General features: G+C 38.8%; 61 protein-coding genes, 3 pseudogenes and 1 other annotated feature (2 of these 65 cut by a window edge). Of the genes and pseudogenes, 46 read left to right on the top strand and 18 right to left on the bottom strand.

Annotated elements, in window-relative coordinates; genetic code table 11:
• From AC3WLU_RS06045 to AC3WLU_RS06030, 4 genes are all read left to right on the top strand, one after another.
• Positions 1-202: the end of a PepSY-associated TM helix domain-containing protein gene (locus tag AC3WLU_RS06045; protein WP_191929433.1), read on the top strand. The gene continues 329 nt to the left of window position 1, outside the view; only the last 202 of its 531 coding nucleotides appear in the window; its start codon lies off the left edge, out of view; it ends in the stop codon at positions 200-202.
• Between the two features lie 14 nt (positions 203-216).
• Positions 217-639 carry a FosM family fosfomycin resistance protein gene (gene fosM / locus AC3WLU_RS06040; protein WP_492596983.1) on the top strand — a complete coding sequence of 141 codons (423 nt, stop codon included), beginning with the start codon at positions 217-219 and terminating at the stop codon, positions 637-639.
• 36 nt (positions 640-675) lie between these two features.
• Positions 676-1,368: an aspartate/glutamate racemase family protein gene (locus AC3WLU_RS06035; RefSeq protein WP_492596982.1), complete on the top strand. Its 693-nt coding sequence runs from the start codon at positions 676-678 to the stop codon at positions 1,366-1,368.
• Between the two features lie 500 nt (positions 1,369-1,868).
• Positions 1,869-2,066 (top strand): hypothetical protein, encoded by a 198-nt coding sequence (locus AC3WLU_RS06030; protein ID WP_413009031.1) that lies wholly within the window; start codon positions 1,869-1,871, stop codon positions 2,064-2,066.
• A gap of 148 nt (positions 2,067-2,214) precedes the next feature.
• On the opposite strand, the gene AC3WLU_RS06025 is transcribed toward AC3WLU_RS06030, so the two are convergent.
• Both AC3WLU_RS06025 and AC3WLU_RS06020 read right to left on the bottom strand, forming a co-directional pair.
• Positions 2,215-3,525, bottom strand: a complete 1,311-nt coding sequence (locus AC3WLU_RS06025) for an MFS transporter (RefSeq protein WP_268938522.1) — start codon at positions 3,523-3,525, stop codon at positions 2,215-2,217.
• A 170-nt stretch (positions 3,526-3,695) separates the two neighbouring features.
• Entirely contained in the window at positions 3,696-4,460 is a 765-nt protein-coding gene (locus tag AC3WLU_RS06020) for an MBL fold metallo-hydrolase (RefSeq protein WP_440439733.1), read from the bottom strand.
• Between the two features lie 132 nt (positions 4,461-4,592).
• On the opposite strand from AC3WLU_RS06020, the gene AC3WLU_RS06015 reads away from it, so the two are divergent.
• Positions 4,593-5,000 carry an Lrp/AsnC family transcriptional regulator gene (locus AC3WLU_RS06015; protein ID WP_034304420.1) on the top strand — a complete coding sequence of 136 codons (408 nt, stop codon included), beginning with the start codon at positions 4,593-4,595 and terminating at the stop codon, positions 4,998-5,000.
• A 368-nt stretch (positions 5,001-5,368) separates the two neighbouring features.
• Here the strand turns inward: AC3WLU_RS06015 and AC3WLU_RS06010 are convergent, their stop codons facing one another.
• Complete coding sequence (locus AC3WLU_RS06010) at positions 5,369-6,190, bottom strand: STAS domain-containing protein (RefSeq protein ID WP_034304417.1); 822 nt, start codon at positions 6,188-6,190, stop codon at positions 5,369-5,371.
• A gap of 376 nt (positions 6,191-6,566) precedes the next feature.
• Positions 6,567-7,523, bottom strand: coding sequence for a sporulation hydrolase CotR (cotR, locus tag AC3WLU_RS06005; protein WP_440439734.1), 957 nt, complete (start codon positions 7,521-7,523; stop codon positions 6,567-6,569).
• Positions 7,524-8,465: 942 nt separating this feature from the next.
• Between cotR and AC3WLU_RS06000 the strand changes: the two genes are divergently transcribed.
• From AC3WLU_RS06000 to AC3WLU_RS05975, 6 genes are all read left to right on the top strand, one after another.
• Positions 8,466-9,539, top strand: coding sequence for a collagen-like protein (locus AC3WLU_RS06000; RefSeq protein WP_492596981.1), 1,074 nt, complete (start codon positions 8,466-8,468; stop codon positions 9,537-9,539).
• A gap of 402 nt (positions 9,540-9,941) precedes the next feature.
• Positions 9,942-10,487 carry a hypothetical protein gene (locus tag AC3WLU_RS05995; RefSeq protein ID WP_492596980.1) on the top strand — a complete coding sequence of 182 codons (546 nt, stop codon included), beginning with the start codon at positions 9,942-9,944 and terminating at the stop codon, positions 10,485-10,487.
• Positions 10,488-11,082: 595 nt separating this feature from the next.
• On the top strand, positions 11,083-11,343 hold the full coding sequence (locus tag AC3WLU_RS05990; RefSeq protein WP_156404328.1) for a hypothetical protein: 261 nt from the start codon (positions 11,083-11,085) through the stop codon (positions 11,341-11,343).
• Between the two features lie 196 nt (positions 11,344-11,539).
• Complete coding sequence (locus tag AC3WLU_RS05985; RefSeq protein WP_239861535.1) at positions 11,540-11,761, top strand: DUF3953 domain-containing protein; 222 nt, start codon at positions 11,540-11,542, stop codon at positions 11,759-11,761.
• A gap of 271 nt (positions 11,762-12,032) precedes the next feature.
• Positions 12,033-12,560, top strand: a complete 528-nt coding sequence (locus AC3WLU_RS05980) for an RNA polymerase sigma factor (RefSeq protein ID WP_063590058.1) — start codon at positions 12,033-12,035, stop codon at positions 12,558-12,560.
• Complete coding sequence (locus tag AC3WLU_RS05975; RefSeq protein ID WP_440439747.1) at positions 12,544-13,695, top strand: DUF4179 domain-containing protein; 1,152 nt, start codon at positions 12,544-12,546, stop codon at positions 13,693-13,695. The genes AC3WLU_RS05980 and AC3WLU_RS05975 overlap by 17 nt, the downstream gene beginning before the upstream one ends.
• A gap of 928 nt (positions 13,696-14,623) precedes the next feature.
• Here AC3WLU_RS05975 and AC3WLU_RS05970 read toward each other — a convergent pair.
• Positions 14,624-15,394: a sporulation protein gene (locus tag AC3WLU_RS05970; RefSeq protein ID WP_440439748.1), complete on the bottom strand. Its 771-nt coding sequence runs from the start codon at positions 15,392-15,394 to the stop codon at positions 14,624-14,626.
• Between the two features lie 403 nt (positions 15,395-15,797).
• On the opposite strand from AC3WLU_RS05970, the gene AC3WLU_RS05965 reads away from it, so the two are divergent.
• Positions 15,798-16,181, top strand: coding sequence for a cupredoxin domain-containing protein (locus AC3WLU_RS05965; protein WP_063575117.1), 384 nt, complete (start codon positions 15,798-15,800; stop codon positions 16,179-16,181).
• A gap of 157 nt (positions 16,182-16,338) precedes the next feature.
• Positions 16,339-16,893: a hypothetical protein gene (locus AC3WLU_RS05960; RefSeq protein ID WP_492596979.1), complete on the top strand. Its 555-nt coding sequence runs from the start codon at positions 16,339-16,341 to the stop codon at positions 16,891-16,893.
• Positions 16,894-16,950: 57 nt separating this feature from the next.
• Here AC3WLU_RS05960 and AC3WLU_RS05955 read toward each other — a convergent pair whose 3' ends face one another.
• On the bottom strand, positions 16,951-18,366 hold the full coding sequence (locus AC3WLU_RS05955) for a PQQ-dependent sugar dehydrogenase (RefSeq protein WP_492596978.1): 1,416 nt from the start codon (positions 18,364-18,366) through the stop codon (positions 16,951-16,953).
• A 296-nt stretch (positions 18,367-18,662) separates the two neighbouring features.
• Between AC3WLU_RS05955 and AC3WLU_RS05950 the strand changes: the two genes are divergently transcribed.
• The 3 genes from AC3WLU_RS05950 to catA all read left to right on the top strand — a co-directional run bounded on the left by AC3WLU_RS05950 (position 18,663) and on the right by catA (position 21,238).
• Complete coding sequence (locus AC3WLU_RS05950; protein ID WP_336059700.1) at positions 18,663-18,938, top strand: ArsR/SmtB family transcription factor; 276 nt, start codon at positions 18,663-18,665, stop codon at positions 18,936-18,938.
• Between the two features lie 108 nt (positions 18,939-19,046).
• Positions 19,047-19,430 (top strand): VOC family protein, encoded by a 384-nt coding sequence (locus AC3WLU_RS05945; RefSeq protein WP_098866331.1) that lies wholly within the window; start codon positions 19,047-19,049, stop codon positions 19,428-19,430.
• Positions 19,431-20,590: 1,160 nt separating this feature from the next.
• A complete protein-coding gene (gene catA / locus AC3WLU_RS05940; protein ID WP_411739024.1) occupies positions 20,591-21,238 on the top strand; it encodes a type A chloramphenicol O-acetyltransferase in 648 nt (215 codons plus the stop codon).
• Between the two features lie 554 nt (positions 21,239-21,792).
• On the opposite strand, the gene AC3WLU_RS05935 is transcribed toward catA, so the two are convergent.
• On the bottom strand, positions 21,793-23,250 hold the full coding sequence (locus tag AC3WLU_RS05935) for a S8 family serine peptidase (RefSeq protein WP_492596977.1): 1,458 nt from the start codon (positions 23,248-23,250) through the stop codon (positions 21,793-21,795).
• 270 nt (positions 23,251-23,520) lie between these two features.
• On the opposite strand from AC3WLU_RS05935, the gene AC3WLU_RS05930 reads away from it, so the two are divergent.
• Positions 23,521-23,754, top strand: coding sequence for a cyclase (locus tag AC3WLU_RS05930; RefSeq protein ID WP_492596976.1), 234 nt, complete (start codon positions 23,521-23,523; stop codon positions 23,752-23,754).
• A gap of 194 nt (positions 23,755-23,948) precedes the next feature.
• The gene (locus AC3WLU_RS05925) at positions 23,949-24,284 is read left to right on the top strand and encodes an isochorismatase family protein (RefSeq protein WP_492596975.1); all 336 of its coding nucleotides are present in this window, start codon (positions 23,949-23,951) and stop codon (positions 24,282-24,284) included.
• Between the two features lie 86 nt (positions 24,285-24,370).
• Here the strand turns inward: AC3WLU_RS05925 and uraD are convergent.
• From uraD to AC3WLU_RS05910, 3 genes and pseudogenes are all read right to left on the bottom strand, one after another.
• A pseudogene (gene uraD, locus AC3WLU_RS05920) lies at positions 24,371-24,799 on the bottom strand (2-oxo-4-hydroxy-4-carboxy-5-ureidoimidazoline decarboxylase).
• A 21-nt stretch (positions 24,800-24,820) separates the two neighbouring features.
• Positions 24,821-26,086 carry a nucleobase:cation symporter-2 family protein gene (locus tag AC3WLU_RS05915; protein WP_492596998.1) on the bottom strand — a complete coding sequence of 422 codons (1,266 nt, stop codon included), beginning with the start codon at positions 26,084-26,086 and terminating at the stop codon, positions 24,821-24,823.
• Between the two features lie 209 nt (positions 26,087-26,295).
• Entirely contained in the window at positions 26,296-26,637 is a 342-nt protein-coding gene (locus tag AC3WLU_RS05910; protein WP_400448839.1) for a DUF2294 domain-containing protein, read from the bottom strand.
• Between the two features lie 408 nt (positions 26,638-27,045).
• Here AC3WLU_RS05910 and AC3WLU_RS05905 point away from each other — a divergent pair.
• A pseudogene (locus AC3WLU_RS05905) lies at positions 27,046-27,228 on the top strand (potassium transporter TrkG); the annotation flags it as partial.
• Positions 27,229-27,397: 169 nt separating this feature from the next.
• Positions 27,398-28,138: a type I methionyl aminopeptidase gene (gene map, locus AC3WLU_RS05900; RefSeq protein ID WP_492596974.1), complete on the top strand. Its 741-nt coding sequence runs from the start codon at positions 27,398-27,400 to the stop codon at positions 28,136-28,138.
• Between the two features lie 326 nt (positions 28,139-28,464).
• On the opposite strand, the gene AC3WLU_RS05895 is transcribed toward map, so the two are convergent.
• Positions 28,465-29,106 (bottom strand): DUF2306 domain-containing protein, encoded by a 642-nt coding sequence (locus tag AC3WLU_RS05895; protein ID WP_492596973.1) that lies wholly within the window; start codon positions 29,104-29,106, stop codon positions 28,465-28,467.
• Positions 29,107-29,152: 46 nt separating this feature from the next.
• Positions 29,153-29,728 carry a pyridoxamine 5'-phosphate oxidase family protein gene (locus AC3WLU_RS05890; protein WP_230135404.1) on the bottom strand — a complete coding sequence of 192 codons (576 nt, stop codon included), beginning with the start codon at positions 29,726-29,728 and terminating at the stop codon, positions 29,153-29,155.
• A gap of 289 nt (positions 29,729-30,017) precedes the next feature.
• On the opposite strand from AC3WLU_RS05890, the gene AC3WLU_RS05885 reads away from it, so the two are divergent.
• From AC3WLU_RS05885 to AC3WLU_RS05860, 6 genes are all read left to right on the top strand, one after another.
• Entirely contained in the window at positions 30,018-31,220 is a 1,203-nt protein-coding gene (locus AC3WLU_RS05885; RefSeq protein ID WP_492596972.1) for a macrolide family glycosyltransferase, read from the top strand.
• A 51-nt stretch (positions 31,221-31,271) separates the two neighbouring features.
• On the top strand, positions 31,272-31,991 hold the full coding sequence (locus tag AC3WLU_RS05880; RefSeq protein WP_492596971.1) for a Type 1 glutamine amidotransferase-like domain-containing protein: 720 nt from the start codon (positions 31,272-31,274) through the stop codon (positions 31,989-31,991).
• A gap of 70 nt (positions 31,992-32,061) precedes the next feature.
• Positions 32,062-32,373, top strand: coding sequence for a hypothetical protein (locus tag AC3WLU_RS05875; protein WP_367235024.1), 312 nt, complete (start codon positions 32,062-32,064; stop codon positions 32,371-32,373).
• Between the two features lie 22 nt (positions 32,374-32,395).
• Positions 32,396-32,893, top strand: a complete 498-nt coding sequence (locus tag AC3WLU_RS05870) for an SRPBCC family protein (RefSeq protein ID WP_492596970.1) — start codon at positions 32,396-32,398, stop codon at positions 32,891-32,893.
• An 848-nt stretch (positions 32,894-33,741) separates the two neighbouring features.
• Positions 33,742-34,641 (top strand): DMT family transporter, encoded by a 900-nt coding sequence (locus AC3WLU_RS05865; RefSeq protein WP_492596969.1) that lies wholly within the window; start codon positions 33,742-33,744, stop codon positions 34,639-34,641.
• Between the two features lie 26 nt (positions 34,642-34,667).
• A complete protein-coding gene (locus tag AC3WLU_RS05860; RefSeq protein WP_413003270.1) occupies positions 34,668-35,087 on the top strand; it encodes a VOC family protein in 420 nt (139 codons plus the stop codon).
• A 52-nt stretch (positions 35,088-35,139) separates the two neighbouring features.
• On the opposite strand, the pseudogene AC3WLU_RS05855 reads toward AC3WLU_RS05860, so the two are convergent.
• Positions 35,140-35,328, bottom strand: a pseudogene (locus AC3WLU_RS05855) (SDR family oxidoreductase); the annotation flags it as partial.
• A gap of 480 nt (positions 35,329-35,808) precedes the next feature.
• Between AC3WLU_RS05855 and AC3WLU_RS05850 the strand changes: the two are divergent.
• The 4 genes from AC3WLU_RS05850 (at position 35,809) to AC3WLU_RS05835 (ending at position 38,235) form a co-directional block, all read left to right on the top strand.
• Complete coding sequence (locus tag AC3WLU_RS05850; RefSeq protein ID WP_057276427.1) at positions 35,809-36,072, top strand: hypothetical protein; 264 nt, start codon at positions 35,809-35,811, stop codon at positions 36,070-36,072.
• Between the two features lie 63 nt (positions 36,073-36,135).
• Positions 36,136-36,330 carry a hypothetical protein gene (locus AC3WLU_RS05845; protein ID WP_034304321.1) on the top strand — a complete coding sequence of 65 codons (195 nt, stop codon included), beginning with the start codon at positions 36,136-36,138 and terminating at the stop codon, positions 36,328-36,330.
• 355 nt (positions 36,331-36,685) lie between these two features.
• On the top strand, positions 36,686-37,690 hold the full coding sequence (locus AC3WLU_RS05840) for a phosphotransferase enzyme family protein (protein WP_492596968.1): 1,005 nt from the start codon (positions 36,686-36,688) through the stop codon (positions 37,688-37,690).
• 11 nt (positions 37,691-37,701) lie between these two features.
• Complete coding sequence (locus tag AC3WLU_RS05835) at positions 37,702-38,235, top strand: GNAT family N-acetyltransferase (protein ID WP_440439767.1); 534 nt, start codon at positions 37,702-37,704, stop codon at positions 38,233-38,235.
• Between the two features lie 93 nt (positions 38,236-38,328).
• Here AC3WLU_RS05835 and AC3WLU_RS05830 read toward each other — a convergent pair whose 3' ends face one another.
• On the bottom strand, positions 38,329-39,126 hold the full coding sequence (locus tag AC3WLU_RS05830; RefSeq protein WP_492596967.1) for a peptidoglycan-binding protein: 798 nt from the start codon (positions 39,124-39,126) through the stop codon (positions 38,329-38,331).
• Positions 39,127-39,416: 290 nt separating this feature from the next.
• On the opposite strand from AC3WLU_RS05830, the gene AC3WLU_RS05825 reads away from it, so the two are divergent.
• The 7 genes from AC3WLU_RS05825 (at position 39,417) to AC3WLU_RS05795 (ending at position 44,664) form a co-directional block, all read left to right on the top strand.
• Positions 39,417-40,070 carry an HAD family hydrolase gene (locus AC3WLU_RS05825; protein WP_492596966.1) on the top strand — a complete coding sequence of 218 codons (654 nt, stop codon included), beginning with the start codon at positions 39,417-39,419 and terminating at the stop codon, positions 40,068-40,070.
• A gap of 113 nt (positions 40,071-40,183) precedes the next feature.
• Positions 40,184-40,678 carry a GNAT family N-acetyltransferase gene (locus tag AC3WLU_RS05820; protein WP_440439769.1) on the top strand — a complete coding sequence of 165 codons (495 nt, stop codon included), beginning with the start codon at positions 40,184-40,186 and terminating at the stop codon, positions 40,676-40,678.
• A 555-nt stretch (positions 40,679-41,233) separates the two neighbouring features.
• Positions 41,234-42,166 (top strand): ABC transporter ATP-binding protein, encoded by a 933-nt coding sequence (locus AC3WLU_RS05815; protein WP_057276420.1) that lies wholly within the window; start codon positions 41,234-41,236, stop codon positions 42,164-42,166.
• The gene (locus tag AC3WLU_RS05810) at positions 42,166-43,119 is read left to right on the top strand and encodes an ABC transporter permease (protein ID WP_170956429.1); all 954 of its coding nucleotides are present in this window, start codon (positions 42,166-42,168) and stop codon (positions 43,117-43,119) included. The genes AC3WLU_RS05815 and AC3WLU_RS05810 overlap by 1 nt, the downstream gene beginning before the upstream one ends.
• 152 nt (positions 43,120-43,271) lie before the next feature.
• Positions 43,272-43,427: a hypothetical protein gene (locus tag AC3WLU_RS05805; RefSeq protein ID WP_268565141.1), complete on the top strand. Its 156-nt coding sequence runs from the start codon at positions 43,272-43,274 to the stop codon at positions 43,425-43,427.
• 80 nt (positions 43,428-43,507) lie between these two features.
• On the top strand, positions 43,508-44,050 hold the full coding sequence (locus tag AC3WLU_RS05800; RefSeq protein WP_492596965.1) for a hypothetical protein: 543 nt from the start codon (positions 43,508-43,510) through the stop codon (positions 44,048-44,050).
• A 410-nt stretch (positions 44,051-44,460) separates the two neighbouring features.
• On the top strand, positions 44,461-44,664 hold the full coding sequence (locus tag AC3WLU_RS05795) for a zinc ribbon domain-containing protein (RefSeq protein WP_057276417.1): 204 nt from the start codon (positions 44,461-44,463) through the stop codon (positions 44,662-44,664).
• A gap of 63 nt (positions 44,665-44,727) precedes the next feature.
• Here the strand turns inward: AC3WLU_RS05795 and AC3WLU_RS05790 are convergent, their stop codons facing one another.
• On the bottom strand, positions 44,728-45,594 hold the full coding sequence (locus AC3WLU_RS05790; RefSeq protein WP_106028572.1) for a LysR family transcriptional regulator: 867 nt from the start codon (positions 45,592-45,594) through the stop codon (positions 44,728-44,730).
• A 133-nt stretch (positions 45,595-45,727) separates the two neighbouring features.
• Between AC3WLU_RS05790 and AC3WLU_RS05785 the strand changes: the two genes are divergently transcribed.
• Together AC3WLU_RS05785 and AC3WLU_RS05780 are read left to right on the top strand one after the other, a co-directional pair.
• Positions 45,728-46,861, top strand: coding sequence for an NADH-dependent flavin oxidoreductase (locus AC3WLU_RS05785; protein WP_492596964.1), 1,134 nt, complete (start codon positions 45,728-45,730; stop codon positions 46,859-46,861).
• A gap of 43 nt (positions 46,862-46,904) precedes the next feature.
• Complete coding sequence (locus AC3WLU_RS05780; RefSeq protein ID WP_492596963.1) at positions 46,905-47,801, top strand: DMT family transporter; 897 nt, start codon at positions 46,905-46,907, stop codon at positions 47,799-47,801.
• 23 nt (positions 47,802-47,824) lie between these two features.
• Here the strand turns inward: AC3WLU_RS05780 and AC3WLU_RS05775 are convergent, their stop codons facing one another.
• Positions 47,825-49,315, bottom strand: a complete 1,491-nt coding sequence (locus tag AC3WLU_RS05775; protein ID WP_492596962.1) for a LysM peptidoglycan-binding domain-containing protein — start codon at positions 49,313-49,315, stop codon at positions 47,825-47,827.
• 188 nt (positions 49,316-49,503) lie between these two features.
• Here AC3WLU_RS05775 and AC3WLU_RS05770 point away from each other — a divergent pair, with 188 nt between their 5' ends.
• From AC3WLU_RS05770 to argS, 4 genes are all read left to right on the top strand, one after another.
• Positions 49,504-50,013, top strand: coding sequence for a DinB family protein (locus AC3WLU_RS05770; protein ID WP_492596961.1), 510 nt, complete (start codon positions 49,504-49,506; stop codon positions 50,011-50,013).
• Between the two features lie 269 nt (positions 50,014-50,282).
• Positions 50,283-51,314 (top strand): Delta(5) desaturase DesA, encoded by a 1,032-nt coding sequence (gene desA / locus AC3WLU_RS05765; protein ID WP_400448810.1) that lies wholly within the window; start codon positions 50,283-50,285, stop codon positions 51,312-51,314.
• A gap of 93 nt (positions 51,315-51,407) precedes the next feature.
• Positions 51,408-51,950, top strand: coding sequence for a response regulator (locus AC3WLU_RS05760; protein WP_400448809.1), 543 nt, complete (start codon positions 51,408-51,410; stop codon positions 51,948-51,950).
• A 67-nt stretch (positions 51,951-52,017) separates the two neighbouring features.
• Positions 52,018-52,236 (top strand) — a binding site (T-box leader).
• A 34-nt stretch (positions 52,237-52,270) separates the two neighbouring features.
• Positions 52,271-53,950 carry an arginine--tRNA ligase gene (argS, locus tag AC3WLU_RS05755; protein WP_492596960.1) on the top strand — a complete coding sequence of 560 codons (1,680 nt, stop codon included), beginning with the start codon at positions 52,271-52,273 and terminating at the stop codon, positions 53,948-53,950.
• A 78-nt stretch (positions 53,951-54,028) separates the two neighbouring features.
• Here the strand turns inward: argS and AC3WLU_RS05750 are convergent, their stop codons facing one another.
• Both AC3WLU_RS05750 and AC3WLU_RS05745 read right to left on the bottom strand, forming a co-directional pair.
• Positions 54,029-54,205 carry a hypothetical protein gene (locus AC3WLU_RS05750; RefSeq protein ID WP_411739004.1) on the bottom strand — a complete coding sequence of 59 codons (177 nt, stop codon included), beginning with the start codon at positions 54,203-54,205 and terminating at the stop codon, positions 54,029-54,031.
• Between the two features lie 16 nt (positions 54,206-54,221).
• Positions 54,222-54,446 (bottom strand): hypothetical protein, encoded by a 225-nt coding sequence (locus AC3WLU_RS05745; RefSeq protein WP_492596959.1) that lies wholly within the window; start codon positions 54,444-54,446, stop codon positions 54,222-54,224.
• Between the two features lie 230 nt (positions 54,447-54,676).
• On the opposite strand from AC3WLU_RS05745, the gene AC3WLU_RS05740 reads away from it, so the two are divergent.
• The 3 genes from AC3WLU_RS05740 to AC3WLU_RS05730 all read left to right on the top strand — a co-directional run.
• Positions 54,677-55,714 carry a LacI family DNA-binding transcriptional regulator gene (locus AC3WLU_RS05740; protein WP_492596958.1) on the top strand — a complete coding sequence of 346 codons (1,038 nt, stop codon included), beginning with the start codon at positions 54,677-54,679 and terminating at the stop codon, positions 55,712-55,714.
• Positions 55,715-55,786: 72 nt separating this feature from the next.
• Positions 55,787-56,557 (top strand): sugar phosphate isomerase/epimerase family protein, encoded by a 771-nt coding sequence (locus AC3WLU_RS05735; protein WP_328136120.1) that lies wholly within the window; start codon positions 55,787-55,789, stop codon positions 56,555-56,557.
• Positions 56,544-56,763, top strand: the 5' portion of a protein-coding gene (locus AC3WLU_RS05730; RefSeq protein WP_106028579.1) for a sugar kinase. 752 nt of this gene lie beyond the right edge of the window; only the first 220 of its 972 coding nucleotides appear in the window; its start codon is at positions 56,544-56,546; its stop codon lies off the right edge, out of view. Before AC3WLU_RS05735 ends, AC3WLU_RS05730 begins: the two co-directional genes overlap by 14 nt.

Raw genomic sequence — 56,763 nt, 5'->3', positions numbered from 1 at the left:
TACGGGAAAAGTGTTATCCACAAATCCGGATTACTCGACGTTCCTCATTACCTTGCATGATGGAACCTTCTTTGGTGATTGGTATAGATACAGTATCCTCACACTGACGGGTTTATCCTTAATCCTGCTGTCATTTTCCGGGTATTACATGTTCGGGTATCCTCTCTATAAGCGTCTAATGGCGAATAAAAGGAAATCTTAATATGAGGTGGTAATGTGTCTATAAAAGGGTTGAATCACTTTTTATTTTCAGTTTCTGATTTAGACAGTTCCATAGAATTTTATCAAAAGGTTTTTGATGCGAAATTATTAGTTAAGGGTCGAACCACAGCCTATTTTGATTTGAATGGAATGTGGATTGCCCTGAATGATGAAAAAGATATTCCCCGTAATGAAATAAGCCAATCATACACACATATCGCCTTTTCCATAGAAGAAGCCGACTTCATGAACATGTACGAGAAAATGATCGAATTGAATGTAAACATCCTGTCAGGACGTCCAAGAGATGAAAAAGATAAGAAATCCATTTATTTCACTGATCCAGATGGTCATAAGTTTGAGTTTCATACAGGGACTTTACAAAATAGAATAGATTACTACAAACAAGAAAAAGTCCATATGGAGTTTTTCGACTGATAAGTAAGCCATCTTCAAATGAAAAGGGGAATGTTCATGAAAACTATTGGCCTTATTGGCGGCATGAGCTGGGAGTCATCGTTGGAATATTATCGAACCATCAATGAAGAGGTAAAAGCCAAATTAGGAGGATTGCATTCAGCCAAATGCATTTTATATAGCGTGGACTTTGAGGAAATCGAACGCTGCCAAGCTGAAGGGGATTGGGAAAGCTCCGGCAAATTATTAGGCGATGCAGCTCTGTCTTTGGAAAAGGCAGGTGCCGAAATGATTCTAATTTGTACAAATACGATGCATAAAGTGATTGGATATATTGAAGAAAAAGTCAGTTTACCGATTTTGCACATTGCTGATTCAACGGCAAAACAAATTCGAAAGTCCAAAATCAGTACGGTTGGTTTACTTGGCACTAAATATACGATGGAGCAAGACTTTTATAAATCACGAATTGAGACTAATGATATCAAGGTCCTGATACCAAATGAAGAGGATAGAAAAGTCATCAATAAAGTGATTTATGAAGAATTATGTTTAGGGGAAATTCAACAATCATCAAGGGATTATTACAAAAAGGTTATCAAGGGGTTAGTTGATGATGGAGCGGAAGGAATAATACTAGGCTGCACAGAAATTGGATTACTAGTAAAACCCGAGGATTCCAAAGTGCCATTATTCGATACAGCTGTCATACATGCCATCGAATCCGTTAATATGGCATTGGAAAAATGAAGTGATCACATTGTGCTTTAAAAAGGAAGGTTGCTGCGGCGGCCTTTTTTTGTGGAGCTGAGCGTAGGTTAATTCAGGAAAAATAACCAAATTAATGTAATTGTGTGTTAAAGTCTTACTAGAAGATATGGTATTCGAATTTAAAGGGAGATAAAGATGCGAAATGTAACATATATATTTATTACTAGTTTTATTTGGATCTTATCAGGAACTTTTTTGTTCATCCATAGTAAGGGTCTGATGAATGTTAGTCCTTGGGGGATGCACACTTTTGAAAATATAACGATACAAATAGCAGTTATTCTATTACCGGTTATTGGACTATTTTTATCAATTCTTATTAAGAAGAGAGTCATAAAGTACGTAATGATTTTAGGGTGCTTAATGAATATTTATTATCTCTCCATTCCATTTACCTTTGCTTGGATACATTACTTTCAGGTCATTTGATACAGTAAAACACTTTTGAATTTATATTTCAGTAAAGGAGACGATGGGATTTGCTTAAGATTGATACAGTTTTTTCATATGTTCTTCTCGGAGTAATAGTTTATTATGCCTTGGAATGGTTAGCTGTTGGTTCAGGTTTCGGGGTACTTGTTGGCGGAAGTTTTGGTTTACTTTTATATATAGCTAATCATTTTAGTAAAAATCAAAAAACAATGGGCAATGCGGAAGAACCAGATGACAAGCAATAAATATTAATATCCTAGGCTTCTTTAGAAGCTTATTTTTTATAAGTTACCTTCCTATATGAATAAAGGCAGCTTTCAGTTTCTTGCTGAAAGCTGCCTTGTTAATATTTTAATTTCACTATATAGGGATATATCTACATTAGTCTAACTATCATAGCTCTTTGCTTGGACTTTTCCGAGACCAAACAACTACAGGAATAAGCACTAGTGACAGAATGGCTCCAGAGAGTGATAATGCTGCAAAACTAGAATGAGCGACTACCATTCCTGATACCCCACCACCAGCTGCTCCTGACAGTGCAAATAGTACATCGACTGATCCTTGTGTTTTTGCACGCACAGATGGGTGCGTTGAATCTATAATGAGAGCAGTCCCGCTTATTAAACCAAAGTTCCAGCCCAAACCTAGCAGTACTAACGCCAGGGTAAGCAGTGGCATTGAACCTACGGGTGCAAAAGCTGCCACCAATCCTGAGGTTAGGAGTGTAGCACCAGAAGCAACAGCCATAGTAATACGGCCAAGCTTATCTACCAGTATACCTGTCAAGGGTGAAGGAAGATACATAGCTGCTATATGGAAACCTATAACTAATCCTACTTCTCCCAAACCATGTCCATGATGTCCCATATGAATTGGTGTCATTGTCATAATGGCTGCCATGACAAATTGAGTCAAAATCATAATTAAAGCCCCTACAACAACACCCTTTTTGTTTATGGTAGCATTCTTTAAGTTTGTCCCTGTCTGTACGCTATCGCCTTTTTTCTTAGCGTTCGCAATAGCTGTAGACACAACCAAAGGGTCTGGACGAAGTAAAATTAAGATAAATAATCCGGCAATAATAAAAGCAGCGGCTGACAAGATAAAGGGGCCAGCCAAGGTTGGAACACCAATTGAATCCGCAAATTCCCCCATTCTATTGACCAAGTTAGGACCAACAACGGCACCCAAGGTAGTGGAAACCATGGCCATGCTTGCAGCGGTTGCTCTTTGTTTATCTGTTGCAAGGTCTGTCCCTGCATATCGCGCTTGTAGATTAGACGCTGTACCAGCTCCATAAATAAAAAGAGAAATAAATAAAAGTGGGATGCTGTTGGTTAAGGCTGCAATTATAACACCAATGGCACCTAACCCACCTGCAAGGAAACCGCCTGCAAGTCCTGCTCTCCGGCCAAAACGTTGCGAAGACCGGCCTATAAGCAGGGCAGCTCCTGCAGAACCTAAAGTAAATAGGGCAGTTGGAATTCCTGCCGCATTTTCAGTCCCTAGCATGTCTTGTGCAAGAAGCGCTCCTACTGTTATACCGGCTCCAAGTCCTGCTCCCCCAAAGATTTGTGAAAGAATCAAAATTCTTAATGTTTTTTTATAAAGGTGTATTTGTCTTTCTGGTGAATCAATATATTCTTGCAACCATATAGGCTGGTGTGTTGAGGCATTTGTATCTTTTGCTGACATTGTCATGAACTTTACCTCCTAACGAAATATCCTTGTAGCTTTTCATGTTTGGATGTCATCCTTGGAACATTTCATATCGTCATTAGAAGAAGCTCATAATTAAATTTCGATAATTATGAGCTTCTTTTATTTCTTATTTTTAAATAGGAACGTGACACTATTTGTCGGTGTTCATATTAAAATTTGTAGGATTCACCATCTTCTGGTACTAACATATTACTTGAGAATCCTTTTTCTTCACTAAAGGTTTTTAATTCTTCTCTAGATAGTGTCCAATGGTTAACAGCTTCCATATGAACAGAAATAACCTTAGCATTAGGAGCCGCCTTGTGTACTTCATAGATGTCTTCTTTTCCCATAATGAGAGAACCATATTCTATCAATTGATTATCTCCGCCATTGACAACAATAATATCTGGTTTATGGGTATCCAATTCTATCTGTACACCTTCATACCAGACTGTATCACCAGCTACGTACAATGTTTTTTCACTTGGATGTTTAAAGACAACGCCACATACTTCCCCCATACTCTTTAATAGTTCTTCTCCTCTTCCATGCTCGCCTCTTGTTTTAACTAATTGGATGCCTTCAAAGACAGTGTCCTTTGTTAATACCTCTACATTGTGGAACCCTGTATTTTGGACTTCCTTTGCATCTTCTTCATTTTGAACGAACATTTTAATATCTTTTCGTAATAGTCTTTGCGCTGCTTCGTCAAAATGGTCTAAATGTAAATGAGTCACAATGACTGCATCAACTCCACTAATAATATCGTCAGCAGAGGTTGGTAAACTCACTGAAGGATTGTTTTGATCTTGCCTAATCGTACCAGGGAAAGACGGGTACGCACCTTTCTCTGCTAACATAGGATCAATTAAAAACTTTTTATTTGCATATTCTACAACTATCGTTGCATTTCGAATTTGTGTAATCTTCATCTTTACAACTCCCTTTCTTTTCATGTGTTCCTTAACAGTGTTAAGTGTATAATATGAGCAGGATTCAAATACACAGATAAATTAAAGTGTTTTAGGCGTTTGACTTTATTATTGAAAGGAGTTGACGTTCAGATGGATCAAACAGATAAGCGAATTATAGAGGAGTTATGTAGCAATAGCCGGATTACGATGAAAGAATTAGGGGAGAGAGTTCACTTAACAGGACCGGCAGCCGCAGCTAGAGTGGAGAAATTAGAGGACAATGGGGTTATTGAGGGTTATAGCATTAAAGTGAATCAAGCGAAATTAGGTTGCTTTACGTATGCCTTTATCAATATCTATATAGAAGGTACACATCATCAACCTTATCTCTCATTTATCCAAACAAAAGAGGGGTATGTCATCAATAATTATAAAATCAGTGGAGATAGCTGTTATCTTTTGGAGTGCAGGTTTCCAAGTAATGAAGCGTTAAATCAATTTTTATTAGAGTTAAACAAGTATGCAAACTATAAATTATCGATCGTTATAAGTAAATAGGGCATGAATAAACATGGATATTTGTGAATAGTCACATTTAAACTATAAGGTGCTTGAATTGAACAACGAAGGCAGCAGGGACACCTCTTTTTCTTATTCACAAGTTAGTATATGAAGAACTGTACTTAAACTAATGGGTGGATTAGCTGAAGATCGGAGCTGTCTTTAAGGCAGCATTTCTTATGGAACTATAGGACAGGTTAGTTGAAGAAGAAAACGAATTGATTGGTGTTGAATTAAATGCCTAACTATATTTTTTATACAAAGATATAACTGCTAGGCAGGAAAAATATTTAGACAGTTGGTCAGAATATATTGAATAAGGAAAAAGAGTCGGCAAAGCGACCCTCCTCTAAGATTCTCCGTATTTAACATATTAAGTATTTATTCAACGCTTGTTGTAAAGTTCCTAATGTTTGTGCCTTTTCATTTAATCTCATTCCTAAGCGTATCATATTGCTAGCCACTTCAGCTCTTAACCCGGTAATCACAGTGGTACATCCCATTAATGAAGTGCCGTCAATAATCCTCATTAAATGATCAATTACCTCAGTCTCCATTTCCATAATTCCAGATAAGTCCATAATCAATGTTTGAATACGTAACTTTCCAATCTCTATTAAAACTTTTTCCTCTAGAATATTCGTTCGGTAAAGATCAACCGCACCAATTAAAGGCAAAATACATATAGTGGGTGTTATTGGGATTATTGGCACAGAAAGATTTTCGACCAATTCTCTTTGAGCCATTATCAATGAATCTTTGTATTGAGAATATGTGATAAAAAAAACATTTAAAAACCTGTCTACTTGATTATTTATTTGTTTTTCTACCGAAAAAAAATCTTCATTTATAACGTGATTCGTTACCTCGTTATATCCTTGTAGGAACTTCCACAAAGTTCTTCGAATGGCTTGCACCCACTCTAATTTGAAAGTTAACGGTATTTCGTGTGTCGCCCAAGCTATACCTTCTTGTTTAGCAAATGATTGAAGCTCTTGTTCTTCACCCTCAATAATGTATCGAACCAGCTTACGGGCATTATTTATCAGGTCAATATTACCGACCATTAATATTTCTTCAATTTTGTCTTTCACATTAGATGCTTCGTTTAATAATGAATCTTCAAAATCCTCGTTATTTTCTTCGATGAATTTCATTAATTTATATATATCAAGTGACAAATCCATAATTTAATCTCCTTTTTTTAAATATGCCAAATCATAAATACCCTATTCTTATAATTACTAAACCCATCTACACAAAAAACTTCTAATTTAAAGGAAAATGGATGATATTTATGTAAATTAAAATTGTGAAGATACTAAAGGGTGCTTTACTTCAATAAGGAAGGTTGCTGAGGCAGCCTTTTTCGTATGGCACTAACGGGGCAGGTTGTTCGATTAAAGAAATGTACATTGGCATATTTTCCTTACATTAGTAGAGAGTTTAGTTGAAGAAGAACTGAATAAATAAAAACAGCCAGGTTCTGGCTGTTTTTATTGTAAAAAATCCGAATGCTTGAAATAAAAACCAAAATTCAATCAGATTTATGGGATAACTTTATTAATTCCAGTTTTTCTCTATAAATTGAACTGCAGGATTTAAATTTGTTTTGTTAGCAATTGAAATGAGAGCTGGAACCACAGAAGGGTCCGTTTTGGAGAAATTAGGGATCCGTGGATTTAACCGAAAAAAACGATCTCCTAGAAGCTGAGAACTGACCATGGATTCATAGTAACCGGAGCCGCTAGCGACAATCTGAAGAAATGGCAGTAAGGGTTCATTGGGAGATCGGTCCAAAAGAACTCCCCAATTTGGGGGAAGGTTCTTCATATTTTCGGGACGTATGTTATCTGCACTTACCATCCCCCACCCCTTCGTATCTCTTCTTAATCGAGTCGGCTCTTCACCTGTTCCAATGGATAATACCGCAATTTGATCCAACGGCTGTTTGGCCTTCCCCACCGCAAATGCGATACTGGCTGTACTGGGGTTGGTTGCTACTGTATACCCATCCACGTAGTTTTGATAGGCTCGTTGCGTCGCGGGAGCACCACTGCTCCGTAGTATTACATCACTCGCTTTCTCATTTAAATAGGGAGAGCCAGGAAAGTTGTGGAATAACACAGGAGTCCAACGATTCAGCTCTGGTGAGAATAAATGAAATGCAGGTACAACAATTCGTCTTTTTAAGTCTTTGAGGAAAAGATCTGATGGGAAAAATGTTTGTACCGCTTTAATGAAGCCAGAATATGGCAATTGTTGGTTGAAAACAGGTCCACCTGGTCGGGAAACGCTGAAAGCCGGCAGGATTTTATCCTTAAAAAACTGGAGTGTCTCCTTCGGCGATCTTCCACTTGCTAACGCAAGGGCAGTGAATGAACCGATTGAATTTCCCGAAAAAACATTGGTTCGACTAATTAATTTTGGGTTTTGCCGAGCCAGTCTGTTCAAAAGTTGTAAACTTAAAGCACCTAAAGTGCCGCCTCCATCAAAGGACATGATCCGATATTTTGTCAAAGCTATTTCTCCTTTCCAATCTGGTCACAAATATCATTCAGTATATGTTTATTTTTCAGGAGCCGGATTATGTAGCTAAACATCCAAGGAAAGACTTCACCGAGTATATAAAAAACTACGACGAGGATAGAGGAGACTACGTTTGAGTGGCAGTACGGGCAAGTCAAACAGAATTATTATGCACGTACTTTGTTTGTAATGGGTGATGAGAAAGACAGAAAGTACAACAAAAAAACTTGAAAGAAAATAAAAAAGCCATAGCGGTAGGCTACGGCTGCCTGTTCCGTCCTCAAACAGGTTCTTTTGCAACCTGTGCACAAAAGGTTATTGATTATTATTAAATATCTTGCGACCCCTCAAGATGGAGATCTTTTTTTCCAACAACAGGATTGTGAAGGATTACACTTAAACTAAAGGGTGCTTTAGCTGAAGATCGGAGCTTTCTTTAAGGCAGCTTTTTCTATCAGTTTAAAAGACTACCATATTCAATTAGGGAGGAGCTAAGGCAGCCTTTTTCTTATGGAACTATCGGGGCAGGTTAGTTGCATAAGAAGACATTTACGGTTCCTTTTGCTAATTATCTTGTGTAGAGCTAGTACAATCAAAGGTTATGAAATGTAGTAAATACAACCAGGAATACTTCTAAAAATGGGTAAATAACCATTCCCTTTTGAACAGAGACACATACACTATTTTTGAAACAATTTGAGGAGGAGTTATAAATAGAAAGAAATTTTTGAAGCTTTGCCTAGAGTATGGGATATGTTGTTAACCATCCATCTTGGAAAATTGAAGCTAATACCATGGTTCTTATAACCCATTAAGTAAAATTTTGCACTTAAACGCACAATAAAAGCTGCTATTGGGGTTTAAGTTCTACTGAAGTGGAAAAAGATTAAATTCACTAGTAACGAATAATTTAATAAGAAAGGAGTTTGTAATATGGATAACCCACAACAAAGAAACAACCACAATTCATCTAAGCTTAGGAAACAACAAATATACTCGAAACCACATATCAACTTGGAACCGCAAAGAATAAAGAACTCATTAAGCTGCTTTGATAAACGATTACCACCGGAGCAATGCGATTTTTTTCCTTTTGATTGTGATTGTCCTCCGGGACCAGCGGGACCAGCGGGACAAGCGGGACCGGCAGGACCAGCGGGACCAGCAGGACCAGCAGGACCAGCAGGACCAGCGGGACCAGCAGGACCAGCTGGAGGACCAGCAGGACCAGCGGGACCAGCAGGACCTACAGGTGCAACAGGACCAACAGGGCCGCCAGGAATTCCAGGATCCACAGGAGCACAGGGGCCAGCTGGAATAGCAGGGCCAACAGGTGCAACAGGACCAACAGGGCCACAAGGAATTCAAGGAATTCCAGGCCCAGCAGGGGGATCAGGGGGACCACAGGGGCCACAAGGAATTCCAGGACCTGAAGGACCAACAGGGCCAACAGGACCACAAGGGGTTCCAGGGTTAACAGGGCCACAAGGAATTCCAGGACCTCCAGGACCAGCAGGCGCTACAGGTCCACAAGGAGCTACAGGACCAGCTGGGCCACAAGGAGCTACAGGACCAGCTGGATCAGTATTAGATTTTGCGGATTTTTATGCGTTGATGCCTGGTGATAATGCAACAACAGTTGGAGGCGGTCAAGATGTAGATTTTCCGCAAAATGGACCTACTAGTTCGGGTGGTATTGTCCGGGCTACTGTCGATTCATTTACTTTGTCTGCTATTGGCATTTATCAGGTCTTTTTTCAGGTGAGTGTGAGCGAACCGGGCCAACTGATTTTAACTCTCAATGGCATTGACCTACCCTATACGGTGGTCGGGCGAGCAACCGGTTCTTCTCAGATAGTAGGAATGGCTCTTGTGCAAACGTCAGTCATCAATTCAATACTGACTGTACGAAATCCTGCTGGAAATTCCCCGGCACTCACCATCACTCCTCTTGCTGGTGGAACAAGGGCTGTTTCAGCACACCTTGTTATCACGCGACTCCGCTAGATGGGGAAAATAGAGGTGTAGGCTGGTTTGGTAGTATCTTTCTCAATAATAACTCGTTAAATAAAGTTTAAGAAATCAAACCTCCCAATAATATGAAAAAGGAGCAAATCGGATTAGCCTGATTTATTAGAATCCCAACTGTTTTATATTGAACTTAAGGTTACGAATTCCAAGAAGAAGGCTGCCAAATTTGTTTTTTGAATGTGCGAAATTAGAAAAATCATCTATTTAAGTTAAAGTAAAAAGCACCCTTCTTCAACTAACGGGTGCGTTAGCTTAAGATCGGAGCTGTCTTTTAGGCAGCTTTTTCTTTATGGAACTAACGGGGCAGGTTAGTTTAACAGGGTTAATTCATAATATGTATAGAATATGTAGAGTGTAGGTTCATTTGAAGGAAATGAGGTGGCTATCATAAAGAAAATTCTTAGTTTATTGTTTTTGTTTGTATTGTTTATTGGTGCAGTTGCTTGTAACAAAGATGTGATCAAAGAAAACAGTGAAGAAAAGCCCCTAAAAGAGGAAAATATGGTCAAAGTAGAAGAGGCAGAAATACTATTTAATAACTATAGTAAAGAACTATATACTATTAAAGATCCATCCAATCCCCCAACTTTTGATGAAATCGCAGAAAAGATTAAATTATATTTAACAGAAGAACAATATAATGCTGAAATCGCTAACCGGAAATTTCAAATACCAGAATTGGTATCCAAACAAATTAATAAAAGTATAGAAGTACAAGATGTGAAACTTGAAGAACAAAGAAAAAATGCTGATGGCACAATAGATTACTTATATACAACAACATTAAAAGTTTACGACGAGAATTCATCTAAAATTTATGAAAAAGAAGGAGAATTAACCATATCCACTACAAATAATGAATTAAAAATCGATCGTGATTGGAGTAGATGGGTGAAAATTGACGGTTTAGATGGTGGCCTATAAGAGCTTATAAATGAAGAGTCATATTATGCAAGTGTGCTCTCGTTTTATTTAATTAAAGCGCCCTGTTTGTTGAGGACTATAAAAAATTTAACGCATTGGATTTTGCACTAAATCAATTCAATAAAGTAAGGAATGGAAAATATATTTCATAATGGTTGTTGCAGCACCTTTTCTTTATAAACTCCACAACAATGAAATGCAAAAATTGGGAGCTAAGTATTTCGTATTCCTGAGGAAGGTGAACGCAGTTGATGCAATGTTGTTTTATACCTAAATGACTCTTTAACACAGAAAAAGTTTTAACCTCGTTTATGTTATAATTTCGATTTATACTATGACTATTAGATTGGTTGTTGAGATGAAAAGGAAAAAAAACAAGAAAAACGAATCAAATACAATTAATATGACATTTGGAAAGAATTCTTATGTTAAGGACGATGAAACAGATTTTATATTTGCGTGGTTACATCCTATTATTTCGTGTAGGTTATGTATCAAGTATTTTATAAAATGGATAACGTCTGTGGATTCTTCTTTAGCACCTAATGTTCATCGTTACTACATTTTGTTCTTTACATTGATATTGAGGTCATTTTTGTGGATTTATATTGGGATGGGAATTGGAGTAATCTCAAATGATGAGTCAGATGGTATGAGGTTAGTGACAGAGATTCCAATGGCTTTCGGGATGTCATTTTTATGTATATTTGGACTATTGTTGGTTTTACGGATTGTCATTTCTTTCTTTGAACTGATCAGACTATTTAAAAAAGATAACTTAATTTTGTATGGTTTGGGAGTTACCGTGGTATATGGATTTATTGGCATGGTTATGTTGGGAAGTGCAATGAGGTAGTTTTATACCATGTTATTCTGCAGGTAACGGGTGCGTTAGCTTAAGATCAGAGCTGTCTTTTAGGCAGCTTTTTCTTACGGAACTAACGGAGCAGGATAATGAAAGAATTAATTTCCATTTTTTATACAAACTCCAAGGTGTTAAATGGTATGATTGGAAAATAATTTAATTTTTAGGGGGAAATATATTTTTGAAAGTGGTTAGAACTATTTTAGCGATAGTGGTTATTGTTCTATCAGGTTATAGTCTAATAACTCAAACCTTTGAGTTAATGCCCTATTATATGTTTATCCTTGGGGCATTTATTTTAGTGTCAGGATTTATCGAACTTCAAAAAGACAGAAAAGGATTTTGGGGATATATGAATATTGTTATCTCTTTATTTATTTTCATTTTTTACATACCGTATTTCTTATAGAACTAACTAACAGGGGCGTTTGCTGAAGATCGGGGCTGTCTTTAAAGGCAGCTTTTTCTTATGGACCATAGAGGCAGGATAGTTCCTTGATCATCATGAGCTTAGAGCATGATTTTTACCTTATTTCTAAGACAACTGATAAACATCAGTTCTATAAAAACAAAAAGATCTCTAATCTAAACTTTTAGAGATTTTTTTTACGCAAAAACACAACTTTTATTTAGTTAGTACGTCTAAGTATTGAAAATTTAAGAAAAGGAGGGGTGGAGACTTGTCGGAGTACAGAAAATTAGAAATTGCAGATTGGTATGACCAACATAGTAAATCCATTTTAAGCTTTATTTTATTGATGGTTAAGGATTATCAACAAGCAGAGGATTTGACCCACGATACCTTTGTAAAAGCGTACTTATATCATAATTCATTTAAACAGCATTCCAGTGAAAGAACATGGCTATTCAGTATCGCTCACAACTTAACGGTTGATTTTTTAAGAAAACGTAAACCCAGCAGGTTCTTTAAAGAAGTATTTCTTTTTCAAAAGGACAATACCTCATTACCTGAAGAAATGATTCGAATAAAAGAGGAATCATCTGAACTATATAAAGCGTTAGGGGAAATCAAAGATACATATCGAAAGGTGATCGTTTTAAGAAAAATCAAAGGTTTTTCGATTGAGGATACAGCAAAGATATTGAGTTGGACTGAGAGTAAAGTTAAATCAACTCTTTTTAGAGCTATTCCAGCCTTAAAAAAACAACTAATAAAGGAGGGGTATTTGGATGAAAAAACAATATGAAGATACTGATTTAGATATCTCCTTAAAGAAGTTAAATGCCGATCTACTGTGGAAAACCAAACAAAAACAAGAACTGAAAAAACGAATCATTTCTGATATTGAAAAGTTGGAGTCCCAAGAGAGAAATAAGAATCCTATCCTACCAACTCGTATCAGAAAAGTAAGTCTGATCAGGAAAATAACATACTCTGGAATCGCGTTGATCATATTATTGGGTTTATTTATTGGCTCAGCTTTTATCTCTCCAGCAATTGCAGAGGTTGTATCAAAAGTCTCTTTCATAAATCAAATTGTGCAAAGCTTGAAGGAAACGGATGACAGGAAAGGAAAGCTAGATGCTTTATATGACGAGATATCTAAAAAGTTAAACGAGAATAAGGAGTATGAAGGAAAAGTAGAAGTAGGAATGTCATGGCTTTTTTCCTCCGAGCCTCCTTCATTCACTGTTTGGGTAGGGGATGAAGATTTTAAACAAGAACATGAGGATGAAATTAAAGATATTATTTTTAAATGTGCTAAGTCTTATAAAATTGATGGAGTTGAGGTAGTACTAGAAGTACGGGATAATGTTGAACCAAGTGAAAAAAATAAAGAATTAGAGAAACTTACAGATGAAATACTTACAATAACGCAAGAGGTTGTAGAAGAAAAGGGTTATACCATTTTAGCTAGTGGAGTATCTACGAACCCCAAAAAGGTTACCGTTAAAGTGGGGATTGAAGGAACAGAGCAACATTACAAAAAAGTGGAGAGTCAAATAGAAAAACATGTACATGATGTAATATATGCAAAAAAGCATGAGAAGTTTAAAATTGAAGTCAAAAGAGAAAGTGAAGACGAAATTAAGGGTCAGAGTTGGCAGCCTATTTTTACAGCAGTCATGGAAGAAACACATAAAAAGTTTAAAGAAACAAATGGTTTTGCCTACTCCTTTCATCCAAAACCTCTTGAAATCATTTTAAAGACTTCATTATCCGAAGGAGAGGAGACTGAAGAGCAAGCTGAAAGAATTGAAGAGTATGCAAGACAGGTAGTTGAAGTAAAAAGGAAGGAATTATCCGTTGAAGCAATACCATATAAAGTCATTATACGTGATAAAAATCATAAGAAATTGTATGAGGAATTGCACAATTAAAATATATTGCTTCTTCGACTAACAGGTACTTTACTTCTCTATGGAGCTGGAAACAGCTTCTTTTCTTATGCAACTATCGGGGTAGGTTAGTTGAACACGAATGTAGGTTTTAATGGTGGAATTAACCTGATTAGATTTATTAAGTAGTTTACCTGCAATATAGAAAATAAATTAGGAGTTGTTTTTATGTTTGACATTGCTTTGATTTTGATTATAGCTTCTGCTGGGGAGTTATTGTTATTACCGGCTTCCTCGTTATATTAGGTCGAAGAATTTTAGAACCTAAGAAAGAACTTCAACAAAAAATCGATACTAGAAGAAGAGGTTCAAATATTAAAAAATCACAAATAAAAACTAGCTTTAACGAACTAACGGGTGCGTTAGCTGACGATTAGAGCTATGCAACTATCGGGGCAGATTAGTTTAACAAGGAAAAAGTTCATTTATTGTTATAATCATAAAAAAATAAGGGATGTTTAGTTGGATTGCCAGCTAAAGAATAGGAGTGGTTTGAATTTATGGCAATATCAAAGAAAAGATTCTTCATTATTTGTATAGTGGGTATCATACTCAAGTATCTTGCAAGCTCTGGTCTGCAATACTTCAGGGGACAAACGATAAATTGGTTAGGGAATGTAGCATACGCATTCTATTTCGTAGCATTTCTTTCACTTTTACTTTGGTTATTTGGAGATTCTGGTAAGAAAAAAGCTGATCATTAATACAGTGATTGGCTCAGGCTGTTGAGAAACCCTCGACAGCCTTTAATGAACTAACAGGTGTTATTGTTTAATGGAAAATCTACTAATCTAGTATAATCGTTATTCTTTTGACTATACTGTCTATTAATACGGTATAGATTGGAGAGAAACAGGTATGATCTTAACTGATGTATGGGGTTTATATAAGGCAGATAAGCAAATCCAATTTATCGAGAATAACGGGATAGTATATCCATCAGTTCTTGCTTGGCTGTTTCTACACTTTCTTTTTGGAAATGTTTGTATTGCACTCCGATCTTGGATTCATCCATTCCTGCTGCACTTTCCAAAAACCCAGTAATTCCTCTTGCTTTTCTATCCACTTCGATGAATAAATCTACGGATTGAGCGTCCGCGACGAATCCGATTTCAACCTCATCAAGGCTTCTTTGGAATGGACCGCCCTTTGGCTTGTATTCGAATTCCTGAAAGACACCCGTTTTGCTACGTTTGAAGGGTACATTTTTCACTTTGTTCAAGTAAAACCCTAATGATTCGATTGCTTTTAGGAAGCTACTGACTGTTTCATTTCCAAATACGTTTATATAATCGTTATCTTTAGGGTCCAATGCGAACGTCACATCCATTTCCGTCTTCATCCACACAGACACGTCCCCTATCGTGATTGGCGTTTCGTACGGAAGTTGCAAGGAAAACGGAATCACCTTTTCTTCGCCTTTTTCAATGACGAATGCATCCGAAACCTTTATTTTGTAAAGGGTAACATCATCTAAATACTTACGGTCATCCTGTTCCCTCAAAACCTGTGTCATCACATGGATGTACAGCCCATTGATTTCCTGTTGGGTGTTTCCGCCAAGGACAAACACGTTCCCTTTTACCGTTTCTCCTTGTTTGTATGAATCTTTTTCTAATTTTGTATCCACTTTCGCCGCACCGATTCCGATGCTTGCTTTCATTTTATCAAAAAATGACATGTACCTAATTCCCCCTTTGTAAGTCTATAAATAGCATAGCATAATAGGTTCATGGGCGCCTCTAGAAGGGGTTCAAAGTTCAATGGGCCATGAAAAAGTGTAACCACAAAAATTTATGCATATCTAACACACGTATAGGCGTTTGTATTAGAGTTCATCCGCATGACTTAAGTGGCTATCTTAAAGCTTGGAAAGAATGGAGAGTGTATCTTTCTTCTATTTAAATTTATAATGGTGAAATCAAAAAGACTATGATGCAAAATCATAAGATTGGACTCCAGAAGATCGTTATTAAAGGCGATCTTTTTCTTTTCACCTATTTGAACGCGCACTGTAACCAAATTAATAGTAATAATATTTTATGAATTAGAAAAAGATAGGGTAAGGGAAGGAGGGATTGCGAATGTCAGTGAAAAAGTGGGTAACGGGATTGGTCGTTATGCTTGCAACGGTTGTAGTTGTGACAACTCTAGGATCATTCGGCGTATCTGCCGAATCCCGTGTTGTAGCTCAGCCTGCGGTGAAATCGATTGTGGTCGAGTTGAACGATGATTTCTTTAATCCGGAAGCCATCACTATTCCGAATGGAACAGCCACAACATTGATTTTGAAAAACAAAGGTAAGAAAGAGCACACCTTCACAGTGGAAAAGCTCGGAATAGACGCAGAGGTTCAGGCAGGTAAAGAAAAAACCATTACCGTGCAACCGAAACAGCCGGGTACATATGAACTGATATGCCGGTACCATTTCCAGGAAGGAATGGTTGGGAAAGTGATCGTCGAATAAAAGGCAGGGCCAATTTGGCCTTGTTTTTTATTAGGCAAAGGAAAATCCTTTTTCATTTAAGGATAGGGGTGGTGGTTCATTAATAATGGTTCCACCTCTAATGAATGGCAAATATAATGTAGGGTAACGTATAAACCATTTAGAATGAGGTGGAAATGTGTATTTTTTTAAACCTATTTCTGATGAGGTTCGTTTATCTCAAATCATATTCAATAAACATAAAAAAACGATGAAGCTCATTTTAGTGTCCATTTTTGCTTGCATTGCTGCCATACTTCAGGCTGCTGGTGGCTTTTTACCAGGTATCGGATACTTTATAAGTCCCCTAGCCACTGCGCCCATCCTGTTAGGTTCCATGTTTTCCATTCCATTTGGAGCGGTGAGCTACCTTTTGACAATTATGTTGTTATTCATCCTACAGCCAACTGAACTCATTGTATTTCCTTTTACAACAGGATTGTTGGGACTTGGCATAGGGGCATCTTTTTCTTTTTTGAGGAAGAGATTAAGTGTTATTGCTGCTGGTGCCATTCTTTTAATGTCAGGAATTATGAGTCTACTATTTATTTTTCACTTTCCGGTTTTAGGTCCAGCCGTGCCTGTTTCCTTTACAATTCTGATAACTGGTTTTTTATTAGCTTTCATTTATAGCTGGTTTTGGGTTGAAGTTGCTTTGATGATTTATAAAAGATTAAAAACGATTATAGTTTAGTGAGTCTCCATCACTCGTTTTTAATTTCAATTCATTCATGATTAAGTAGAATTTTAGCTAGGGTTCAACGATTTCAAAAATCGTACCTTGGTTAAAATCAGTCACTTTCATAGAGCCATAGACCCCTAAATATAGTCTGGTTTGATCCAGGTTCGTTCCCAAACTAACATAATAAGCTGATTGAGACCCAAAATCATAATCGGTCTGTATCACACTAAAATCATTTTGTTCACCATTTGGTCTTACGGTGGTATAAGCTAAAGCCCCTCTTACCTGAGGTTGAGATTCTTTCCGGGCAAGATCGGTAAACACAACGCTTCCTGTCAAAGCAGGGATTCTTTCCCCCATATAGGCTTGCACCCCTGTAAGTGCAGTTCCTCCAAACTTATCGGGTCTGGAATCTTCATGAAAATAACTAGTCAAAGGCTGAAGACGGCTCCCTGAAAGCGCAGCTGCTTCATTGTAATAAGCAATGGTTTTCTCATCCAATGCCGGATTATCCGTGCACCTTCTGATAATCGATGCAGGAAAAGCACCTTCCCAGCCTCGCCAGCCCAAGTTAATGAACCCTTCTTTGTCAGGTTCAGAATTCATGAAAGGAGCTTGAACAAGCTCAGTAACCGGTATTGGTTTATACTGAACGAATGAAAAAATCGACTCGACCAAATTCTGGCCGACATTTCCCGCATATTTAATATACTGATTATAAAACCTTTGAAATGAAATGCCTGGTATATTGCGCACCCCTTTGGCCATTACCATGAGCGTTTCCTGAATAGTTGTGGGAAGTTCATTAAAACGTGTGACAATGGGTGGATTATTGTAGGAGATATTCTTATCTACATCCATTTCAATTATCTTACCGGCGATTTCCAGATCGTCCTGGCTTAAGTTAAATGGATCATAGCCTGATCCGCCATCCCCGGTTGTTAATACAAGTTTTCCTGTTTCAGGTGAAAAGTTTAAACTATTGACCCCATTATGATTTAAAAATGGCCGTCTTAGGTTAAGTAAAGTCCGTCGTTTTTGGGGTTGACCATTCGCTTGTAAAATCCATTCTTCAATTGTATCAATATGGTCATATTTAGTTTCTCTATTCATCCACCTTAGGTTTAATGTTTTGGGATCACACGGGTCAGGCTTAAAAGATTCAGAAAGAGCACCTGGTCCTTGTGTTCCGGCCACTGAATAATGAAGATAAAACAGACCGTTATAATAAAATTCGGGATGAAACGCCAGCCCCAGCAATCCCCGTTCATCATATCCGCCACCAGAAGCACCTAGTTTTAGGATTCGCGGGCGAATATCTAAAAAAGTCCTAATCTCTCCGTTTCCTATGTAAAAGATTTCTCCTACCTGGGTTGCAATAAATAATCTTTCAATGGAGTCACCCGGAAGTATAGTCGTTTTCAAAACAGTAGGTAAATTTATCTTACTTACAATGGGCCGTAGACCAACCTTCACTTTTATCAACTGATTTTGCCCCCCTTCTTATTGTTTTCTTTAATAAGAATATGATTAGAACTGTCCGTTAGTACCAATTTAGGCAGGGGGAAACTGATAAGGCAATGCACTAATTTCGCACGAGCGTAAGTAATCTAAAGGGGTGCGTTACTTAACGGGGCTGTTTAAGATGAAAAACTAAAACCAATACTTAAATTATCTGCAATTATTGGAGATCCCGTTCAGGAATAGGTGCCATTGACAAGCAACCATACAGTTGCTTATACTTATTGACATGCAACCATAGAGTTGCTTATAATTGATGTATGTGGGATAAAGACGCTATATTCAAAGCACTCGGCGATTCGACTCGGCGGCTGATATTGGACGAACTATCTGAACGCAACGAGCTGACGTTGTATGAACTTACGGTACGTCTCATTACAAAGCACGACCTTGCCATTTCGCGACAGGCAATCGCTAAACATCTAGCTGCATTGGAAGATGCAGGACTCGTAAAATCAAAACGAAAGGGAAAATATCGAGTACTAATATTCAACAACGAACCACTTAAAGACTTGTTGAAAGGATGGATAGAGTAATTTTATAAAATCGAAACAGGACTTCTGAAGAATGTGTGGGTTTTTCGGCTTGGAACCAGATTGTTTGCAGAGCACCAGCGTGGTAAATATTAAAGGAGGCAAAAGATTATGAAAATCATTGTTACCAGTTTATTCGTACAAGACCAAGACAAGGCACTGGAATTTTATTCAGAAAAGCTGGGATTTGTAAAAAAACATGACATTCCCATGGGGAAATTCAGGTGGATTACGCTTGTTTCTCCCGATGATCATGACGGTACCGAGCTTTTACTCGAACCGAATGAGCATCCTGCCGCAAAGGAATATCAAAAGAAGATAGTAGCCGAAGGCATCCCAGCAACAATGTTTGGCGTTGCAGATATTCATAATGAGTACAAACGGCTATTGGAAAACGGCGTGAAGTTTACGATGGAGCCGACAAAAATGGGAGAAAGCACTATAGCGGTCTTCGATGATACATGCGGCAACCTTATTCAGATAGTGCAGCAGTAATTTTATGTGAGATAGTTTTATTGTAATGTTTTTAAGTTGGAGGAAGTGTGTTCATCTTAAACAACTTTAAGTTAACCCTGTCCTAATTTTAGGACAGGGTTTTATATTTTTGGAGTGTAAAAATATATGACATTGTTGTCATTCTCCAATAGAAATGTAACATCTAAAAAAGTTTATAAATCGAAAAAATAACCCCGAAAGATCGGGGTCATTTTTTATTTACTTGACGTCCACTTTTTTTTGAGCTCTGTGAACTTGTGTTTCCAATTTGAAATTCATTACCTAGTTCAACATCATTTCTTTTATCCTGTTTCTCGATTTGCTTTCTCGTTTGATCCTTGTTTTGCATCCCTTGTTTAGACAATACGTATCCATCTCGCTTTCAATATTATTGTTTTTAATATGCGCAAGTATAAGGAAAATACGTATTATTATTTAAAAAATAATTCTTTTAATAACTTACTAATAGTTCTTATTATATTAGGTGTTTTTTCGTTCTTCTTCGGTGTCTAACTTGAAGGGAGTTGCAGTGAATTTAGCTGCTAATCGGCAGCTTCTTTTATCAAAAAAGAAGAAATTAGTTTAAGTCTGTTAATTATTGTACTTAAACTAAAGGGTGCTTTAGCGCCATAGAGGGCCGCAATTGGCGGCCAGAAAAAGCCACAACAGATCCAGTAAAAACGCTTTTTAAAAAAGGGCTGGGCCTTATGAGTGATCTGATTGAGTTTGGTAAATCGTTAAACAAAAACCTCCAATTATAGCCAATTAAGTAGAGGCTAGCGCGACGACCAAAAAAGGATTAATCTCCCATGAGTGCTACCCATAAAGGGCGCGACAGTCGGTGGTACACCGTGGTCGTCGGAGTCAGACTAACGGATGGGCTCAAAGGTACCATAGTTCAACGACCTTCTTCGCCAGCCATTAAACATAATTGACCCCGAACCCCATTTTCATTCTCTGTGGTGCAGCACCGATTTTGCGCTGCATGGATGGCTAACGGGGCAGGATCGTTAAAGAAAGTAATTTCTGTAAGTTGATTTTAGTCTGGGAATATTTGATAATGTAGGGGTATAAATTCGTTTACAAAAGGATGACTGTCATGAAAAAAGCAGAGGAAATAGCCTCCTAAATCAAATAAAACACTTTAGGAGGCGTTGTATATGAAATTCAATATGATTAATCGTGAAAATTGGGTTCGAAAAGAGTACTTTGAACACTATTTACAACAACAAACAACATTCAGTATAACGAATGAAATGAATATTACTGTTCTTATGGAAAACTTAAAGAAGAAAAATTATAAGTTATATCCCGCGTTTATTTTCATGGTTACAAAAATAGTTAATTCCCATCGAGAATTTAGAACCAGCTTTAACCAAGAAGGGAATTTAGGTTATTGGTCAGAAGTTTTGCCTTCTTATACAATTTTCGATAAGAAGACATACACATTTTCTAGCATCTGGTCACCAAATGCAAGTAGGTTTTCTGAATTCCATTCCCAGTATGAAAAAGATGTAGAAGAATACAATGGTACGGGTAGTTTATTTCCAAAGACCCCAATACCAGATAATCATATTCCGATATCCATGATCCCTTGGAGTTCTTTTACAGCATTTAATTTAAATATTAATAATGGCGGCGATTTTCTCTTACCCATTATAACCGGGGGGAAATATTCGCAAATAAAAGATGAATGGTTCTTGCCTGTTTCGTTGCAAATTCATCATGCAGTTTGTGATGGTTATCATGCAAGTGTTTTTATGAATGACTTCCAGAGGTTTGCTGATGAAAGTGCAGACTGGCTCTAGTTGTTCTCGGGAAAATAAAAAAGGGAACTGTGAAAGCAGTTCCTTTTTTTATAGAATTAAAAAAAGGTTTGTGTACCGTTAGCTCAATAAGTAGATGTTTTTTTGATTTGGTATTATATGGATATAATAATGACTTACATAATTAAAGGGAGATGATTCAATGTCATTTAATATTTTGATACCAATTATTATAATGGGTCTCATAATTCTTTGCGGTTTTGGAATTTTCAAGATTGCCAAACTCATAAAAAGGTGAGGCTAACCGGCTGCCATTACTTATGAAAATAAAGGGCAGGATAATTCCATTGGAAAATGTTTTTTTACTTGGACTAGAAATTGTAATTAAGCGATAAAACAAAAAATCCCTGCAATTAAGCAGGGGATGAATTTTAACTGGTGAGTTGTGTTAATTAGAATATGGCCTCACGCATTTTATGTGTTTCCGTTTTTTATATTTCGGGCAAATAGCCTTTTTTGTTATGGATATATTTTTCCCAATTGCTGTTTGGGTTACAGATTCTGATTAAGATTCTTTCCTTGTACTTTTAAATAAGCTACTTCTTTATATTTTCTAATGCTCTATATGCATTTGCTTCTCCTGAACCAAATAAAGCATCTTGTCCTTTCTTTCCATAGTCAAGAGTGGTTTGCTTAATGCGAGCCGTTACTTGGGCTGGTTTATACTCCGGATGAGCTGCCTTAATAACCCCTGCAATTCCAGCTACTTGAGGTGTGGCCATGGAAGTACCAGCATTAAACTCATAGGAAGTACCTAAATAGGTAGGCCAAGTACTAAGGATTAAGTTACTTGGATCAGCCGCCGCAGGGTCATTGGTTTCTGCATATTCAGGCCCGAAATCCCCTCCGGGAGCTGCCACGTCAATGGCACTGTTTCCATAATTAGAGTAGAAAGCAAGCTGTTGAGTTGACCATTTTGTGGAGGCAGACACATTAATGACTCCTGGCAGCTGTGCCGGTACCACGGTTGCAGGCCCTTTCACGCTCATACCATATGGTTCATACAATTTATTTAAAAATTCGTTAACTCCCTTCTTATCATCTAAATTTAAACTTTCATTACCACTTCCGGCCACTACAGTTACTCCATTCTTTACTGCATATTGAATGGCTCTCTTCCAAAGTAACGTTTCAGCGATCGATTTATAACTTTCTCCCTCAATTGTCATTTTGTTATTATTATAGAAACGTAGAGACATATTAATAACATCTACCTTGTCATTTGTTGCTGCAATGATTCCATCTATAATCCAAGTTGGTAATCCAAGGGCTTGCTCTGAGTATAATGCGCGATAGGATCTGATTCCTAAATCCGGTCCTACACCCTTTACTTTACCATTTGCGCCAATGATCCCGGCAACGTGAGTGCCATGCCCATTGCGATCTTTAATATCAGTGGGATCACCTGTTTCAGATTCATCCATTCCAGCAGGAACAAGGTTACGTCCGCCTAAATTATTATTCTTTAAGTCAGGATGAGACTCATCAATTCCGGTATCAATCACTCCCACCACTGCTTTATGAGTCATGCTTCCATCTTTATTTTTATATCCGCCTGTTTCTAAATCATATGATTTCCCGTCGTTGGTCACCCTTTGTATATCCCATTGGGAGTCCCAATAACTATCAGAATTTTGCTGGCTGATGATACTGGATCCATAGTTATAAGGGCTGACTGCTGTTTTGTCTAAGGTTAGGGGAATTTCTCTGTTAGCAGCTTCTATTGAAGAATGAGCTTTTAAGTTTTTAAGAAAAGAAGGCTCGTCAGATTGAGCTTCTATTCCGCCAACCTCGGGAAGGACTTTGGTTATTTTACCACCGGCTTTCCGTATTACCTCTTGATAATTCTCTGGTAAACCACCTTTAAAGGCTATTGCGTATGAGTCATTCAGCTCCTGATTTTGACTCTTTGCTTGGGCAGGAACATCACCAACGGAAAGTATCCCTGCTCCTACAGCAATCGAAAGTACCGTATGTAGAATTCTCTTTTTCATATGTCTCCTCCTATATAATGGAAAATATTAACCATTTACTATCTTAATATACAACAACTAAAATTCCAAGTTTTTCTAATGAATCTATTATTGAAATTGGCAGCTCTTTTTATTTATGAAATGATCGGGGCAGTTAGTTGAAGAAGGGAATGGTTTTTTTGTTTGGAATATGTATAGTGGGAAATGTGAAAGGTGTAAAAACCCTGTGTCGCCAAAAGGTTTATATATCAATGCAATTCCAGTATCAATCAATATATGAGGAGGTTTCAAATGGAAAAAAGAGTTCAATTTGACTTTGAAATCAAGTTTACTAATGGCGGTGGGCTTCAAGGGCAGGAATTCCGCCTTGATATTGATGGAGATGGCATCACTGACCAAGAGTTAGCCAAGTATATTGTAGAGGATATGAGGTTACTAATGGTTGGAGAAGTTAAGATATTTAATAAAAAGATCATTAATGAAAAACATAAACGAAAACCGGTTGATGAGAACTCTGGAAAGTAACCGGCTTTTTCAGCTAACAAGTACCTTTGTGAAGATCAGAGCTGTCTATAAGGCAGCTTTTTCTTATGGAGAAGGGGCAGGATCGTTCAAGAAGGTATTGGTAAATCATTGACGAAAATATAAAGAGCTTAGTAAGAATTGCTTCAATGAAAAACATGAAAAGTCTAGCTGCCAATAACTTTAGGGGGGAAGTATTGAAACAAACATTACTGATAATCGATGCACAACAGGAATTAGTAGAAGGTAATAAGGAAGAACAAGGAGTCTTTGAAAAAGAAAAAATCGTTACTAACATTAATACTGTCATTGAAAAAGCGATAAATGAAGATATCCCTGTTGTTTTTATAAGAGATTTAGATGTTTCACATGGTGAAGGACCTGGATTCCAGATACACAGGGATATTAAGGTACCATCAACTGCTATCATATTTGATAAAGCTGCCACAAACTCGTTTTATTGCACTCCATTACACGAACATTTAAGTAATAACAATGTAGACCATATTGTACTTGTCTACTCGAGAAGATAAGGAAGGGCCGAACAGATTAAGGAGGACGGTTACTAGGCGTTAGTTATTCTGCGAAGAAGCAAACAATTCCGTATGATGGAAATTATTTAAAGGGAGAAGTGGTGAATAACATGTTCCTTTGAATTTTTCAATCGGTCCTCCATCGCTTGAAGAATTTCATCTTTGTTTATTCCACGAACAGTTAAAATGAAGGGAAAATTATCCAGAAAAAGCTTATATTCTGCTTCTGATAGCTGACTCAATCCAGCAGTTTTTAGTTCACTCTGGGAAAATGAACTCATCGTTTTTCGTGTTCCTAAATGGGGGTGGGCCTGAATTAAGTTCAACTTTTCTTCCTCACTCGCTGTTTGGACAACGTTGACCATCCTCTCCTAAAGCGACTCACAGGAACTAAAAGGACGAAACTCCCCTGCCCTTTGGGCTACCCAAGGAGAGTGTTCAAATATGTCCTTTAACTTTTCCACAAACTCAGACAATGGAATTTCATTTAATGCATTCAAAGTTGCATGTATCATAACCCCTTTATCTTTTTTTCATTAAACATGTGCTTCGTTAGCTTCCTCATGCTGGAGGGATGCTGGAGCTAGAACAGTACGGAAATTAAAAAATAGGTTCATAAAGATAGCAGTTAGGCTTCCGGTAATCACTCCATCGCTAACGATGATTCGAAGGGATGGAGGCAATTGACTAAATAACTCAGGTACGACGGTTGATCCTAGTCCTAACGAAATTGAGCAAGCAATAATAAGTGCATTATGTTGATTGTTGTAATCTACTGAACCTAGCATTTTAATTCCTGAAGACACGACCATACCAAACAACACAACCGTAGCACCGCCAAGTACGGGGGCAGGAATAATGGTAGCAAGGGCCGCAATTTTAGGAATTAAACCAAGAAATACTAGGATACTACCTGCTGCAACCACAACGTTCGTTGATTTGTTTTGAGATAGTTGAACCAACCCTATATTTTGCGCAAAGGTGTTGTAGGGAAAGGCATTAAAGATCCCTCCTAAGGTGATAGCCAAGCCTTCTGCTCGATATCCTCGAGTGAGATCATCTTGTGTAACAGGACGATCACAAATTTCCCCTAAGGCAAAAAATACACCTGTTGATTCAACTACAATGACTAATCCTACAATTAACATCGTCAGTGTCGGAGCGATCTCGAAGGATGGGGCACCGAAATAGAACGGTTGAGGAATACGGAACCATGAAGCTTCTAAAACCTCATGGAAATCAACTTTCCCCATCATCGCAGCTAGTGCTGTACCTGCGAAAATCCCTAAGAGCACCGAAAGAGAGCGGACATACCCTTTAAAGAAACGGTTGATAATAAGAATAATAGCGATGACACCCATGGACAACATCAAGTTATCTAAGCTACCGAAGTCCGGATTCCCTGCTCCGCCAGCCATATTTCTAATTCCCGATGGAATTAACGATAGTCCAATGATCACGACGACAGTTCCCGTGACAACAAGTGGAAAGAACTTTACGAGTTTTCCAAGATAGCGAGCAAATAAAAAAATGAAGAGTCCTGCTACTATAATAGATCCGTAAATGGCAGGAATACCATATTGTGATCCGATAGCGATCATCGGCGACAGGGCAACAAACGAAGCACCCAATACAACGGGTAAACCAATTCCAAAATATTTGTTTTTCCACGCTTGCAGTAAGGTAGCGATACCGCAGGTTAATAAGTCAATGGCGACCAAGTAAGCCAATTGCTCCGGAGTAAGGTTTAATGCCCTCCCAACAAGCAATGGAACAAGAATCGCCCCAGCATACATCGCCATGACGTGCTGGAATCCTAACGAGAATACTTTTGAATTCACCTTTATTCCCCCTTAATTTTCTTTATAAAAAAAGCCGCAGAAATAGAAGGTGTCTCCTCCTATATCTACGGCTCCTAAACCACGTATAACGAAATTTAAGCTCCTGAATCCTTGAAACAAGTCCGTGAAGAAAAAATGATAAATCAAAATTTCTCCAATAATAAGGTTGGTTAGATACCAAGTGATTGTTCTAGGTAAATCACCGTACAAGCATGCTCACTTGTAAAATCGTAATCCTTAAATATGGTCTTGACCTTCATTCCAAATCGCTTCTCAAAGTTTTCTTTTAATCGAATTTTATATTCCATGGCTAAAGCCCCATCGACGGATAAGGTCAGCTCAGAATACCTTTCACTTAATACTGAGATTAAAGGCGAGCGCTTCGTCTGCGCAAAAATGACAATGCGATTATCCTGGATGTCAATTGTTTGCTTACTAACTCCCGCACTATAAATTTCTTGGTTGATGTCATTATATAACTGCGACAGCTGCTTTTTAAAAGAAGAATTCATCCATACTCACCTGCTGCTTCTAGTTCTTGAATTAATCATATAAATATTATTGCCCTTTGTCACTACTAATGTAAGGAAATCTAACATATTATTTTACATTTGCTTACCAGTCCATAGCAGCTCCATCCGTCTTGGGATCAACACCTCCGAAAAAAGAAGCCTTGATCTTCGATAAGAATGGCATTAACATGACCATAATCTCATTCAACTCCTCCAATACTTAAACCTGGATTTACTAAATGCCTGTTGGGGGTTCATGCTTTAATCTAGTATTTTCGTGTTAATCAGAGCTTATGGAAACAATGGAAGTTGCCAAGAACGAGAGTGAGAAAACTCAAAGGACTCGGTGTCCCATTTGGAAAAGTACATGAATGGGGAAAAATACCAGAAGGGGCTATTGGCGCCCCTGCTTTTGGCACTGTAGGCCTTTCGCTTGGCATTACACCGGATTTGAGTACTGCCGGGAAGGTCGTAATCATGACTTTAATGTTTATAGGGAAAATCGGGATGGTTACCTTCTTATTCAGTATGGGGGGCAAACCATTAAAACATGCGTATCACTATCCCAAAGAGCGCATCATTATAGGATAAAATAAAGTACTGCTGCAAATGTTGTTGTCTTTTTCCTGATTGAAGAAAAATTCAAGCTGAGGGGCATCGTACCCAATTATGTACATTGCTTTTATTTTTCGCTAAAATAAAGGGTATAATGAATGCTTATATAGTTTATTGATGATAAAAGATAATGAGGTAGAAAAAAATGATTGCAAAAACAGAAGATGATTTTAATGGTTTGAAGGAAATTGGCAAAATTATTGCCTCCATTAGAGATGAATTGGTACAAAGAACAATTCCGGGCATAACGACCAAAGAACTTGATGATATAGCCGGGGAACGTTTAGAAAAAGCGGGTGCAGTTTCAGCTCCAAAAGGTGAATATGATTTTCCTGGCTATACTTGCATAAGCCTAAATGATGAAGTGGCACATGGCATTCCGGCTGATCGGGTTATTCGTGAAGGGGATATAGTAAACATAGATGTATCCGCTTCAAAGAACGGTTATTTCGCAGATACAGGAATCTCATTTGTAGTAGGCGAAGGAGAAGAAGTATTAACGAAATTATGCGACGTCGCCAAAAAGGCATTTGAAGCGGGTCTTAAGAAAGCAAAACCCGGTTCCAAAAAAAGCAGAATCGGAAAAGCGGTGTTCGAAACAGCGAGACAGCATGGATTCACGGTTATCAAAAACCTTACAGGACATGGTGTTGGACGTAGAATACACGAAGCACCTGACCATATTTGTAATTATTATGATCCATGGGATAATGAAATATTAAAGGAAGGGATGGTTATCGCATTCGAACCATTCATCTCAACCTTTGAAGAAGAAGTATTCCAAAAAGAAGACGGTTGGACCTATGCTACTGAAAAAAGCTATGTAGCTCAAGTGGAACATACGATTATCCTTACTAAAAATGGACCGATCATTGTCACGCTTTAATTCAAGCATAGTCGGAAAAAGTCGCGTATTTCGTCTGAAGTTATATAAACTCGTAACAGTTTAAAAGAATGTTTCTCGCATCTAAAGGAGTTGCTTTTGCAGCTCCTTTTCTTATCGAACTAAAGGGGCAGGTTAAGCAAAGTTTCTTCAAACTGTTTTTCTAACAGATAATTTATTCACCTTGTAATCGTTACTCCATATAATGAAAGTAGATAGGACAACTCTCTCCTGTCCTATTTATTCCCATCCGGTTCATTTGAAGTAACTATTCTTAGCGGCGAATAGTTACTTTTTTAGTTACAAAGAATCTTCGCTAAACAAGTCAATTAGCTGATTTCTCTACCCGTTTTTTTATTAAGGATCATCCACTCCACTATGACAAAGTTGAGAACGAGTCCTGCCCAAATGTTCACATTCAATACTTCCTCGATCATCTTATCTCTTCCTTCTGGAAGCATAAATCCATTAAAAGTGTAATAAGTAATGAGAAGGACGGGTACTAGTACACGTGCACTGACTGCTACTAGAGTTATACCAAAACTGCGCATCATCCATATTCGGTGTGCATGAAATTGTCCATTAACAGCTGTACGGTAACCCTTCCAACATGTGAATAACCACAGAATGGCCAGAGTAAGAAAAGCTGCTGCTTTTGTGAAACTTTCTATATAGAAGACAACGGCAAGAGCAAGAATTCCACTAATAAAAACACTGACAACATAAATCCTCCCCACATAGCGATGAACCTTTGGATTTTTCAAACGAATACGATCCATAAACTGAAGAAAACCTGTTATTAAGGCAATAAAGGCGCAACCAATATGTGTAACCAGTATAGAATATTGTGTTGGCGAATTAATATCTACACGGCTGTTAGCAGGATTTAAAGTTAGATAGGGGATCATGAAAGGAATCATAATCCCAACCGAGACTATAACTAAAATCCACCAACCCTTTTTTTGCATCATACCTTTTTTAACTCCTTTATTATGTTTGTACGTAACAAGCAGAATTTTAGGTGGTTTTAGAGTCATTCGATAATTTTTTCCCTAATGGTGTCAGAATGCCATCAATGGTGGAGGAGTTCTTTTCACGCAAATAATTTTCCAGTTCAGCTTCACCCTTTTTCATGTTGGACCGATTCAATGTTTCACGTTCACTGGAGTAGGTCATGAAGGGGACACTATATCCGCAAGAGGTTTGGACTTTATGAATTTTGGCTAAAATGATTTGTCTTGCACCGGGCATCATTTCAAAATGACCTATCATCCGATCCCATTCTTCTGTTTCAGGCAGAATCACTTTGCCTGAACCATATAAGCGCAAGATCATCGGCGGACCTTCAAATGCACAAAACATAAAGGTGATCCGGGCATTTTCATTAATATGTCCGCTTGTTTCGTTACCACTCCCGGTTAGATCCAAATACGCAATTTCGGTGGATGATAGGATGCGGAGGGTATCATACCCTTTTGGAGAAAGGTTTACATGCCCCGCCGCATCCAAAGGTGCCGTTGCAATAAAAAACAAATGCTGTTTCTTTATGAAGTTTTGATGCTCAGCTAACATTTCCGGAAAATACTTTGCCATCATTATTCCCTCCAAAGAAATCCATTTTAAAATATAAGTTCTCTATTAATGAGTGGATTACCTTTTTCAGCTATACTACCCTGATGAAAAAAGCGATAGCTGCATACAGCGCTCATTTTCCCTTTAAGAATCCGGCTGACCTTTATGAACGATATTAATTTTAGATTACAAGGGTGATTAAGAATTTGAGATTTTCCAGTATTGTACTATGATAAATTTATATTGTTTGAATTTGGAAGGGTATGGGAGGGTGACCATACTCTTACAGAATCATTTAAGGAGTGGTAGAATGGCACGTGTTTTATTTATTAATGCTGGATCAGAAGGACATATCAATCCAACTATTGGAGTTGTGCAAGAGCTTATTTCGCGTGGAGAAGAGGTAGTGTACTTTACGATAGAGTCTTTTCGGGAACGTATTGAGAGGACGGGAGCTACTGTACGAACAATTGACGGTGAAAAATTTATAGAAGCTTTCCTCTCAGGGGGAAGAAATTATTTACTCGAAAGAATCAACGGTCTTTTACATACGGTAGATATCGTCATACCTAGCGTGCTTGAACAGATCAAAGGAGAGCATTTCGATTACATCATCCATGACTCCATGTTTGGCTGTGGAAGTATGCTTGCCCAAATCCTTAAGCTTCCTGCAATCAATTCTTGTACTTCTTTTGCGCAGACAAAAGCATCATTCGATAAAATGCTGGAACAGCTTTCTAAAGAAATCACTCCAGAAATAGGTAAACCTATACAAGATGAATTTCAAAGACTGACGGCAATGGTGAAGGAAAAATATGATGTGGAGATCCATTCTGCTTACGAAGTTTTTTGTAATCCTGCACCACTTTCAATCGTTTATACAACTAGGGAGTTTCAACCTTTTAAAGAAGCATTCGACCAAACTTACAAATTTGTAGGTCCGTCCATTTCTTCACGAATAAAGCAGGATAACTTTGACCTTGCTGATATCAAAGGAAAAAGTCCCCTTTACATTTCGCTTGGGACGGTTTTTAACCGGTCTCTTGATTTTTATAAGCTTTGTTTTGAAGCATTTGGAAATAGCGATCACACGGTGGTCATGTCGGTCGGTCAACAAACCCCGCTAATTGAATTAGGAGAGATCCCCAAAAACTTCATTGTGAAAAAATACGTTCCACAAACGGACGTGCTGAAATACACTAAATTATTTATCACACATGGCGGAATGAATAGTACCAATGAGGGTCTCTACTATGGAGTTCCGCTAATTGTCATCCCGCAAAGCGCGGATCAGCCGATGATTGCAGGGCAAGTTGCCAATATCGGAGCCGGTATTACATTACAAATGCAAAGCTTGACTGCAAATCAGCTGCGTGAGGCCGCAGATCATGTGTTAAACGACCCAACCTTCCATAAAACTGTTTCAAAATTAAAAGAATCCTTTCAAAAATCGGGTGGATATCACCAAGCTGTTGATGAGATTTTTGAATATAAAAGACAATACGATATTTAAAAATGTATGATCGGCGGCATTTTCTTAGCGGGTAAGGAAATCCTTTTTCTTATGGCACTTGGAATGAAGAACGGTGACCTAAAAAGGTATTGTCCTTTTTATAGAAAAATAAAATGGGGGACATATATGGAAATTTGTTTAATTGGTGGCGGAAATCACACGAATAATGAATTACGTGAAGTGTTCCTAGAACTTTCAAAAATGATTAAACCTGAAGCGAAGATTTTAATAATCCCTTTTGCAACCGACAATTCCAGGTATGAAAGTTGGATGGCAAGTATTACACAAGCTTTTTCAATCATGGAGAATGTAAGTATTGAATTATTAAATGAAGACCTTTCAGGCAAAGAAATGAAAAAGTCTATAATGGAACATGATATTCTCTATTTTATAGGTGGAAAGCCAGTAAGGTTAATCCATGTAATTGAAGAAAAGGGACTTACCGCAATTATCAAAAACTTTCAAGGTTTAATCATTGGATATAGTGCGGGTTCATTAGCTTTCGGCCATGATTGCATAATCACAAAAGATAAAGACTATCCAGAAACGATAGTGATCAAGGGCTTAGGATTAGTGGGGTTTAGCGTTGAGGTCCATTACGAGGATAATATAGATGGAGAATTATTTCCCCTATCAAATGAACGAAAGATATATGCAATACCAAATGGAAGTGCAGTTTTCTCCAAGAGCGGGGAACTATATAAAGGTATAAATGATATCTATTCCTTTCAAAATATGAAAAAGGAAATAGTGAATTCCAAAGTCTTATAAAACGGGCAGGCGCTTTATCCCAATTGGAGCAAGGTCGCAGGACGCTAAGGATAGAGAAAAGGAGACTGCAATGAAAGTAAATTTAATGATCTTCATTACATCAATAAAAGAACAAGAAAAGAATAGGTTAATGATGAAAACATTTGAATCTGATATTCGTCCTGTTACAGGGGATATAATCGATGATCCCGGGTTCGATCCACGATTTCATAATGGATATGAGGTTGTAAAGGTTACGATAAATTATGCTTCGAATGAATGTCTGGTATCCCTGCACCCGCTTGCGATCGAAATCGAGGAAATCAGGATGGAAACTTATTTGGAGAAACTGGAAGCACACGGTTGGCGTGCTGTCTCAAAAGAAGAATTGAAAAGTATATAAAAATGATATAAGGAGTATGAAAATGGAAAAATACTCGACAACCACTTTAAAGATGATTAGAAATTTTGATGTAATGCCTGAAAGGGTATTTGTTGCATGGGTGGACCCCGGGATGATGAGAAAATGGCTTTTTACATTGGAGGGGACAAATAAAGTGGCACAAAATGATCCGCAAGTGGGAGGAACTTGGGAGATTATTGATCATCGCGATGGAAAAGATTATCGGGCGATAGGGGAGTACCTTGAAATGGACCGTCCCAATAAATTAGAGTTCACTTTTAAAATGCCGCAATTCAGTGAAGCGGCAGATACAATTACAGTTGAGCTGAAAGAACTTCAAAAGGGCTGTGAAATGACATTTTCACAAAACATCACCGTTCCTCATGAAGAAAATTGGACACAATCCGATATCAAAAAAGCTCTTGAAGAGTATCACGATGGATCTGAACACGGCTGGAATTTAATGTTTATGGGACTGAAAGAATTGGTTGAAACTGGACAAGTCAGCTATAAAGGCTAATAGTCGTTGGCCGCAGTTTTTAGACAATAGGAAATCGGAATCGCATCCCGGTGGAATGGATTGAAGAAATCGAACTGGAACGCTTTCTGGAAAAAACTGTAGGCTGATCTCACACCGAAATATGTTTTTAAGTTTTTTTCCAGTAATCCTAAATGAATGGAAGAAATGTGCGACACTCCTGCCGAAAAACTGGCTAGCCGAGACCCCACAGGTACTTGAGCCGAGGAGGCTTGGCAGACAGTCGGCGGAAAGGGAGCGGATTTCCTGAAAGCAGCTGATGTTTTCTTGAAGAAACTATAGGCTGATCTCACACCGAATTATGTATAAGACCTTGTCCTTTAAGTTTTTTTCCTGTAATCCTTATTGGATGGAAGAAATGTGCGACACTCCTGCCGAAAAACTGGCTAGCCGAGACCCCACAGGCGCTTGTGCCGAGGAGGCTTGGCAGACAGTCGGCGGAAAGGGAGCGGATTTCTGAAATCGACTGGAATGTTTTCTTGAAAAAACTGTAGGCTGATCACACCGAAATATGTATAAGACTAGGTCCTTTATGTTTTTTCCTGTACTCCTTATTGGATTTCTGAAATCGACTGGAACGTTTTCGAAACTCAATTATCGAGTTTGTGCTAATAGCCGTTTGCCAATGAAAAGCTCTCCAAATTAACTGGAGGGCTTTTCGGAATGTAGTTTGATATATTGACAATCCCCTTTGAATTGGTAATATTTACTTTATTATTACATATGTGATTTTTAATAGAAGGCGGTTTAATTATGGATGGGAAAAGCAGTTACGACGAGTTTCATAAACTGATAGAAAGTGGGCAATATCGCAAATTGGTCATGTTATTATGACTAACTTTATGTACATATTTTGTTTATTAGTATGGGGTCTTAATTTTATTGCCGTTAAGATTCAAGGTACACCTGTGAGTTTAGAATTATCTTTAACCTATCGTTTAGGTTTGACGGCCATCCTATTTTTCATTTTATTGTGCATGCTTAGACCTAAAGGAAAACCTAAGAAAAAGGATGTTCCATTCATTATTGTGTTTGGAATTTGTAATTTTGCTTTAAGCTATTTATGCCTTTATTACGCCACTATCTTAAGTTCAGCAGCAATGGTTACGTTAATATTTTCATTGAAAGTCATTTTAACGCCCATTGCCCTTCGTGTTTTTTTGAAGGAACCATTGCATTCACGTATCTTAATTGGCGGGATAATTGGTGTGCTGGCTGTTTGTATTGTTATTTATCCGAGTTTACATGATATTCATGGGTTCAATGATATAAAGGGCATCATGATGGCTGTTCTTGGTACCATCCTCACTGCATTGGGCGATGCAAGCTCTGCTAGAAATGCCAGGGAGAAAGTGAACCCAATCTATGCCAATGTACTTGGATTTGCAGCAGGAGGAATTCTTTTGGCGGCCATTGTGTTCATCCAAGGACAAGCAGTCACTATACCGACATCCATTACATATTTATCTGCTTTGTTCTATTTAACTATATTCGCTTCCTTTGGAGCTTGGCTATTTTACCTCAAGCTTGTAGAAAAGATAGGCGGGGCGAAAAGTGGATACATGGTTGCCCTTTTTCCGGCAATTGGAGGTATAGCTTCAGTGATGATTGGTCAATCAGATCCAACCATTTTCTTGGGAGCCGGCTGTCTTTTCAGTTGTTTAGGTGCGGCGATTGCATTAGGTTTTGGCATGAATATTGGTAAAAGTAATTTGAAAGAAGAAATGTAATTCGATTTACAGAGAGGGATGGGACAATGGAAAGTAAATGGCCAACTGAAATGAAAGTAGCGCAAATCCGGGTTGCACGTCCTACTAATCAACTAAAAAAGGTAGTAAACTTCTATTGTGAAGGATTAGGATTGAAAAAAATCGGTTCTTTCGAAGGGCACGAGGGATATGACGGCATCATGATCGGGCTTCCGGATTCCAGCTATCATCTGGAGTTTACCCAACATAAGGATGGCAGTCCTTGTCCTGCCCCATCAAAAGATAATCTGCTTGTCTTTTATATTCCTGAACGTAAAACCATTGAGGAAATCACGAATAGGTTGAAAGGTATGGGCTATGAACCGGTTTCTCCGGAGAATCCATATTGGGAAAAATCAGGTGTTACCGTTGAAGATCCGGATGGTTGGAGAATTGTATTGATGAATTCGCCCGGCATAGGAAATTAAATTTCACAAAGGAAACGACCGAAAAGCACCATGCTTTTCGGTCGTTTTGGAGTTATGAGGACATCGTGATCCCGCCATTGATATGAATGCACTGTCCTGTTATATAAGCACCTTCATCAGATGCTAGCAGCACATAGGCGCCTGCATGATCTGCAGGTTGCCCAGGGCGCCCAAGCGGTGCCTCTGTACCGAACTCGGCAACGGATTGTTCGTCGAACGTCGCCGGGATCAGCGGAGTCCAAGCATTCGGCTTTTTTTTGTGCCATTCTATGGGGAAAGTGTGAAACTCACGAGTAAAACGCTGAAATTCACGAGTAAATCAGCTAAACTCACGAGTAAAAGCGTGAAACTCACGAGTAAATGGCTAAAACTCACGAGTAAACGCCGATTCGACAAATAAAAGCGTGAAAAATTCACGAGTATATGCCCCAATTCACGCATAATAGCCCGAAACTTACTGGAAATGCTCCAAAACTGGTTTGTTTCAATACAATTGGCTGTATAAAGGTGTAAAGGAGATTGAAGAAGGCAATGATTTTCCTTTCGAAAGCAGCTATTGGTTTTGGCGGATTTTGTTTATCGTAATCAGTTTATTCATCATTTTTACGACTGTAAATTCATTCTTTCGCTAAAAAACCCCAATTTTTGTAATGATTTATTTAGCCTTGGACATACTTAATGAAGATATCAATAAGTAATATTTAATTAAGGAGGAATCCCAATGGCTAACGAAAATATCCAAATGAAAATGGAACATATTTGGCAGGATACATGTGGATCATGGGAAAATTGTACGGAAACCACAATTCAGTCATTTTTGGCAAAATCTGAAGAAAGCAATATTGACCCGCAATATTGCATGAGCTGGGTGGAACAACATAAAGCCCAAATACCTGAATGGGATGCCGTTTCAAAAGTATCGCTCGACTGGGTCAATCAACATACCTCAACGGGTTCACCCATTTCAATCAAGGATGATTATTGAAAGGATATATTCTTTCTGCTTATGACTGGTTCGAACTCTACTATGGTTAAGAGGTGAAGATAGTTGTCAAATCATGAGGAACAAAACGGTCAAACAAATCGTCGGGATCCAGATTACAGAGTTAATGAGTGGGATGAAATGAATGGTGAAGATAAATTTGTACAATCAGCCATCCAAGAGGAATTCAATAATCCGGTAATCGAAGAAACAATCTTGAAGTTCAATAAAATAGCGAATGAAGAAGAAAAGGAAACTTGATTTTGGACGCCCCTATAGGGCGTTTTTTTTTTTGAGAAGGCTCTTTTCGTAAAGGTTGTTGTTTTTAAAACGAAACTATCTAAGGTTGATTGGAGCGGAAGTGCGAGACTCCCGCGGAAAGCGAGCATCTGGAGGGGAAATCAACCACACCTCACTACTTGGTAAATAGCAACAGAGTATGTGAAAACAGCCTTTGAGAAAGACGAAGGAGCCGTTAATAAATGAGTATGCAAAAGAACATATCTTTACTTTTTAGATTTATAAAATACAAATAAAGGGAAATGGCATCTTAGTATCGTATAAAGCATAGTATAAATCGTTTTTATTAATAATGTTGGCAATGGGAGTGAAGATCATGGAAGCAGCGGTAGAACGAATTTTTTCTAATGAATTGGTGAAATTGGCGGGGGATTTTTTTCAAGTGAATGCTGGGAATCCGGTTAAACTTGGAGATGCAGAGAACTACGTATTTGAGGTTTACAGGGATGGGACGCCATATATCTTAAGAATGACCCATCAATCACATCGTACAAAAGATCAAGTGCTTGCTGAGCTAAAGTGGATTGAGCATTTACAGAATAATGGGAGTGAAATTCCTAAAGTTCTCTTTTCGAAAGAAAAGAATTTAGTTGAAATTGTAAAGGGTTCGGATGGTACGGAATTTTATTGTTGCCTGTTTGAAAAAGCTCCTGGTGTTAGGATGAAAGTCACTGATGAACATTTCGATGGACCTTTATTTTTTGAATGGGGAAGAACCATTGGCCAAATGCATAAACAAACAAAAAGTTATAAGCCTGAAGCGAAATATAAACGGCTGGATTGGTATGAAGAGGAATTATTGAATGTCCAGCTCTATCAATCCGATGTACCGGAGCAAGTGATACGCCAACAAGAAATAATCAACAAGCATTTAAATGCCCTTTCCGTTCATCAAGATAATTTTGGCTTGATTCATTCTGACATACATAATGGCAATTTCCATTATCATGAGGGGCGGATTCATGTTTTTGACTTTGATGACTGTTCATATCACTGGTTTGCCAGCGATTTGGCGATCCCTCTGTACTATCTGATGTGGAGTTTGGAACGTGAAGGGATAAAAGGGCTCGATGAATATGCTGCCAAGTTCATGAGGGAATTCATAAAAGGGTATGAGACGGAAAATATCCTGGCACCTGTGGAATACGAAACGATTCCTCTATTTTTAAAGCTAAGGGATTTAACGTTATATAACTTTTTTCATAAAAAGTATGATTTGAAGAATGCGGATCGTTCATTATCCAATACCGTTCAAAAAATTGAACAAAGAATCATGGAAGGCCGGACTATTGTTCACTTCGATCCGAACATGGTTCATTAAGGGGGATTGGAATGCCAGGAATGAAAAATAATCGGCTTGCATATATGATCCGGACTGGTGTATTGGAAGATGCGGAAGCGGTTTTGGATGTACAGAATTCCGTTATTTCCGAAGGCGAGTATTTTATTGCCGTATCGGAGGAGTTCAATAAAACACCTGAACAGCAACGAGATTGGATACGAAGGTTATTGGAAAATGAACGGGAAACCATCATCGTGGCCGAAATGAGCGATGAAGTGGTTGGATGGATAGCCTTTCAATCGGAAACTAGGAAGAGAATGTTCCACAAGGGCTCATTTGGGGTGATGATCAGAAAAAATTTCAGAGGGATGGGAATCGGAAAAGAGCTTATTGAGGCGTTATTGGATTGGGCAGAAGCCAATCCGTTGATTGAAAAGGTGAGTTTGGGGGTTTTTTCATCGAATCATCGGGCAATATCATTGTATAAACGGCTGGGGTTTGTAGAAGAAGGCCGTAAAATCAAAGAATTCAAGATGAGCGAAAGTGAATACGTTGATGACATTATCATGTACAAATTGGTTTAAACAGACCGAAAGAGCATGAATGGATTCCATACATGCTCTTTGCGGTTTGGTTATGTATCTATTTTTATAGTAAATCGATATTTATGTCATGCATTATCTAATGACTCTTACCTTCACTTGCTTTCTTCCCCACGTTAGGGCATCTGCTTCTTTCGCGATGAATACATCGATTCTGTTTCCTTTGATCGCACCGCCCGTGTCTGCAGCGATGGCTTGTCCGTAGCCTTCGACTTCCACGATGGAGCCTAGCGGAATCACGTTCGGATCGACTGCTATCAGTTTGGCATCATCATATTTTTCTAAATCGACACCCATTCTTGTATTGCCTGAACATCCTTCGCAGCTTGCTGTATAAGCCGTACTTGTAACCGTCAGTTCTTTAACGGCTGAGCTTGCTGAACTGGCTCTTTGTTCTAATTTACTGAAGGTCCGTGCACCGGCTATACCGTCAGCGGATAATCCCTTTTGCTTTTGAAAGTTCATGACTGCTTGTTTTGTACCTGATCCATAAATGCCGTCGACCGTTGATGAGTAAACATCCCAGGCTTTCAATAGCCTTTGCAGTTCAGCTACAGGTCTTCCCATATCCCCGCTTTTCAGTACCTGTATTTTCTGATTCGTTTGTGTTCCTGATATTCCATCGACTTTCAGCCCTGATTTTTCCTGAAACTTCTTTACGGATTCCTTTGTAATCGGACCGTAGTAACCTGTTGCTTCATGATAGGGAAAAACCCCTTTTGTCAGTAATAATTCTTGTAATTCTTTAACATCACTATTACTCATTCCAAATGAAAGTGTGCGATCCAAAGCAGCGGCTTCGCCTTTAGTTGGCATGCAAACTCCTAGAATGAATACAGTAGCCGTTAGGATCGTTAATAAAATTTTCTTCATGTTTATCCTCCTCGTTGTTTCCTGCAATTAAACCATTCGTTAAACTATCACTCTTTTAGGCGCAGTTAAGGAAAAACACCGCGAAGGCACTAAGTAATTGTTAAAACATGTAACAAAAAGAAAAGAAATGAGGCGGACATCGGGTTACCATATCCTTATCAATTGTCGAATTATGGGAAAAAATCAAGTTTCATATGAAACTAACGGAACCGTTTGGTTGAACAGGGGCATTCATTCATGTACGTTTAAGTTAATATAAATTCTATTGTAAGGTTAAAGGAGGGAATCATATGATTAAGGCAGTTATTTTCGACTTTGATGGCTTAATTTTAGACACGGAAACGGTTTGGTATGAGGCCTATAGAGAAACGATGGCTTTTTATCAATCTGATTTGCCTCTCGAACATTTTATTACATGTATCGGAACCGAAAATACTGAACTAAATCAGTACTTCAAAGATCAGCTGGGGGAAAGGTGTAATATTGAAGAAATTGAATCCAGAGCAAAAAGCCTCCATGAAGTAAAGATGAAAACAGCACAGGCACGTGAAGGTGTGAAGGATTATCTAGAAGAAGCAAAAAGAAATGGATATACAATCGCCCTCGCTTCAAGCTCGACAAAAGAATGGGTCACTCATCATTTGGGGGAACTCGGGCTGTTACACTATTTTGAAGTTATGATCACAGGGGATGATGTTGATAAAGTTAAACCAGCGCCCGATTTGTATGTAAAGGCAATTGAAGTCCTAGGCATTCAGCCTGCAGAAGCCGTAGCATTTGAAGATTCGTTAAATGGGCTTCAAGCGGCCCTGACTGCTGGGTTGAAGTGTGTAATCGTACCAAATCCCGTGACGGACGCTTTAGCTTTTGAAAATCATCATTTACACCTCCGATCCATGGCGGATAAGAGCTTGTCTGACGTTATCAAGCATATTGAGCAATAACAGTTCAACGGTAATTATAGTAAGATGAAAGAATGAAACCGCGCCGAAGATGGCAGAGTCTTCGGTTTTTCTGGTTTTAATGAATGTTATATATTGGTGTGGGGGATGAGTATATGGGATTGCAAACGAATGACGAAGGAGTCCGCCTGCGGGAGGTCAAGAAGAGTGATCTTCCTATCTTTTTCGAGCAGCAATTGGATCCTGCCGCAAACTATATGGCTGCTTTCACATCTAAGGATCCATCAGACAAGGCGGCTTTTTTGACACACTGGAAGAACATCTTATCGAACCGGGATATTCAAAAAATGACCATACTCTGTAATGGGGGTGTGGCAGGCAGCATTCTCAAGTTTGAACAGTTTGGTAACCCGGAAGTGAGTTATTGGATCGGGAAACAATTTTGGGGTAAAGGGATCGCTACATGTGCACTGCTCCATTTTTTGCCGAACATAAAAGTCCGCCCTCTTTATGCCCGTGCAGCCAAGGATAACCTTGCATCCATCCGGGTGCTGGAAAAATGCGGGTTTGAAAGATTCGATGAGGACAAAGGATATTCCCATGCAAGAGGTAAAGAGGTTGAAGAATTCATTTTGAAACTTGAAAGTTAAGATAATAATAACAATATCGTTAAGCCTATGAGGAAACGGGTGACAGACAATGGGATATAAGATTTTTTCCATCATTTTTATTTTATGCGGTCTTTTTATAATGTGGTTCGCCCTATTTGGCAAAAAGAAAGAAATCAAAGAGTTCGGCTCCGGAGTACCCACAAATTTCATCGATGTAATTGTAATGATGATATATAAGCTCTTACCTTCCATTATTAGAAAAATCCTTCTATTTGCATTGGGTCTGGCCATTTCTATTGGATTTACCTATATATTGTATAAATTATGGTGAATTTTCCTTATCGGATAAAATAATCCTGAAACTTTCTCCTTACGTAATCGTATAAAATGGTAACGATATATAGGAGTTGTTGCTATTTCGAAGAAAAAAAGTGAAGGCAGTGTTTTTGGATAATGGGGGCGGGAAGTGGACGCCGGCGGAGGCATTGGTTCAATATACCCAATTGGAAGAATATCAGTATAGTAATAGTATGCATAATATGGTAATGTTGAATTTGTGTGATTTTGGAAATTCATAAAAAAGGAAGGTATTATATGTCTGAATCGGTTCTTAAGGTTCAATCCTTAACTAAAAAAATTGGAAAAGCAACCATCGTAGACAATGTTAGCTTTGAAATAAAAAGCAATGAAATATTTGGTTTACTTGGTCCGAATGGTGCTGGGAAGACCACGATCATCCGTATGATCACAGGTCTCATCAATCGTACGGGCGGTACGGTCATGATCAATGGCAGTGACCTCGATCATGATTTCGAAGGTGCGATGCATGAATTGGGGGCCATTGTTGAAAATCCGGAGTTCTATAAATATATGACAGGCAGAAAGAATATCCTGCATTATGCCCGGATGTCATCCAATGACATATCCAATGAGAGAATAGAAGAGGTCATTAAGCTTGTCAAACTGGATCATGCCATTGATAAGAAGGTTAAAACCTATTCATTGGGAATGCGCCAGCGCCTTGGCGTGGCACAGGCCATTTTACATAAACCGTCGTTATTGATTTTTGATGAACCGACGAATGGCTTGGATCCGCAAGGGATTCGCGAGTTTCGTGATTATTTGAAAGTACTGGCAAGTGAAGGCGTCGGGATATTGATTTCATCACATTTACTATCGGAAATGCAATTGATGTGTGATAGTTTTGCCGTTATCGAAAAGGGAAAACTGATCCATACGAAAGAACATATTGTTGATGAAAAAACCGAAACGATCAATGAAGTGTCATTCACCGTCAGTGATGGGAAGCTAGCTAAAAAAATCCTTCAAGAACAGTTTGCGGATATCACGATCCTAAAAAATGGTGCGAAGAAAATCTCCGTATCGGCCACCAGAGAACAAACAGCCCATATAAACAGGAGTTTTAATGCAAATGATCTGGATGTCTTTGAAATCGGCATAACCAGAAAATCGCTGGAAGATAAATTCTTCGAAATCACTGAGCAGGAAATGAGGGAGTCTGTATGATGTCCTTAGTAAAAAATGAATGGATGAAAATCTTTTCAAAAGTATCAACTTATATATTCATCGCTTTTCTATTATTGGCAGCATTAGGGGCTGCGGTCATCGATTATAAACTAAGTCCTGACGAAACGAATAAAGATTGGAAGCAAGAGATAAACGCCGATATCCAAGAACAGGAAAAGGCTTTGGAAGCTAAGGAAATCAGTGAAGAAGAAAAAGCCGCCATCATGGAAGAAATTACTTACAACAAGCAACTGTTGGCTGATAATATAAACCCTGACTTAAACACGAATTGGACCTATATGGCTGAATGGACTACATCATTAACATCATTTGTCACTTTATTCGTCGTTATTGTTTGCAGCTCGCTCGTTTCCTCGGAATTTTCCGATGGGACCATTAAACAACTGTTGATCAGGCCTTATAAACGTTGGAAGATCCTTCTTTCCAAATATATTACTTCCTTGTTATTTGCAGCGTTATTACTTGCGAGCCTGCTTATATTCAGTTATCTAATCGGAATCATATTCTTTGGCAATGGTTCGTATTCAGACAAAATCATGGATCCTGCATCTTTCGAATTCAGTCCGGTGGTAGTCGGCGAATATTTCGTGGACATGATCGTTTACTGGATACCAGGATTCCTGGTCATCACGACCATCGCTTTCATGTTAAGCACATTATTTAAAAACCAAGCACTTGCAGTAGGTATATCCATTTTCATCCTATTTGCCTCTTCGACATTAAATATGGTCATTCAATCATTCATCGGAAAATACGAGTGGTTAAAATTCGTCCTATTCCCCCATCTCGATTTAAGGGGCTATATTTCCGGAACGATAGACATGTTCGATGGAGCTACACTTGGATTCTCGATGGGTGTACTGGGAATCTATTATCTTATCTTTTTAGCGCTAACTTTCTTCTTCTTCCAGAAAAAAGATATCACTAATTAAATAGAGCGAAAAACCGAAATCAGTGGCTGATTTCGGTTTTTCTTATGTAACAGGAATGTTGCTGCTTTGAATCTGGCATAAAGTGAAACCTTTATCCAAAATTATCCGTATAAGATAATATGAGGATATTCAGTTGGGTTTAGGGGTGGAAAATGAATAAAAACAAGGTTCTATTAATTGGACTTATAGGATTTTCTTTATTTCTAATGGGCATGGTGATATCACAATGGACAGTTGCTGGCGTAGTGATCGGGATAGGCGGAGGGTTCGTAATGGGGATCAGTTCCTACCAGTTTGCTAGTCAGTAGCTCCATGTACATATGAACAATACACTGGTTAATTGCGGACTTCGCGGAAATAATCTGATAGAGATGGAGCAGGTTTAAAGATGGGGAAAATGCATTATAAACGAAAGTTAGTCATTATTTTTACAATTATTGGAATATCGTTAGGGTTCTATGTGTACTCGGCATTCTCTCAAAAATTGACAAAATCAACAGATTTGTCTGATGAATCTATCGGGGGATTTAAAGTGTTTGATAACATATCGAGTCCGGAATTCATCAGGGAATATGGAGAACCCATCGATCAGGATAATAATAAGGCTTATGATTATTATTATTGGAAGGGCGGGTTGAAAACGGCCTCTATCAATACAGACGAGGAAAAAGGGAAAATCATGCGGTTGATCATTTCAAGTACGGACGACGCCCAATTTGAAAACTCCCTTCAAACAAGCAAAGGCATTAAATTAGGAAGTAAGAAAGCGGACGTCCTTTCGAAGTACGGAGATCATTATTATAAAAGTTATGAACAGGGAGCCGATATTATCGGATACATTGACCATAAACGAAATATTACCTTGGAATTCTGGTGTGTACCAGGTGGAAGGGTCGCCGAAATACGATTGGATGATGCAGATGTCATTTAATGATTTCACCAGCGTCCCTGATTATCGGTTTTAGCTGTTTAAGTGAATAAGAAAGCGATGCGATAAAATAATATGTTCATAAAAAATTTCATCTATCATTACATCATTTATCCGATCATATTTGTTGGGGTATATGCATTATTTGTTATTTTTTATAACCCGTTCGGTGCTATGCATATGATTTTAATCTATTTTTTGCAATTAGTGTGTATAATGCCTTGTCTACCATAAAATCTAACCGTAATAAAAAAGGCAGCCAATAAAACAGTACTCAATGGAATTTACATATTTTTGCATGAATTCCGAAACCATTTATCCAGGTTATCCGTATATGTAAGTATGAACGGTTCCGGGAAGCTCCGGTATTTATGAGCATTTATCATTTTAATAAATTTGGGAGATGAAGGATCATGAGCGAAAAGGGTTGTATGAAATGCGGAAGCAATGATGCTGCCAAGAAGGATGTAGCCATGACAGGAACAGGCTTGTCAAAAATGTTCGATGTCCAGAATAATCAATTCACGGTTGTGTATTGCAAGCAGTGCGGTTATTCGGAGTTTTATAATAGGCAATCATCTGCAGGCAGTAATCTCCTGGATCTATTCTTTGGATGATCATCGGCACGACAAGAATCCCCTTTCATGAAAAGAGGATTCTTGTTTTTTTCATACTGCCCATTACCCGATGAAGTGATTTTGAACGACTTTTGTAAATTCCTTGGCGACGGGTGAAAGGTGTTTAGCTGATTTCATGACCAATCCGATCTCCCGGGAAAGTTCCGGGTTCAAGGGCAGGCTTTTGATGCGTTCGGGTTTTTCCGGTAAAGCCAGGTCTGGCATAATCGTGATGCCTAATTTTCCTGCTACCATTGAGAGCACCGTTTGATTGTCTTTAATGTCGTATGAAATGTTTGGTTTTATCTTGGCTTCCAGGAATCTATCTTCTATGAGTGTTTCACAGCCAGATCTCAGCATGATGAATGGTTGATCAACGAAGTCTTCCAGGTTCAATGAGGTTTTCCCTGAAAGCGGATGGTCTTCGTACACGACAGCTGATAGAGGATCTGTTAGCAGAGGGATGAATTCCACGTTCTTTACTGGTTTTGCTGCAAAGCCGATGTCCACTGTTCCTTCTTCGATCCATGTTAAGATTTCCTCATATCCACCTTCATGAATCAGCAAATCGATATTAGGGTATTTTTCTTTAAAGATGGAGAATAGCTTTGGTATGAATCTGGCAGTGAAGCTTGGAAAACTGCCAATCGTTATTTTACCGATTTCCATTCCATTCACAGCTGCAATCTTTTGTTCGATATGTGCAAGGTTGGCAGCAATGGCCCGCATATGTGGAATGACTTGTTCTCCCGCAGTCGTGAGTGTTATACCTTTTCGGTCACGCTTCAATAAAGTCACACCAAGTTCCGTTTCAAGTGCTGTAATGTTATGGCTCACGCCTGATTGAGTCAGTCCGATCCGGTCTCCCGCTTTCGTAAAACTTCCGTGTTCAACAACATGTAAAAAGACTTCCAGTTGAAAAAAATTCAAATGCCCCACACCCTTCTTCTATGAATTATACATGAGAAACTCTAATCCAAGTAATGAAAAACATTCATTTTACTTATGATGTAGTCGAGAATACAATAACATTACAAATTAAAATACGAATGGGTGATGGAAAATGATGAAACGGAAATACGGGCAAATTTTTTCACCGTACACGCTTTGTAATGGAACGGTTCTTAAAAACAGGATTGTAGTTGCGCCGATGACCACTTATTCAGGTCAAGAGGATGGCTTGGTTTCTGACGAGGAATTAGCCTACTATAAAAGAAGGGCGGATGGACCTGCCATGTTCATTACTGCTGCTGCCGCCATTTCCCCTGTTGCGACAAGCTTTCCCCGGCAAATGAAAGTATATGATGAACAAAGCCTCGCTGGACTCACTGAGCTTTCAAAAACCATCAAATCCAAAGGTGCAAAAGCCATTCTCCAGCTTCATCATGGCGGAAGCGAGAGCCTTCCAAGCTGTACAGGCGGAGAAAAAATGGTTAGTCCGAGCGGAATCATTGCAAGTGTTTATAAAGGAATGGGCGAAGAGTACATTCCAAGGTCAATGAGCCACACTGAGATTCTATCCACTATTCAAGACTTTGGAAGAGCCACCCGCCATGCCATTCGTTCAGGATTCGACGGTGTGGAAATCCATGGAGCGAATGGCTATCTCCTGCAGCAGTTTTTCTCCCCCCACTCTAACAGACGGAGAGATCATTGGGGAGGGAGTTTGAAGAATAGAATGCATTTTCCACTTGCCGTCATCGCGGAGGTGAAGCGGATCCGTGATCTATATGCAGACAAGGAATTCGTTATTGGGTATCGCTTCTCCCCCGAAGAACCGGAAGAAGGCGGATTGAAAATGGATGATACAGCTGCATTGGTAGATGAATTGGCAACTCAGGGGCTTTCCTATTTACATCTTTCTGTTAAAAATGTCTGGTCCATGCCTAGAAGCGGATTGAACAGGGGATTGACAAGGACCGAAATTCTCCGCGATGTCATAGCTGGCAGGACCAGTTTCATATCACTTGGATCGATTCATACTCCAGAGGAAGCAAATGCTGTGCTTGAGAAAAATATACCGCTTTTCGCTTTAGGAAGGGAATTGCTGATGGAACCGGACTGGGCCGCCAAAATAAAGGAAGGCAGGGAAGACGAGATCATGACAGCCTTACCGCGCGATAGCAGGTGCACATTAATGATTCCGGATCAAATGTGGGCGAATATCATTACTCGTGACGGCATGCCCGAGAGATGATAGTATGAATGTAAAAAATGGAAATTTCATGAGGGGAAATTAAATGAATAAAATAGCACTTCTTCAACTGTCTCTAGCCATGACAATCTTCGGTTCTGTCGGTTTCTTTTCGGAACTATCAGGACTTCCTGCATTGGAACTGGTTTTTGTTCGCTGCATTTGTGCTGCCGTTTTCTTATGTGCAGCCTGGATGATTACCGGACATTTCAAGAACGAAATATGGAATGGCAGGGAGGTAATGCTCATCATTTTCTGCGCGGTGGCCAACTTGTTGAACTGGATATTCCTCTTTAAATCTTTTGAGCTGATATCGGTGACAATCGCCATTTCGCTTTATCATTTAGCGCCGATCCTTGTACTCATTATAGGGAGCCTCATTTTTAGGGGGAAAATGAATGTATTCTCCATCTTGGCCATTTCCCTTTGCTTCATTGGCACATTACTCATTATGGGAACAGATGGATTTCGATCATCATCCCCTGAATGGGAGGGCATCATGTATGGGATCATTGCTGCCTTTTTCTATGCGGCAACCATGCTTTTAGGAAAGAGCATTACAAAGACCAGTGTATATGCGACCACATTTCTGCAAATGTTCATTGGATTTCTATTACTGATTCCTTTTGTCGATTATTCCGTATATACAACGTTAAAATCTTCCGAATGGTTTTATACGGTGCTTACCGGCATCATCCATACAGGCGTCGTGTATTTGCTGTTTTTTAATAGTATTCGCCATTTGCCTACAAATGTAGTATCTTTCATGATTTTTGTCGATCCGGCAGTTGCCATCCTTTTGGATATTCTGCTTTCAGGATTTAAACCGGACGGGATTCAAATTCTGGGTATTTCCTTGATATTTATTGGGGTGGTCTATTCACTTAAAACGACTGGACCGACTGAAAATGATGTCATGCAAAAAAGGCCGCACACAATGTGAGGCCTTTTCCTTTATGCATGTACCTATTGATTAAATTGATAGACATCCCAAATGTCAGGAGTTTCTGATCCAATGTACCAAGCAGCTGCACCGCCTAGATGATTTTGTTTAACCAGGTCCATACGGAGCTTCATCGATTTCTTATCTTCTATCCAAATTTGATGTTTTTTCCCTTTGGAAGTGTACACCACGTAATTTTGTTGCGTCTGTTTATCCCATACCTTTTTAAGTTTTTGAGTTGAAATGATTTTGTTGACCTCAGCCATGGTACGGTCATGACTTTTCACTTTTTTGGTCGACAAATCGGTTTCCCATTCTCTCGTATAAAATGGTACAGCCAATATGATCTTATGAGCAGGAACTTCTTTCATTAAAAGCTTGGTTCCTTCTTTGATCCAAGGTAACGAGGAAACGGACCCGGCTACTGGGCTCCCTCCCCAATGCTCGTCATAACCCATTATGATTATATAGTCCGCTACTTTGCCAAGTGCTTTCCTATCTAAGCTTTTTGACCAATAAGGGTCTTCATTTTCTCGGGTGACATCCACAGACACTTTAATTCCATGCGGTTTTAGTGCCTTTTTCAGTTCGCCTATGAAAAGTACAAAGTGCTTCTTATTTTTTGGATCGATGTTTTCAAAATCTACATTTATTCCATCACTTTTCGTTTTAACAAGTGAATCGCGTAAAGTTGAAACTAATTTCTGGCGTTTTTTTGTATTGCCTAGTACAGAACCAGTTAATACAGGGTCAAATTTATTCCCGATAAGCTGCCAAACTTGTTTTCCTTGTTTATGTGCAGCTTGGATGTATTTTGTATCTACAGAAACGGAAACGTAATTACCGGTATCCGTCAGCGTATAAGAACGGGGAGATACTACATTCAAATTGGGGTGTTTAAGTTGCTGGGTATAGCTTTCTTTCGATCCGTTATGCTTCCAGCCCATGACGATACGATTTTGCGCCTTATTTTGAAGCTGGGATTTCTTTATCCAGCCCTTTTTTCCGCCAAGCAATTGAACCTGGTAGTAATAATCAGGAACCTTCAATTTTTGGCCCACTTTAAGGGTAACCGTGCGTAAGTTATTTAATTTCGTCAAATCATTTGTTGTTACCTTGTATTTAGTGGAAATCTTCCACAATGTATCGCCTGATACAACCTTATGGATCTTATATTTCTGGGGAATCTTCAGGCTTTGGCCAACAGTTATTTCGGAAGAAGTTAATTTATTTACTTTTTGCAGCTCACTTACTGAAACACCATATTGATTTGCTATTTTCCATAGTGTGTTTCCAGACTTCACTTTATGAATGATGGGCCCCGCGGAATCCCCAACGGAAGAAGAAATGATGGGAAACTCTTCGCCCTTCTTTAAGGTCTTTAATAGAGTGGAACCTAATTTAGGAGAACTAAAAACTTTTGTATTGTCCGCTTTAACAAAACCTATGGATTGGGTTTTACTTGATGAATGACCACTGGTTGGAAAGAGACACATACAAAGAAGGCTTAACATAATAAAACATCCAAAGAATTTTTTCACAATGATTTTATTCCCCTTTGTAAAATTTAACTTTACTAGTTTACTATGGAGAATAGCCATATAAATAGAGGTACATTGTGGAAAGGCATTTCTAACATCGCGTGGGACGAATTATTCCGTAAGAAGGACAAGTGATTTGTAAGTAGAAGGGGAGGGTTTATATGTCAAATTTTGAATTACAGTTTTATGATTTCAACATATGGGCAAATAATCAGATTTTCAACCGTTTAAAAGAGCTTCCAAAGGAAGTTTACCATCAGGAAGTTCAAAGTGTGTTTTCATCGATATCGAGTGTGATGGCCCATGTGTATCTTTCCGATCTGGGGTGGGCGGAAGTTTTTTCCGGTAAAAGCATGAAACATGCATTGGATTTGGCAGAACAACGGAAGGAACAAACAGAGTCAAAGGAATTGGAGGAAATGGAGGCCATGTTTATTGAGCTGTCCGAGCGGTACAAATCGCTGCTTGGCCAAAAAGAAAATATGCATAAACCTCTTATAATTGAGAATCCAGCTGGCGGACAAATGAAAACAAGTGCAGCCGAATTGGTACCGCATGTCGTGAATCATGGAACCTATCATCGGGGCAATATCACGGCCATGTTGCGCCAAATGGGTTATGCCTCAACTTCGACGGATTATGGTCTTTATTTATTTTTAAAAGGAGAGTAACGGGTCTTCATTTGCTTACTGATGGGACTGTAAGCATTGACAGTCCTGTTCTTAAAGTAAGGCCGCCTGTTATTTTGAAGATAAAGAAATCCTATATATGTGTACAGGTTAACCGGTTCTTCCTGGTTGGCCTTTTTTTACGTTTGTCACTGGAATTGACTTGTACATGACATTTGTCATCTTCTAGTCATGACACCTGGTACTAATAAAATCAGGTTGGATTCTTTATACTATGGATAACGACAAAAAAAAGGAAGTGCAATTGAAATATGACCTTGCAAAATACGAAATCCTTGAAAAAACAAATTGCTCCTTTTGAACAATCAACGACAAAGCAAAGTATATGGCAGATCATCAATACTTTGGGGCCGTTCATCATTCTATGGTACCTAGCATATATAAGTCTTTCCGTTTCTTATTGGTTAGCTTTAATCCCAGCTGTGTTTGCTGCAGGATTCTTGACGAGAATATTCATCATTTTTCATGATTGTACGCATCATTCATTTTTCAAAGACCGCCGTGCGAATAGAATCGTCGGTACGATCATGGGTGTTTTGACTTTATTTCCGTTTGATCAATGGGGACATGAGCATTCAGTGCATCACGCAACAAGCGGTAATTTGGATAAGAGGGGTACAGGTGATATTTGGACCCTTACGGTAGATGAGTATTTGGCTGCACCGTTTAAACTTCGTTTTGCTTATCGTTTTTATCGTAATCCATTGGTCATGTTTGGTTTGGGGCCGATTTATGTTTTCCTTCTTAAAAATAGATTTAACCGTAAAGGTGCTAGAAAGAAGGAAAAAAATAATACGTATTTGACGAATGCATTAATCGTCGTTTTTGCGGCATTGCTTTGCCTGGCAGTAGGCTGGCAGTCGTTCCTTCTGGTACAAGGTTCCATTTTCATGATTTCCGGTTCAATCGGCATTTGGCTGTTTTACGTCCAGCACACATTCGAGGACTCTTATTTTGAAGAAAATGAAGAGTGGGAATATGTATTGGCAGCAGTGGAGGGAAGTTCTTTTTATAAGCTTCCAAAACTGATGCAGTTCCTTACTGGCAATATCGGTTACCATCATGTTCACCATTTAAGTCCAAGGGTGCCTAACTATAAATTGGAAATGGCGCATAATAATACGCAGCCTTTAGAGAACGTTCCGACGATCACTCTTGCGACAAGCTTGCGCTCACTCGGTTTCCGTTTATGGGATGAGGAATCCAAGAATTTCGTCGGTTTCAAGGACATAAAATATTTAACGAAAAAAAGTGTTTCCACTCAAGTGAAATCTGAACTGTAACGTTCATGTATCATTCCAGACTCCCTTAATAATCCTCGGATTTGGGGAGTCTTTGTTTCATATAAGGAACTCGATAAAGGAGAGAACTTAAAAATGATTCGAATTGTCATTGCAGAAAATCAGCAAATGCTATTAGAGGCAATAAGTTCTCTACTCAATCTTGAAGAAGATATAGAAATTGTCGGGCAAGCCAGTAACGGAGAAGAAGCGATGGCTATTGTACACCAATTACGGCCTGATGTGTGTATCATGGATATGGAGATGCCTGTAATGAGCGGACTCGAGGCAGCGGAAGCATTAAGGTCATTTGAATGCAAAGTGGTCATTTTAACGACATTTCGAAGGACTGGTTATTTTCAACTCGCATTAAAGGCTGATGTAAGTGGTTATTTATTGAAGGATAACCCGGGTGAAGAGTTAGCCTGCTCGATTCGCAGCATAATGGATGGCAAGCGAATATACTCCCCAGAGCTTATTGATGGGCCTTCCAGCCATAATGGCCGGGAAATGGGAGTGTTAGGGCTGTTAGCCGATGGTCCATCCAATATTGAGCCGTCCAATCAAAGCGGCACAATTGGGACAGTACGGAAGTATTTTACGACGATCAAGGATAAAATGAAGTTACCGGCTGGTTAGGATTTGTTTCTTAAATTCTGTTGACACGTTTTTTTAAATTGTGTACGATGGATTAAATCATAATATTGAAAATTCTGTGATGAAGAGAGTAGTTCATTTGGAAATGGAAAGCGAGTTAGGGATGGTGGGAGCCTAATGCAGGTCGGATGAATGAAGCGCACTTTGGAGAAATTTCTTGAAACGTTCAGTAGGGAATATCGGGGAGTCACCTCGTTAACAATGGAAAGTGGCCGCAATTTGTGGCAACTAGAGTGGTACCACGGGAATTCATGCTCTCGTCTCTTATTTAGAGACGGGGGCTTTTTTGTTTAGGAGGGAAAATGACGATGAATAAACCAATTGCAGAATTGATTTCAACTGCTTTGAACAATGAAATGCCAGCAAGTGAAATAGAAAAATTAATGGAAAAGCCGAAATTGATGGAGTTAGGTGATGTCGCCTTTCCGTGCTTTACTCTTGCGAAAAAATTCAAAAAATCGCCTCAGGTGATTGCGTCGGAAATAGCCCAACAATTAAACAGTACGTTGATTCAAGAAGTGAACGTAGTGGGAGGTTATCTGAATATCTTCGTCAATCAACAGATGGTGACGGAAAACGTGCTGCAAACGATATTAAGGGAAAAGGATCAGTATGGTTCGATGCAGACTGAACAAGGAAATGTCGTGATTGATTATTCCTCCCCGAATATTGCCAAGCCTTTTTCCATGGGACACTTACGTTCAACGGTCATAGGGAATGCACTGGCCAACATTGCCGAAAAAAATGGCTACAATGCCGTTCGTATCAATCATTTAGGAGATTGGGGCACGCAATTCGGTAAGTTGATTGTCGCGTATAAGCTGTGGGGAGATAAAGAGGCAATCGAAGCTTCTCCGATTCAGGAATTATTGAAAATCTATGTGAAGTTCCATGAAAGAGCCGAAACGGATGAATCATTGAATGAACAAGCACGCGCAAGCTTCAAGTCGCTTGAAGACGGGGACGAGGAAGCACTGGCATTGTGGAAATGGTTCAGGGATGCGTCGTTAAAAGAATTCGAGACGATTTATGATTTATTGGGCATCCGTTTTGATTCCTATGCCGGCGAAGCATTTTACAATGATAAAATGGATGCGGTTGTCGGGGAACTAAAAGAAAAAGGCCTGCTTGCCCTTTCAGAAGGTGCCTATGTCGTGCAATTGGAAGATATGCCGCCTTGTTTGATTACGAAAACCGATGGTGCGACACTTTATGCCACACGTGATTTAGCTGCTGCCATGTATCGTAAAAAACAGTATGAGGCAAAGAAAACATTTTATGTGGTCGGAAATGAACAATCCCTGCACTTTAAACAACTCTTTAACGTCATTGAAAAAATGGGGTATGAATGGTCAAAAGACTTACAGCACGTAGCATTTGGCATGATGCTAAAAGACGGTAAGAAAATGTCGACCCGTAAAGGGAAAGTTGTGCTGCTTGCGGATGTATTGGCAGAGGCGATTGAAACTGCAAAGCGCAATATTGAAGAAAAAAATCAAGCGCTTGAACAGAAAGAACTGGTTGCTAGACAAGTCGGTGTCGGAGCGGTAATCTTTAATGATTTAAAAAATAACCGCATGAACGATATTGATTTTTCATTAGAGCAAATGATGAATTTTGAGGGAGAAACGGGCCCCTATGTACAGTACACATATGCGCGAATTTCCTCCTTGCTTGAAAAAGGTGATTTTAAAGAGCAGACCATCCAATATGAAGCTTTAGGCGAATATGCGTGGCCAGTCATCCAGCTGCTGGAGCAATACCCGATCATTGTCCAAAAATCATTTGAACAAGCCGATCCATCACAAATCGCGAAATTCAGCTTGCATGTATCGCGTGCATTCAATAAGTATTATGCACATTCGAAAATCTTAGTGGAAGATGAATGGAAACAAATGAAGCTCTCATTCGCTTTTTCCGTTGCAATCGTATTGAAGGATGCGCTAAGTTTATTGGGCATTTCAACGCCGAATAAAATGTAATCCATGTCTATAAAAGGAGCCATTTTGTTTCAAAATGGCTCCATAATTTATCTATATCCTTGCATGAACGAAGCTCTTTTATTTTAGAAGAAAAGTATCTGTCTTGGGCTGTCCTTTTTTCTCCCATGTAATATGCAGCTTGTACACATGCTCTTTTTTTGGAGGATCACCCAAATAAAAATCCGTTGATAACGGATTTAATTTTGTAACAGAGCCATCTTCACTTTTTCCTTCTGTAAATCCCTTATGTTCCACTACTATTTTTCCATTATCAGTAAAGCTTACTTCTTTTATCTTGACCTTGCAAAGACTTTTGTTGAAGATGTCCAATCCATCCGCCGACTGTTTCATCAGAGTTTTTCTTATAATTTGCTTTCCACATACCATTATCAGATGTTCCTCCAATTGCAATACTGGAATAATTCCAATAACCTCCGATAGCAACACCCATACATATAACTACAACAAGTAACCATTTTGAATATTTATTTTTCATTAAAAAAAGCCTTCCCCTCTCTGTAACTGTTTATATTATACAGTTTAGTTAATATATTTTAGTATAGGGAAATGAAGGAGTGCGGTGAAAAAAGCAACAGGCTGTCAGCTTAGCTACGCATTTTCAGCGGAAGAAAAAGAATTTGAATAAAATGGATTGACATTCATTGGTAATGTGTTAATATTTATAAAAATGGAACCGGTTCCAAAATTCGCGAATGGATGAATGTAATGGTTAAACAAGAAAACGCAAAGGTTACAATTTACGATGTTGCTAGAGAAGCAGGTGTTTCAAAGACCTCTGTTTCCCGGTATTTAGGGGGGAGATTTGATGAACTCTCTGACAAGACCCGTAAGAAAATCGAACTGGCGATCACCAAAATGGAGTACCGCCCAAACACGATGGCAAGAGGGCTCAAAAGCAATAAGAGTTATTTGATTGGAATCATCGTGGCGGACATCAACAATCCATATACGACGGCCATCCTTCGGGGGGCTGAGGATATATGCAGCCAGAATGGATATAATCTGATGATTTGCAATTCGGATAATAACCCCGAGAAGGAAAGAGGCTATTTTGATATGCTTTTATCCCATCGCATCGACGGGCTTATCATTCATACGACTGGCGGTAATCACGACATGCTAAAACAGATGCAAGAGCAAAAGACCCCGATCATCCTTTTGGATCGGAAGGTGCCAGATCTTGAAATCGATACGGTAGGATTGGATAATTTTCAGGCTACTTCACAAGCTGTCAATTATTTGGTTGGCCAAAATTATGAACGAATTGCATTTTTCAGCGAACCTGCCAGCAATGTCAGTACCAGGCATGAGCGGCGGCTATCTTTTCAGCAAACGTTGATGAACCATAGCCATCCGAGTTCAGGTGATGTTTTTGAGGTCAATGTCGATGATTTAAAAGATGTCGAGTCCAAGCTCCAGCATTTTTTAGATGACTCAAAAGGCGTATCAAGAGCTATATTGACGGCAAATAGTGTCGTGCTATTAAAATTAATTTTACTTTTACAAGAAAAGAAACTGTCGGTCCCGGAAGATTTAGCAATGATGGGATTTGATAATCCGGATTGGAGCACCATCGTTTATTCGGGCATTACAACGATTGAACAGCCCACATACCAAATCGGGGTCGCTGCTATGGAAATGATCCTGCGCCGCATTGATGGACAGGCTTCCCCAGCGCAGACAATGGCGTATCAAGCGAAATTGAATATAAGGAAAACGACTCCATTTATACAAAAATCATAAGTCTTCTAAACTTGAAGACTTTATTAACTCACAAAATGGTACCGATACCATTTTGGGGTCAGGAGGATTAATATGAAAGTCTTTGTATGCATGAATTCAATACCGGCCGAAAAGCTTCAAGCGCTCGGACATCTTGAAATCATAAAACTGGTAGCAGCCGCAGGAGCTGATGGAATCGAAATCAGAAAAGAATTATTGACGCCGGATGATTCTCTGGAAGAATTGGGTGCCTTATGCAGGGAGCTTAACTTGGACATTTATTATTCCGCTCCTGAATTCCTGATCGGCTCGAACCATCAAATGAATGAAATAGGTTTTAAACGCTTGGCAAGGGAAGCGGATGAATTGGGAGCGGAATTGCTGAAGATGCCTCTAGGAAACTACGATTTTTTTGAAACAGATATGTTTCGAATGAATGAAGCCTTGGTGGAAAATCTGCAAAACCGTGAAATGAAAATCACCATCGAGAATGATCAGACGCTTGGCGGTGGTAACGTAAACCGGATCGCTCATTTCCTGAGTTGCTCCGAAAAGTTCGATATCCCGATAAGATTGACATTTGATACGGGCAATTGGCTGTATACAGAAGAAGTTCCAATGGAAGCTGCGAAAGGTTTAGCGGGATATGTGGACTATATTCATTTAAAGCAAGTGAAACGCGAGAAAGAGGGTTGGGTGACTGAGCCGGTATCGATGCCGCTGCTGCCTGAGGTAATGGAGTTATTGGAAAAGTTTAATGGCGCTTGTCCGGTAGCGATTGAATTCCCGGTAACATTGGAAAATGCAGCGACTTATATTTCACTTATGAAAATGGAACAGGAGGTCAGCCATGAACGAGCTTAAGGTACTGACGATGGGAGAGGCAATGGCGATGTTCATCGCTGAGGATTCGGGCAGCCTTGATGATTGCATGCGTTATAAGCGTTATGTGGCAGGGGCCGAAACCAATGTAGCGATTGGCCTGTCAAGGTTAGGGATTAAAACTGCATGGATGAGCAAGGTGGGCGATGATTCGTTCGGGCGCATGATTATGAAAACGCTCACAAATG

Source organism: Peribacillus sp. FW305-BF15 (assembly GCF_058783805.1).
Note: the sequence above shows the minus strand (reverse complement) of the source record. Positions and strands in the feature narration are given on the sequence as shown.

What these genes read in the sequence shown, in the direction of transcription:
- AC3WLU_RS06035 (WP_492596982.1), top strand. Translation starts at nt 676, where the DNA reads ATGAAAACTATTGGCCTTATTGGCGGCATGAGCTGGGAGTCATCGTTG.
- AC3WLU_RS06025 (WP_268938522.1), bottom strand. Translation starts at nt 3,525, where the DNA reads ATGACAATGTCAGCAAAAGATACAAATGCCTCAACACACCAGCCTATA.
- AC3WLU_RS06020 (WP_440439733.1), bottom strand. Translation starts at nt 4,460, where the DNA reads ATGAAGATTACACAAATTCGAAATGCAACGATAGTTGTAGAATATGCA.
- AC3WLU_RS06015 (WP_034304420.1), top strand. Translation starts at nt 4,593, where the DNA reads ATGGATCAAACAGATAAGCGAATTATAGAGGAGTTATGTAGCAATAGC.
- AC3WLU_RS06010 (WP_034304417.1), bottom strand. Translation starts at nt 6,190, where the DNA reads ATGGATTTGTCACTTGATATATATAAATTAATGAAATTCATCGAAGAA.
- AC3WLU_RS06000 (WP_492596981.1), top strand. Translation starts at nt 8,466, where the DNA reads ATGGATAACCCACAACAAAGAAACAACCACAATTCATCTAAGCTTAGG.
- AC3WLU_RS05975 (WP_440439747.1), top strand. Translation starts at nt 12,544, where the DNA reads ATGAAAAAACAATATGAAGATACTGATTTAGATATCTCCTTAAAGAAG.
- AC3WLU_RS05970 (WP_440439748.1), bottom strand. Translation starts at nt 15,394, where the DNA reads ATGTCATTTTTTGATAAAATGAAAGCAAGCATCGGAATCGGTGCGGCG.
- AC3WLU_RS05965 (WP_063575117.1), top strand. Translation starts at nt 15,798, where the DNA reads ATGTCAGTGAAAAAGTGGGTAACGGGATTGGTCGTTATGCTTGCAACG.
- AC3WLU_RS05950 (WP_336059700.1), top strand. Translation starts at nt 18,663, where the DNA reads ATGTGGGATAAAGACGCTATATTCAAAGCACTCGGCGATTCGACTCGG.
- AC3WLU_RS05945 (WP_098866331.1), top strand. Translation starts at nt 19,047, where the DNA reads ATGAAAATCATTGTTACCAGTTTATTCGTACAAGACCAAGACAAGGCA.
- catA (WP_411739024.1), top strand. Translation starts at nt 20,591, where the DNA reads ATGAAATTCAATATGATTAATCGTGAAAATTGGGTTCGAAAAGAGTAC.
- AC3WLU_RS05935 (WP_492596977.1), bottom strand. Translation starts at nt 23,250, where the DNA reads ATGAAAAAGAGAATTCTACATACGGTACTTTCGATTGCTGTAGGAGCA.
- AC3WLU_RS05930 (WP_492596976.1), top strand. Translation starts at nt 23,521, where the DNA reads ATGGAAAAAAGAGTTCAATTTGACTTTGAAATCAAGTTTACTAATGGC.
- AC3WLU_RS05915 (WP_492596998.1), bottom strand. Translation starts at nt 26,086, where the DNA reads ATGGCGATGTATGCTGGGGCGATTCTTGTTCCATTGCTTGTTGGGAGG.
- AC3WLU_RS05910 (WP_400448839.1), bottom strand. Translation starts at nt 26,637, where the DNA reads ATGAATTCTTCTTTTAAAAAGCAGCTGTCGCAGTTATATAATGACATC.
- map (WP_492596974.1), top strand. Translation starts at nt 27,398, where the DNA reads ATGATTGCAAAAACAGAAGATGATTTTAATGGTTTGAAGGAAATTGGC.
- AC3WLU_RS05895 (WP_492596973.1), bottom strand. Translation starts at nt 29,106, where the DNA reads ATGATGCAAAAAAAGGGTTGGTGGATTTTAGTTATAGTCTCGGTTGGG.
- AC3WLU_RS05890 (WP_230135404.1), bottom strand. Translation starts at nt 29,728, where the DNA reads ATGGCAAAGTATTTTCCGGAAATGTTAGCTGAGCATCAAAACTTCATA.
- AC3WLU_RS05885 (WP_492596972.1), top strand. Translation starts at nt 30,018, where the DNA reads ATGGCACGTGTTTTATTTATTAATGCTGGATCAGAAGGACATATCAAT.
- AC3WLU_RS05880 (WP_492596971.1), top strand. Translation starts at nt 31,272, where the DNA reads ATGGCACTTGGAATGAAGAACGGTGACCTAAAAAGGTATTGTCCTTTT.
- AC3WLU_RS05875 (WP_367235024.1), top strand. Translation starts at nt 32,062, where the DNA reads ATGAAAGTAAATTTAATGATCTTCATTACATCAATAAAAGAACAAGAA.
- AC3WLU_RS05870 (WP_492596970.1), top strand. Translation starts at nt 32,396, where the DNA reads ATGGAAAAATACTCGACAACCACTTTAAAGATGATTAGAAATTTTGAT.
- AC3WLU_RS05865 (WP_492596969.1), top strand. Translation starts at nt 33,742, where the DNA reads ATGACTAACTTTATGTACATATTTTGTTTATTAGTATGGGGTCTTAAT.
- AC3WLU_RS05860 (WP_413003270.1), top strand. Translation starts at nt 34,668, where the DNA reads ATGGAAAGTAAATGGCCAACTGAAATGAAAGTAGCGCAAATCCGGGTT.
- AC3WLU_RS05850 (WP_057276427.1), top strand. Translation starts at nt 35,809, where the DNA reads ATGGCTAACGAAAATATCCAAATGAAAATGGAACATATTTGGCAGGAT.
- AC3WLU_RS05840 (WP_492596968.1), top strand. Translation starts at nt 36,686, where the DNA reads ATGGAAGCAGCGGTAGAACGAATTTTTTCTAATGAATTGGTGAAATTG.
- AC3WLU_RS05835 (WP_440439767.1), top strand. Translation starts at nt 37,702, where the DNA reads ATGCCAGGAATGAAAAATAATCGGCTTGCATATATGATCCGGACTGGT.
- AC3WLU_RS05830 (WP_492596967.1), bottom strand. Translation starts at nt 39,126, where the DNA reads ATGAAGAAAATTTTATTAACGATCCTAACGGCTACTGTATTCATTCTA.
- AC3WLU_RS05825 (WP_492596966.1), top strand. Translation starts at nt 39,417, where the DNA reads ATGATTAAGGCAGTTATTTTCGACTTTGATGGCTTAATTTTAGACACG.
- AC3WLU_RS05820 (WP_440439769.1), top strand. Translation starts at nt 40,184, where the DNA reads ATGGGATTGCAAACGAATGACGAAGGAGTCCGCCTGCGGGAGGTCAAG.
- AC3WLU_RS05815 (WP_057276420.1), top strand. Translation starts at nt 41,234, where the DNA reads ATGTCTGAATCGGTTCTTAAGGTTCAATCCTTAACTAAAAAAATTGGA.
- AC3WLU_RS05810 (WP_170956429.1), top strand. Translation starts at nt 42,166, where the DNA reads ATGTCCTTAGTAAAAAATGAATGGATGAAAATCTTTTCAAAAGTATCA.
- AC3WLU_RS05805 (WP_268565141.1), top strand. Translation starts at nt 43,272, where the DNA reads ATGAATAAAAACAAGGTTCTATTAATTGGACTTATAGGATTTTCTTTA.
- AC3WLU_RS05800 (WP_492596965.1), top strand. Translation starts at nt 43,508, where the DNA reads ATGGGGAAAATGCATTATAAACGAAAGTTAGTCATTATTTTTACAATT.
- AC3WLU_RS05795 (WP_057276417.1), top strand. Translation starts at nt 44,461, where the DNA reads ATGAGCGAAAAGGGTTGTATGAAATGCGGAAGCAATGATGCTGCCAAG.
- AC3WLU_RS05785 (WP_492596964.1), top strand. Translation starts at nt 45,728, where the DNA reads ATGATGAAACGGAAATACGGGCAAATTTTTTCACCGTACACGCTTTGT.
- AC3WLU_RS05780 (WP_492596963.1), top strand. Translation starts at nt 46,905, where the DNA reads ATGAATAAAATAGCACTTCTTCAACTGTCTCTAGCCATGACAATCTTC.
- AC3WLU_RS05775 (WP_492596962.1), bottom strand. Translation starts at nt 49,315, where the DNA reads ATGTTAAGCCTTCTTTGTATGTGTCTCTTTCCAACCAGTGGTCATTCA.
- AC3WLU_RS05770 (WP_492596961.1), top strand. Translation starts at nt 49,504, where the DNA reads ATGTCAAATTTTGAATTACAGTTTTATGATTTCAACATATGGGCAAAT.
- desA (WP_400448810.1), top strand. Translation starts at nt 50,283, where the DNA reads ATGACCTTGCAAAATACGAAATCCTTGAAAAAACAAATTGCTCCTTTT.
- AC3WLU_RS05760 (WP_400448809.1), top strand. Translation starts at nt 51,408, where the DNA reads ATGATTCGAATTGTCATTGCAGAAAATCAGCAAATGCTATTAGAGGCA.
- argS (WP_492596960.1), top strand. Translation starts at nt 52,271, where the DNA reads ATGACGATGAATAAACCAATTGCAGAATTGATTTCAACTGCTTTGAAC.
- AC3WLU_RS05745 (WP_492596959.1), bottom strand. Translation starts at nt 54,446, where the DNA reads ATGAAAAATAAATATTCAAAATGGTTACTTGTTGTAGTTATATGTATG.
- AC3WLU_RS05740 (WP_492596958.1), top strand. Translation starts at nt 54,677, where the DNA reads ATGGTTAAACAAGAAAACGCAAAGGTTACAATTTACGATGTTGCTAGA.
- AC3WLU_RS05735 (WP_328136120.1), top strand. Translation starts at nt 55,787, where the DNA reads ATGAAAGTCTTTGTATGCATGAATTCAATACCGGCCGAAAAGCTTCAA.